This window comes from Anoxybacillus mongoliensis (assembly GCF_014201515.1).
Taxonomy (GTDB): Bacteria; Bacillota; Bacilli; order Bacillales; family Anoxybacillaceae; genus Anoxybacillus; species Anoxybacillus mongoliensis.
In genome coordinates, this window is record NZ_JACHEQ010000017.1 from 1 (window position 1) to 49928 (window position 49928).

At 39.7% G+C, this 49928-nt stretch carries 48 protein-coding genes, 1 pseudogene and 1 riboswitch; of the genes and pseudogenes, 30 read left to right on the forward strand and 19 right to left on the reverse strand.

Going from position 1 to position 49928, the window contains the following annotated elements:
• The 3 genes from HNR43_RS12500 to HNR43_RS12510 all read left to right on the forward strand — a co-directional run.
• Positions 1 to 1951 (forward strand): MotA/TolQ/ExbB proton channel family protein (locus tag HNR43_RS12500; RefSeq protein ID WP_183244256.1); only part of this gene is annotated, 1951 nt, incomplete at its 5' end.
• Positions 1952 to 1956: 5 nt separating this feature from the next.
• Positions 1957 to 2667 carry an OmpA family protein gene (locus tag HNR43_RS12505; RefSeq protein WP_183244258.1) on the forward strand — a complete coding sequence of 237 codons (711 nt, stop codon included), beginning with the start codon at positions 1957 to 1959 and terminating at the stop codon, positions 2665 to 2667.
• Between the two features lie 46 nt (positions 2668 to 2713).
• The gene (locus tag HNR43_RS12510; RefSeq protein WP_183244260.1) at positions 2714 to 4177 is read left to right on the forward strand and encodes a phospholipase D-like domain-containing protein; all 1464 of its coding nucleotides are present in this window, start codon (positions 2714 to 2716) and stop codon (positions 4175 to 4177) included.
• Between the two features lie 212 nt (positions 4178 to 4389).
• On the opposite strand, the gene HNR43_RS12515 is transcribed toward HNR43_RS12510, so the two are convergent.
• The 6 genes from HNR43_RS12515 to nhaC form a co-directional block, all read right to left on the reverse strand.
• Complete coding sequence (locus HNR43_RS12515; protein WP_183244262.1) at positions 4390 to 5217, reverse strand: MBL fold metallo-hydrolase; 828 nt, start codon at positions 5215 to 5217, stop codon at positions 4390 to 4392.
• Between the two features lie 99 nt (positions 5218 to 5316).
• Complete coding sequence (locus tag HNR43_RS12520; protein WP_425486540.1) at positions 5317 to 5649, reverse strand: DUF779 domain-containing protein; 333 nt, start codon at positions 5647 to 5649, stop codon at positions 5317 to 5319.
• A gap of 51 nt (positions 5650 to 5700) precedes the next feature.
• On the reverse strand, positions 5701 to 7221 hold the full coding sequence (gene adh / locus HNR43_RS12525; RefSeq protein ID WP_183244266.1) for an aldehyde dehydrogenase: 1521 nt from the start codon (positions 7219 to 7221) through the stop codon (positions 5701 to 5703).
• Positions 7222 to 7420: 199 nt separating this feature from the next.
• Positions 7421 to 8047: a GNAT family N-acetyltransferase gene (locus HNR43_RS12530; protein WP_246346323.1), complete on the reverse strand. Its 627-nt coding sequence runs from the start codon at positions 8045 to 8047 to the stop codon at positions 7421 to 7423.
• Positions 8048 to 8114: 67 nt separating this feature from the next.
• Positions 8115 to 9224 carry a mandelate racemase/muconate lactonizing enzyme family protein gene (locus tag HNR43_RS12535; protein ID WP_183244270.1) on the reverse strand — a complete coding sequence of 370 codons (1110 nt, stop codon included), beginning with the start codon at positions 9222 to 9224 and terminating at the stop codon, positions 8115 to 8117.
• Positions 9225 to 9271: 47 nt separating this feature from the next.
• Positions 9272 to 10684: a Na+/H+ antiporter NhaC gene (nhaC, locus tag HNR43_RS12540; RefSeq protein WP_183244272.1), complete on the reverse strand. Its 1413-nt coding sequence runs from the start codon at positions 10682 to 10684 to the stop codon at positions 9272 to 9274.
• A gap of 128 nt (positions 10685 to 10812) precedes the next feature.
• On the opposite strand from nhaC, the gene HNR43_RS12545 reads away from it, so the two are divergent.
• Genes HNR43_RS12545 through HNR43_RS12555 form a run of 3 tightly spaced genes read left to right on the forward strand, consistent with a single transcriptional unit; the run spans position 10813 to position 13771 of the window.
• Positions 10813 to 11928: a M20 peptidase aminoacylase family protein gene (locus tag HNR43_RS12545; protein ID WP_183244274.1), complete on the forward strand. Its 1116-nt coding sequence runs from the start codon at positions 10813 to 10815 to the stop codon at positions 11926 to 11928.
• A 3-nt stretch (positions 11929 to 11931) separates the two neighbouring features.
• Positions 11932 to 12384: a PH domain-containing protein gene (locus HNR43_RS12550; protein WP_183244275.1), complete on the forward strand. Its 453-nt coding sequence runs from the start codon at positions 11932 to 11934 to the stop codon at positions 12382 to 12384.
• On the forward strand, positions 12374 to 13771 hold the full coding sequence (locus tag HNR43_RS12555) for a PH domain-containing protein (RefSeq protein WP_183244277.1): 1398 nt from the start codon (positions 12374 to 12376) through the stop codon (positions 13769 to 13771). Before HNR43_RS12550 ends, HNR43_RS12555 begins: the two co-directional genes overlap by 11 nt.
• A 40-nt stretch (positions 13772 to 13811) precedes the next feature.
• Here the strand turns inward: HNR43_RS12555 and HNR43_RS12560 are convergent, their stop codons facing one another.
• Positions 13812 to 14522 (reverse strand): NAD-dependent deacylase, encoded by a 711-nt coding sequence (locus HNR43_RS12560; RefSeq protein WP_183244280.1) that lies wholly within the window; start codon positions 14520 to 14522, stop codon positions 13812 to 13814.
• A 124-nt stretch (positions 14523 to 14646) separates the two neighbouring features.
• Positions 14647 to 14730, forward strand: a riboswitch (cyclic di-GMP riboswitch).
• Between the two features lie 37 nt (positions 14731 to 14767).
• On the opposite strand from HNR43_RS12560, the gene HNR43_RS12565 reads away from it, so the two are divergent.
• The gene (locus HNR43_RS12565) at positions 14768 to 15406 is read left to right on the forward strand and encodes a hypothetical protein (RefSeq protein ID WP_183244282.1); all 639 of its coding nucleotides are present in this window, start codon (positions 14768 to 14770) and stop codon (positions 15404 to 15406) included.
• Between the two features lie 82 nt (positions 15407 to 15488).
• Entirely contained in the window at positions 15489 to 15668 is a 180-nt protein-coding gene (locus HNR43_RS12570; RefSeq protein ID WP_183244284.1) for an H-type small acid-soluble spore protein, read from the forward strand.
• 31 nt (positions 15669 to 15699) lie between these two features.
• Here the strand turns inward: HNR43_RS12570 and HNR43_RS12575 are convergent, their stop codons facing one another.
• Positions 15700 to 16581 (reverse strand): LysR substrate-binding domain-containing protein, encoded by an 882-nt coding sequence (locus tag HNR43_RS12575; RefSeq protein ID WP_183244285.1) that lies wholly within the window; start codon positions 16579 to 16581, stop codon positions 15700 to 15702.
• A gap of 136 nt (positions 16582 to 16717) precedes the next feature.
• On the opposite strand from HNR43_RS12575, the gene HNR43_RS12580 reads away from it, so the two are divergent.
• The 8 genes from HNR43_RS12580 (at position 16718) to HNR43_RS12615 (ending at position 24619) form a co-directional block, all read left to right on the forward strand.
• Positions 16718 to 18493: an assimilatory sulfite reductase (NADPH) flavoprotein subunit gene (locus HNR43_RS12580; protein ID WP_183244287.1), complete on the forward strand. Its 1776-nt coding sequence runs from the start codon at positions 16718 to 16720 to the stop codon at positions 18491 to 18493.
• A gap of 8 nt (positions 18494 to 18501) precedes the next feature.
• Positions 18502 to 20220, forward strand: a complete 1719-nt coding sequence (gene cysI, locus HNR43_RS12585) for an assimilatory sulfite reductase (NADPH) hemoprotein subunit (RefSeq protein WP_183244343.1) — start codon at positions 18502 to 18504, stop codon at positions 20218 to 20220.
• Positions 20221 to 20331: 111 nt separating this feature from the next.
• A complete protein-coding gene (locus tag HNR43_RS12590; protein WP_004890869.1) occupies positions 20332 to 20649 on the forward strand; it encodes a YbjQ family protein in 318 nt (105 codons plus the stop codon).
• A 158-nt stretch (positions 20650 to 20807) separates the two neighbouring features.
• Entirely contained in the window at positions 20808 to 21086 is a 279-nt protein-coding gene (locus HNR43_RS12595) for an autorepressor SdpR family transcription factor (protein ID WP_183182919.1), read from the forward strand.
• Positions 21083 to 21709, forward strand: a complete 627-nt coding sequence (locus HNR43_RS12600) for an SdpI family protein (RefSeq protein ID WP_183244289.1) — start codon at positions 21083 to 21085, stop codon at positions 21707 to 21709. Before HNR43_RS12595 ends, HNR43_RS12600 begins: the two co-directional genes overlap by 4 nt.
• The gene (locus HNR43_RS12605; RefSeq protein WP_183244291.1) at positions 21706 to 22473 is read left to right on the forward strand and encodes a YhfC family intramembrane metalloprotease; all 768 of its coding nucleotides are present in this window, start codon (positions 21706 to 21708) and stop codon (positions 22471 to 22473) included. Before HNR43_RS12600 ends, HNR43_RS12605 begins: the two co-directional genes overlap by 4 nt.
• Positions 22474 to 22653: 180 nt before the next feature.
• The gene (locus HNR43_RS12610; RefSeq protein WP_343055787.1) at positions 22654 to 23217 is read left to right on the forward strand and encodes a Uma2 family endonuclease; all 564 of its coding nucleotides are present in this window, start codon (positions 22654 to 22656) and stop codon (positions 23215 to 23217) included.
• Positions 23218 to 23416: 199 nt separating this feature from the next.
• A complete protein-coding gene (locus tag HNR43_RS12615; protein ID WP_183244293.1) occupies positions 23417 to 24619 on the forward strand; it encodes an MFS transporter in 1203 nt (400 codons plus the stop codon).
• Between the two features lie 36 nt (positions 24620 to 24655).
• Here HNR43_RS12615 and HNR43_RS12620 read toward each other — a convergent pair whose 3' ends face one another.
• The 3 genes from HNR43_RS12620 to HNR43_RS12630 are packed head-to-tail and all read right to left on the reverse strand — an operon-like array spanning position 24656 to position 26271.
• Positions 24656 to 25360, reverse strand: coding sequence for a pirin family protein (locus tag HNR43_RS12620; RefSeq protein ID WP_183244295.1), 705 nt, complete (start codon positions 25358 to 25360; stop codon positions 24656 to 24658).
• A 16-nt stretch (positions 25361 to 25376) separates the two neighbouring features.
• Positions 25377 to 25775, reverse strand: coding sequence for a DoxX family protein (locus HNR43_RS12625; protein WP_183244297.1), 399 nt, complete (start codon positions 25773 to 25775; stop codon positions 25377 to 25379).
• A gap of 55 nt (positions 25776 to 25830) precedes the next feature.
• On the reverse strand, positions 25831 to 26271 hold the full coding sequence (locus HNR43_RS12630; protein WP_183244299.1) for a MarR family winged helix-turn-helix transcriptional regulator: 441 nt from the start codon (positions 26269 to 26271) through the stop codon (positions 25831 to 25833).
• 289 nt (positions 26272 to 26560) lie between these two features.
• Here HNR43_RS12630 and HNR43_RS12635 point away from each other — a divergent pair, with 289 nt between their 5' ends.
• The 6 genes from HNR43_RS12635 to HNR43_RS12660 all read left to right on the forward strand — a co-directional run bounded on the left by HNR43_RS12635 (position 26561) and on the right by HNR43_RS12660 (position 34274).
• Positions 26561 to 27148: a cell wall hydrolase gene (locus HNR43_RS12635; RefSeq protein WP_183244302.1), complete on the forward strand. Its 588-nt coding sequence runs from the start codon at positions 26561 to 26563 to the stop codon at positions 27146 to 27148.
• 117 nt (positions 27149 to 27265) lie between these two features.
• Positions 27266 to 28138 carry an ABC transporter ATP-binding protein gene (locus HNR43_RS12640; RefSeq protein ID WP_183244304.1) on the forward strand — a complete coding sequence of 291 codons (873 nt, stop codon included), beginning with the start codon at positions 27266 to 27268 and terminating at the stop codon, positions 28136 to 28138.
• 11 nt (positions 28139 to 28149) lie between these two features.
• Complete coding sequence (locus HNR43_RS12645) at positions 28150 to 28944, forward strand: ABC transporter permease (protein WP_183244306.1); 795 nt, start codon at positions 28150 to 28152, stop codon at positions 28942 to 28944.
• A gap of 197 nt (positions 28945 to 29141) precedes the next feature.
• On the forward strand, positions 29142 to 31325 hold the full coding sequence (locus HNR43_RS12650) for a malate synthase G (RefSeq protein ID WP_183244308.1): 2184 nt from the start codon (positions 29142 to 29144) through the stop codon (positions 31323 to 31325).
• Positions 31326 to 31382: 57 nt separating this feature from the next.
• Entirely contained in the window at positions 31383 to 32147 is a 765-nt protein-coding gene (locus tag HNR43_RS12655; RefSeq protein WP_183244310.1) for an IclR family transcriptional regulator, read from the forward strand.
• A gap of 66 nt (positions 32148 to 32213) precedes the next feature.
• Positions 32214 to 34274, forward strand: a complete 2061-nt coding sequence (locus HNR43_RS12660) for a GDYXXLXY domain-containing protein (protein WP_183244312.1) — start codon at positions 32214 to 32216, stop codon at positions 34272 to 34274.
• 94 nt (positions 34275 to 34368) lie between these two features.
• On the opposite strand, the gene HNR43_RS12665 is transcribed toward HNR43_RS12660, so the two are convergent.
• Positions 34369 to 35133, reverse strand: coding sequence for a CAP domain-containing protein (locus HNR43_RS12665; protein ID WP_183244314.1), 765 nt, complete (start codon positions 35131 to 35133; stop codon positions 34369 to 34371).
• Positions 35134 to 35356: 223 nt separating this feature from the next.
• On the opposite strand from HNR43_RS12665, the gene HNR43_RS12670 reads away from it, so the two are divergent.
• The 4 genes from HNR43_RS12670 to HNR43_RS12685 all read left to right on the forward strand — a co-directional run bounded on the left by HNR43_RS12670 (position 35357) and on the right by HNR43_RS12685 (position 40607).
• Positions 35357 to 36757 (forward strand): PTS mannitol transporter subunit IIBC, encoded by a 1401-nt coding sequence (locus HNR43_RS12670; RefSeq protein ID WP_183244316.1) that lies wholly within the window; start codon positions 35357 to 35359, stop codon positions 36755 to 36757.
• A gap of 195 nt (positions 36758 to 36952) precedes the next feature.
• On the forward strand, positions 36953 to 39028 hold the full coding sequence (locus tag HNR43_RS12675; protein ID WP_183244318.1) for a PRD domain-containing protein: 2076 nt from the start codon (positions 36953 to 36955) through the stop codon (positions 39026 to 39028).
• Positions 39029 to 39466: a PTS mannitol transporter subunit IIA gene (locus HNR43_RS12680; protein ID WP_183244320.1), complete on the forward strand. Its 438-nt coding sequence runs from the start codon at positions 39029 to 39031 to the stop codon at positions 39464 to 39466.
• A gap of 1 nt (position 39467) precedes the next feature.
• Positions 39468 to 40607 (forward strand): mannitol-1-phosphate 5-dehydrogenase, encoded by a 1140-nt coding sequence (locus HNR43_RS12685; protein ID WP_183244322.1) that lies wholly within the window; start codon positions 39468 to 39470, stop codon positions 40605 to 40607.
• Between the two features lie 26 nt (positions 40608 to 40633).
• On the opposite strand, the gene HNR43_RS12690 is transcribed toward HNR43_RS12685, so the two are convergent.
• The gene (locus tag HNR43_RS12690) at positions 40634 to 41026 is read right to left on the reverse strand and encodes a permease (protein WP_183244324.1); all 393 of its coding nucleotides are present in this window, start codon (positions 41024 to 41026) and stop codon (positions 40634 to 40636) included.
• Between the two features lie 141 nt (positions 41027 to 41167).
• Here HNR43_RS12690 and HNR43_RS12695 point away from each other — a divergent pair.
• A pseudogene (locus HNR43_RS12695) lies at positions 41168 to 41326 on the forward strand (ATP-binding protein); the annotation flags it as partial.
• 29 nt (positions 41327 to 41355) lie between these two features.
• On the opposite strand, the gene HNR43_RS12700 reads toward HNR43_RS12695, so the two are convergent.
• On the reverse strand, positions 41356 to 42246 hold the full coding sequence (locus HNR43_RS12700; RefSeq protein WP_183244326.1) for a response regulator: 891 nt from the start codon (positions 42244 to 42246) through the stop codon (positions 41356 to 41358).
• A 12-nt stretch (positions 42247 to 42258) separates the two neighbouring features.
• Positions 42259 to 43509 (reverse strand): sensor histidine kinase, encoded by a 1251-nt coding sequence (locus tag HNR43_RS12705; protein ID WP_183244328.1) that lies wholly within the window; start codon positions 43507 to 43509, stop codon positions 42259 to 42261.
• A 180-nt stretch (positions 43510 to 43689) separates the two neighbouring features.
• On the opposite strand from HNR43_RS12705, the gene HNR43_RS12710 reads away from it, so the two are divergent.
• Positions 43690 to 44907, forward strand: a complete 1218-nt coding sequence (locus tag HNR43_RS12710) for a hypothetical protein (RefSeq protein WP_183244330.1) — start codon at positions 43690 to 43692, stop codon at positions 44905 to 44907.
• Positions 44908 to 45461: 554 nt separating this feature from the next.
• Here the strand turns inward: HNR43_RS12710 and HNR43_RS12715 are convergent.
• The 4 genes from HNR43_RS12715 to HNR43_RS12730 form a co-directional block, all read right to left on the reverse strand.
• Positions 45462 to 46112 carry an amino acid ABC transporter permease gene (locus HNR43_RS12715; protein WP_183244331.1) on the reverse strand — a complete coding sequence of 217 codons (651 nt, stop codon included), beginning with the start codon at positions 46110 to 46112 and terminating at the stop codon, positions 45462 to 45464.
• 14 nt (positions 46113 to 46126) lie between these two features.
• Positions 46127 to 46780 carry an amino acid ABC transporter permease gene (locus HNR43_RS12720; protein WP_183244333.1) on the reverse strand — a complete coding sequence of 218 codons (654 nt, stop codon included), beginning with the start codon at positions 46778 to 46780 and terminating at the stop codon, positions 46127 to 46129.
• Between the two features lie 62 nt (positions 46781 to 46842).
• Positions 46843 to 47694: a glutamate ABC transporter substrate-binding protein gene (locus HNR43_RS12725; protein ID WP_183244335.1), complete on the reverse strand. Its 852-nt coding sequence runs from the start codon at positions 47692 to 47694 to the stop codon at positions 46843 to 46845.
• Positions 47695 to 47715: 21 nt separating this feature from the next.
• Positions 47716 to 48444, reverse strand: a complete 729-nt coding sequence (locus HNR43_RS12730) for an amino acid ABC transporter ATP-binding protein (protein WP_183244337.1) — start codon at positions 48442 to 48444, stop codon at positions 47716 to 47718.
• A gap of 239 nt (positions 48445 to 48683) precedes the next feature.
• Here HNR43_RS12730 and HNR43_RS12735 point away from each other — a divergent pair, with 239 nt between their 5' ends.
• Positions 48684 to 49007 carry a YnfA family protein gene (locus HNR43_RS12735; RefSeq protein ID WP_183244339.1) on the forward strand — a complete coding sequence of 108 codons (324 nt, stop codon included), beginning with the start codon at positions 48684 to 48686 and terminating at the stop codon, positions 49005 to 49007.
• 11 nt (positions 49008 to 49018) lie between these two features.
• Positions 49019 to 49750: a YkgJ family cysteine cluster protein gene (locus tag HNR43_RS12740; protein ID WP_183244341.1), complete on the forward strand. Its 732-nt coding sequence runs from the start codon at positions 49019 to 49021 to the stop codon at positions 49748 to 49750.
• Positions 49751 to 49928: the final 178 nt, after the last annotated feature.

The following is a 49928-nucleotide window of genomic DNA, read 5'->3' on the forward strand; positions in this document are numbered from 1 at the left end:
GAACAATATGTCTTACAGCACCCAGATGAGGTGTTACGTCGCATCGGGTGTACTGCGTGAATCAGAGGTTAAAATTTTAAATTGGATGTATATAGATGAAAATGCGGAGAATAATTCATTCGTTTTAACTGTTAAGCAGCTATATGATGAAGAGAAAAAGTCAACCGAGAACGATTTGAATATTCAAAATTTTTTAGAAGCCTATATTTCAAGTTTCTATTTACCTTCTAAAAAATTAGGAAGTAAGTTGAAGTTGGTGCAAAGATTGAAGCTGGTTCAAACAGCTAGTTCGATATGCATTCTGGTGGGTGTATTAGGTACTTTTGTGGGACTTGTGTTTGCTTTAAAAGGAATCGATACGAATTTAGCAAAGATGAGCGAATCATTAATCAATGTACTTGATGGGGCGCACACAGCCTTTTATACAAGTATTGCCGGCATTATCTTTTCTATTTTCATAAATATTTATACTAAATTTCATAATGGGGAGCAGTTGCTAGTTCAGGTAATGTTAAAGGTTGAGAACTATTTGAGTGCTCAAAATAAAAAAACGGTAGATCTACGTGTTATTGAAGCCTTGCATGAAGTAAAAGGAGCGGTTGTTGATATGAATCGTTCACTTCTTGATGCTCATCATTTCTCTCGAGCGCTAGAGGTGTCAACTCTTAATTTAAATAAGTTTAATGAAGATTTTAGTCAGAACATAGGCAAATTATCTTATTTGTTCGGTGATATGGAGGTTTTTATGAAGGATTATAACCGACATATGAGTAGGCTAAATGATCAATTAATAAATATACATACTGTTTTAGAAAAACAAAACGAATTAACTACCAACTCGTTCAAATCCATTACAAGTATGCAAGAAGAATACAGAAATTTTTCGGAAGCTCATCAAAAACAAATTTGCCATATGCAAGAATCTTTTGTTGAAGTGGTCAGAACAATGTACAAATTGAAGGAAGAAATATTTTCTTATTTAGGAAAATATGAAGATAATTTAAAAAATTTAAACGATGTTCAAGTGGAATTGAAAAGTGATTTGAACTCATATTTCCAACAATACACAGAAAGGTTGCATCATATCCATGAAAAGCAATCGAGTTTTTATAGTTTTGTGACGAATGAGCAAAATCGTCTTCTTGACTTATACAAGACCTTCCAAACTCAAAGTCAACAATATATTGAGCATATTCAACATACAACGAACTCGTTGAAGGACGCTCTTAAGTCGGATACTTTTGAGAATGTTTTACTGTTATCTAAAACTTTAAAAACTGATGTTGAGCATATTCAACAATCATTTACTGAATTAATTAGCCAACTTCATTCCATTAATAGCACGCAAAGAGAATATTATGAGCATTACTTACAGTTGTCGAAAGAAATAGATGAGAGAGCGAGTAAACAACATGAATACAATGGTCAGTTTTTATCCAATGTTCAGACATTTTTGGGTTATATGAATGTTTTTTCTGGATATACAGATAGGCTACAGCAGCTTTTTGATGAAATGAAAAATATATATATTGAATTTGATAAGAATGGACGACAGGTATCAAAACAGTTAATTCTTTTTACTGAAGAAATAAGCAAGGAAATGAACGATTACATTGAGAGAGGTAATAAACAATCACAAGAAGTAAAGGTGTTGTTTGAAAATTTTGTGAACTCATCGGTGCTGAAATTAGAAGCACTGCTTAAAAAGTTGGATAATAATCTCGCGGAAGCTATAAAAGATAGTTTAAGGAATTTTGAGCGCTATGTAGAAGTGACCAATCGAATTATCAGCCAACAAATGAGTTCTCTCATAAGCGAATCAGAGATTAATCGTGAGGCACAAACTTTCTCTACTCAAGCTTTATACCAGTCTATTGAGCGGTTGAATAGTCAAATGGAACAATTTTCAGCATCAATAAGGAATCACCTTGTGCATAGTAAGGATGAGTGAAGAAGATGAAGAATGATAAGTATAGGAGACTAATTTCGGGACAAATACTTGATAGCGATTTTTGGCCATCTTTTACGGACTTGTTATCGACTATTTTGCTTGTACTATTGCTTTTTTTAATGGCTATTATTGTAAATGCGAAAGAAGATGCTGAAAAGAGAGAAAAAGTAATTCAGCAAGCAGCCAAGACAATTAAACAACAGGCGAGAGAGCTTGAGTATTATCGAGGTATCCGAAAAGAGATTATTGCGGGATTAAAACAAGAGTTTCAAAAAAAGAATTTAAGGATTGACATTGATTCGAAAACAGGTGCGATTAAGTTTCAAAACGACTTGCTTTTTGATACGAATAGTGATCAAATAAAACCAGAGTTTAAGCAACAACTAAAAGTGTTTATCCCTACCTATTTTAATATCTTATACAAAGATTATGGGAATCATATTGCAGAAATCGTTGTTGAGGGCCATACAGATGATGTTGGTTCATATATGTACAATCTTGAACTTTCACAAAAACGAGCATTTAGTGTGGTTAGATATATACTAAGTGATGAGTTTGGTTCTTTCCCATACAAAGAGAAAGTAAAAATGCAAATTACTGCAAACGGTCGTTCTTTCAGTAACCTAAAGTATACAAAAAGTAAAATGGTCGATCGTGAGAATTCTCGACGTGTAGAGTTTAAATTTCGCTTAAAGAATGATGTTAATTTCAAGTAAAAACAACTTTGTTTTCTGTTCATCGTGAGGCGGAAGGAGAGTCAATATGTCTATACAGGATATTATTCAAAATAGGACAAAAAAACTGAAGGAAATTTTGTACCTTATTTCAGACGATGTTTCTGTTTCTCCCGAGAAACGCATCAGACTTATTATTCATGCTAGTTCTTTAGTTTGTGCATTGGTTGCTATTCAACCTTTACCGTTTGCAGATATATTTGTTCTAACCCCTATTCAAGTGGTCATGGTTATTTACATCAGTCGTGTGTTAGGCAATCCTATTGGGGAAAATGGGGCAAAAGAAGTGCTGTCTTATACGATAGGAGTGATTGGTTGGGGAGTGTTAGCTCAACAACTTATTCTAGCGGGGTACAAAACATTTATTCCTTATCTCGGAGGGCTCACTACTGTTCCATTAGTATATGCGGCTACATTTGGGCTAGGTTATGCTGCAAAGACAGTTTTAGAAGCTCGATTACATGATCAACAAATTTCGAAAGAAGAAATTAAACGAATTTCTAAAGAAGCAACTGAACGTGCTAAGAAGGAAACAAAAATTGAGTGGACAATTGAGGGACTAAAGAAGGAATGGTCCAACCTTAAACAACAGACAGAAGAGTTCAAACTTTATCTAGAAAATATATCACGTTTAGAGAAAGAGCTACAATATTACAGGGGGAAAATTGAAGGTAATTTCTTGGAAAATACGGTTGAAGAACAAGGATTAGAAGTGGTGCTTCAACAGCGAATCGAAACCATTTCAAACCGACTTGCAAAATATAACCGAGTGTATGTAAACCCACAAGTTATTACCTATCTATCTTTATTGTCGAAAGAACATATTGATAGGGTGGAGAAAATAATAAGCGTGTTGCATTTTGACCCAATGAAAATGAATCAGTTAACTAAACGGAACACTTCTGCTCTTTGGGAGGTTTCAATTGATCAAGTAGGAACGTTATTTTTAGATATCCAAAAACAAACGATACAAATCCATTCTTTTGAACCGCTTCATGATGATCTTATTTGGTATAAAAAAATAAAGAACAAACATTTACGAAATAGTGAGATTCGACAAGTTTTTCTTAAAGCAATAGAAGAGGCAAAATGGGAGCTTGATATTATTAGTCCATGGATGAGTCATCGTGTTGTAGATGAAGAATTGATGGACAAGTTTGAAAAAGCCCTAGCAAGGGGAGTCACAATCAAAATTTTATACGGTATAAACGATTTGAGTGCTAATGATTTCTCAAAACGCTCAGATCAAAGCGATGAAGTAGCTGAAAAATTGCGCCGACGCTATGCTTTATATGGTGATAGGTTTCGTATTGTACGTAAAAATACTCACTACAAATTACTGATTTGCGATGAAGCATTTTATGTTCAAGGTAGCTATAATTTCCTTTCTTTCAAAGGTGAATATGATGAAAATACACGAGAAGAAGGAGCGCAATACTCGGAAAATATTGAGGATATTCGTCAACTGAGAAGTATGTATTTTTCCTTCTGATCTTGTAGATTAGCACCAATGCACATTAACTTAAAGGTCGTATCTTTTTTAGTATGGAAAATGCCAAAAATCCCACTTCACGGGCCAATGTGTTTGACCGTGAAGTGATTTTTTTAACATATTTAAATTTTCTTCTAAATAATATATTTATCAATTAGTAAAAACAATAGATAAGCATGCTAAAAAATTTAAAAATAACTATTTTTTAAATTCTACGCATTTGATCGATTCATGTATTCTTCAATCACCGAACGAACGATATGAGAAGAGCTCCATTCACCGAAGGAAAGATAGGTGATTGGATATTTCTTCGAGAAGAGAATGGATTGAATTTGTTTTAATGTCGCTCCTTGTTCATACAAATCAATAATTTTTCCTTGAAGCTCTTGTAAATAATGAAGTTTTCGTTGTAAGGCGGAGCGCCCGTCTTTTACATAACCTGCGTGGGCGCAAAACATTTCGTTAAAATCGTACGTTAATACTTTTTTTAATGAGTCAATCAAGGTAGAAATGCTTTCTTCGCGCAAAACGACTTTTGTTTTTTCTAGACAGTATAAATCCCCTGTAAAAAGTTGTCCTGTTTCGCGATTAAGAAATGCGAGATGATCAACCGCATGACCTGGTGTATGAATGACATCCCATATCGCACGGCGTGTAGAAAATGTTTTTCCAATCGGTTTGGCTTGGAAAGGAGGGCGTTTTCCCCAAAAAAACTTGCGATATATCGGATAATCTGCTTGTTTACGACAATAATCAATCGTAAGCTCATTCATATAAATAGGTAGTTGTCGTTCGTTTTGGAAAAACGCAGCACATCCTGTATGATCTTCATGAAAGTGAGTAATCACCACTTGATCGATGTCTAATGACTTAAAAAACTTTTTAAATTCATTTGCTAATGAAGCTGCTCCTGTATCAATCAACACGCCGTCTGTAGCAAAGCAATGCACCGTTAATCGTACCCCTTGAAATGTTAGCGTGCCTTTGGCGATATGTACGCCAGAAACAGTTTCTTGTTCGAACTTTTTCTTTAATAACATGTTATCTCCCCCTCGTTTTTATTATAACAAAAAAGAATGAATATTCATTCATTTTGGGTTATTTCGTAAAAATAAAAAAGAAGCTGCCTTAAAGCAGCTCTATGAATCAAGCACTTTTGATCTCGTTAAAAAACGTACCCCTTCTGATCCTTCAAGTGAAAACATACCACCGCGACCAGGGACGACATCAATAATGAGTTGTGTATGTTTCCAATATTCGTATTGAGCAGCGTGCATATAAAATGGGCATCCTCCGATTTCCCCAAGCAATACGTCTGAGTTACCGATCATAAACTCTCCTTGCGGGTAACACATCGGTGAACTTCCATCGCAACATCCACCAGATTGATGAAACATCAGTGGACCATATTTCGTTTTTAGTTTTTCAATAAGTTGTAGGGCTGCGTCGGTCGCTATTACTTTCGGTTGCATGTGCATCATCCTTTCAAAAAAGGCAGCGCTTTGGAGACGCTGCCTGAACGATTAGAAAAATCCGAGTTTTTTCGGTGAATAGCTAACAAGCAAGTTTTTCGTTTGTTGATAATGGTCGAGCATCATCTTGTGCGTTTCACGTCCGATTCCTGACATTTTATATCCGCCAAATGCCGCATGCGCAGGATATGCGTGATAACAATTTGTCCATACACGTCCAGCTTGAATGCCACGACCAAAGCGATAGGCTGTATTCATATCGCGCGTCCATACTCCAGCACCTAGTCCGTATAATGTGTCATTTGCGATCGCTAACGCTTCTTCTTTGTCTTTAAATGTTGTGACAGACACTACTGGACCGAAAATTTCCTCTTGGAAAATGCGCATCCGATTATGTCCCTTAAAGACGGTTGGTTTAATATAGTAACCACCTTGTAAGTCTCCTTCTAACATATTGCGCTCACCGCCAATGAGAAGTTCAGCCCCTTCTTGTTTACCGATGTCGATGTATGACAAAATTTTCTCTAGCTGTTCGGATGAAGCTTGGGCACCAATCATTGTCGTTGTGTCGAGCGGATTGCCTTGTTTAATTTGTTTCACTCGTTCTAATGCTCGTTCCATAAATACATCGTAAATCGATTCTTCGATTAATGCACGTGAAGGGCATGTACACACTTCTCCTTGATTTAAAGCGAACATCGTAAATCCTTCAAGCGCTTTATCAAAAAATTCGTCATCCTTCGCAGCGACGTCAGCGAAGAAAATGTTTGGTGATTTTCCGCCAAGCTCAAGTGTGACCGGAATTAAATTTTGAGATGCATATTGCATAATGAGACGTCCTGTTGTCGTTTCGCCGGTAAAGGCAACTTTCGCAATTCGCGGGTTCGAAGCGAGCGGTTTGCCAGCTTCAAGACCGAATCCGTTGACGACGTTGACAACGCCTTTTGGTAGTAAATCTTGGATGAGCTCGATTAGCACAAGAATCGATGTTGGAGTTTGTTCTGCTGGCTTTAATACAACGCAGTTGCCAGCAGCTAAAGCAGGTGCAAGTTTCCAAGCGGCCATTAAAATCGGGAAATTCCACGGAATAATTTGTCCGACAACTCCGAGCGGCTCCTTAAAATGATAAGCAACGGTATCGTCGTCAAGTTCCGCTAATGTACCTTCCTCAGCGCGAATGCAACCAGCAAAATATCGGAAATGATCAATGGCCAAAGGAATGTCAGCTGCACGTGTTTCACGAATGGGCTTTCCGTTTTCCCACGTTTCCGCTACAGCAAGCATGTCTAAGTTTTCTTCCATTCGGTCTGCGATTTTGTTTAACAGGCGTGCCCGCTCAGCGACAGATGTGCGGCCCCATGTTTCTTTCGCTGCGTGGGCTGCATCGAGCGCTAATTCAATATCGGCTGCTTTCGAGCGAGGAACTTCGCAATATACTTGTCCAGTAACGGGCGAAACGTTCTCGAAATATTCCCCGTCAATGGGAGGTACCCATTCTCCTCCGATGAAATTTTCGTATCTTTTTTTGAATGTAATGAGTGAGCCAGGTTGTCCAGGCTGAGCGTAAATCATTTGAATTCCTCCTTTTGTATCCGTTTTCAAAAAAACGATAGATGACCAAGTCTGATACAAATGATATGTGTCCATTTGGTGAAATATGATATGTTTTTTACTAGAGAAAATTCGAGTGGACTTTGTATTGTGGATTTTAGGAAACAAGTATATTTCAAATGGTAGAGTAGGGGAAAATAAAAAAGGGGGAGCCCCCTTTTTATCTTACAAAACGAATCCAATATTCATGATTACGTTGTTCGAGAGCGATGCCACGCCATCCGTCCGTAAGTAATGTTTGTTGTTGAGAAATATCATCCATGCGCACCGAAATGTATTCGCGCCACGTTCGTTTCGTTTCATTGCGCGTTTTGACAAAAATATAGCGAAGACGGTGACCGTATTTTTGTTTTAGAGCGGCAATTTCCATTCCTTGTGCAAACTTATCTTTTAAACTAGGAATATTGAACGGAGCAACTGTACAACAGATGTATTTGTACGCTTTATTTGTTCGTTCGAGTTCGGCCATAATGAGATTAGCTAATGTTTGTTGTAACCCATTTCCTCGTGCCTTTGGATGAACGATGGATATTTCTTGATAAATAACGTCTTCTAATTCTTCTTTCGAAAGACCGATGTCAAACCCTAAGTGCTCTTCATCAATGGGAGGGAAGAGTAGGGCCCGAAACGCGATGAGTTGATCGTTTGCAAATGCACCAAGCATAAGTCCATTTCCTTGTAAAATATACGCATATTCTTCTTCCGTTAATGGTTGCAGAATGTCTTTTTGGTCTAGTTGATCGACAACGAGCTGTTGTAGCGACAAAATTTCCGTGAGATGTTCCATCTGTAACCGAGAAACGACAAACGGTTCATTGTTTTGTTTTAAAATACTTTGCAAAGTTTCTTCCCCCCTATCGAATGACGTCGGAAAAAGCGGTTAGTTCATGAAGTGTTTGTTCGTTTACATCGATGCCTAAGCCAGGCTTGTTCGTTAATCGAATGTACGGAAGGTCGTAATGCAAATTGCCAACATCTTTTGTGAACTTTAACGGTCCTGTTAATTCCACGCTCGTAACGATTTTTTTCGCAAAGGCGACGTGAAAACCAGCTGCAGAACCGATCGATGATTCAACCATTGAACCAATTTGACATTCGATTCCGGCTAATTCCGCTTGATGAGCGAGCTTCATCGCAGGATAAATGCCTCCGCATTTCATTAGCTTGATATTTACTTTATCTGCTGCTCGCTTTTGAATAATTTCACGCATATCGCGCATGTTTCTTAATCCTTCATCTATCATTATCGGAATGGTTGTTTTTGTGCGAATGTATGCCATCGCATCAATGTCATCTGCGACGACTGGTTGTTCAAGCCAATCGATGTTGAGGGACTCAAGAGCACGCAAAGCTTTTATTGTAGTCGTACTATTTTTCCAACCTTGGTTTACATCGACGCGAATCGCAATATCATCTCTTATTCGTTTTCGAATCGCTTGAATGCGTGCAATGTCTTCTTCTACATGTGTTCCAACTTTAATTTTCAATGAACGATAACCTTGTTTAACGACCGATAGCGCTTCTTCAGCCATTTCGCTTGGACTGCCGATGCTTAACACGTGCGTAATAGGAAAGGCATCATGAAATCGCCCGCCAAGCAGTTGATATACAGGTTGCTTGAGCTTTTTTCCAATTAAATCAAAACAAGCGATATCAATCGCAGCTTTCGCGGTCGGGGCACCATATATCATTTCATTCATTCGTTCGTGTAAAGCTTCTATATGTAATGGGTTTACTCCGATCAAACGAGGAGCTAGCGTATGTTTTAATATGGCGAATGTGCTTTCCCACGTTTCACCTGTAACATGTTCATCTGCGACGCCTTCCCCGTAGCCAACGAGCCCTTCATCTGTTTCGATTTTTACAATAATAGACGGCATATCCTTATATGAATGATAACTGACAACAAATGGAGCGTGCAAAGGTAAGCGAATGGCATGTATATGGACTGCGGTAATATGCATATGTTTTTCTCCCTTCTTGAAAAAGGCTGCCTGATGAATAGACAGCCTTATGCGTGAATATGAGCATTTTTTTGTGCTGATACTTCAGAAGGTGGCAATTTTTCAATTGAAAAGCCCGTTAGTGCGTACAAAATTGAGATGATCGGAACGATAAAATTTAATACAGCATATGGTGCATAATCAAACGCATGCACGCCGAGCGTACCAAGGATAAATACGCCACACGTATTCCATGGGAAGAAGACAGACGTTAATGTGCCACCATCTTCAAGCGCACGCGATAAATTTTTTGAATGTAGCCCTTGTTCTTTATAAGCGTTTGCGTACATGCGTGATGGGATGACGATCGAAATGTATTGTTCCGAACAAGTCGCGTTCGTTGCGATACATGAGAAAATCGTTGAAGTAACGACGCCTTTTGCTGTTTTTGCTAGTTTTAAAATTTGTTTTACAATCGCTTCTAACATTCCGGTATGTTCGAGTACGCCACCAAACGTCATTGCGACAATCGTCATCGAAACCGTATACATCATCGATTCTAAACCACCGCGATTAAACAAGTCGTCGACCACCTTGTTTCCTGTTTCGATGCTAAAGCCACTTTGCAATGCTTGTACAGCACTGGCCACAGATCCGCCTTGAATAAAGATTTGTGATAAAAAACCGAGAATAATCCCAACGACTAGTGCTGGAATAGCTGGGACTTTTTTAGCGACAAGTACGATGACAAGAAGCGGAATAAGTAATAAGAACGGTGAAACAACGAAATGTTCTTGTAATACAGCTAATGTTTGTTCAATTTCTTCTACTTTCATTTGTTTGTTTCCGAAGTTTCTCCCTAAAAATGCGTATACGCCTAGTGCAATAAATAAGCCAGGAATGGTTGTATAAAGCATATGACGAATATGTACGAATAAATCCGTATTTGTTAATCCAGAAGCTAAGTTTGTTGTATCAGAAAGCGGTGACATTTTATCTCCAAAATAAGAACCTGAAATAATTGCGCCAGCAACCATCGGTGCAGGAATGCCCATGCTCATACCAATTCCCATGCCAGCTACACCGATTGTTCCCATCGTCGACCATGAGCTTCCAATTGCTAGCGAAACGACGGCGCAAATTATTGTGATAGATACTAAAAATAAAGACGGCGTTAACAGCTTTAAACCGTAGTAAATCATCGTTGCAACAATGCCGCCGCCAATCCATGCCCCGATTGTTAAGCCGACAAGCATAATGATCACAACGGCTGGTAACGCCAAGCGGATGCCTTTGTACATGGCTTCTTCGATTTCACGCCATGTAAAGCCTAGTCGCCAAGCGATCAGTGCAGCCACAGTTGTTCCAATGATGAGTGGAATGTGTGGACTTTGTTCAAGGACAACGATGGTTAGTGCCATGACAGTAATCGTGACGAGAACAGGAATCATTGCGATAGAAAACGATATTTGTTTTTTCATCCTCCCAAACCCCTTTTCTGTATCTCTGAATTATCTTAAAATATAAGCTATTATGAATAATAAAGATTTGACGGACGGACGTCAATGCATTTTTTTAGAAAAATATTATGAAGGACGGGGGGAACAAGATGGATAATATTGAGTTAGAACAGCGTCTATTTGAGTTTTTTCATCATTTACATACACATCCTGAAACGAGTTGGAATGAGTTCAAAACGACACAGTATATTAAACAATTTTTAGAAAATGAAGGTGTTCGCTATCGCTTATTTGATGACTGTCCAGGCATTGTTGCGGAAATGGGTAATGGAAAACCTGTTGTAATGGTGCGAGCCGATATGGATGCTTTATGGCAAGAAGTAGATGGGGAATTTCGCGCGAATCACTCGTGCGGGCACGATGCACATATGACGATTGTGATGGGGTTAATTTTACGGTTCAGAACGTTAACGTGGAAACAAGGGACGATTCGCTTTCTTTTTCAGCCAGCGGAAGAAAAAGGAAATGGAGCATTAAAAATGATTGAGAAAGGTGTACTTGACGATGTCGATTATTTATTTGGCGTTCATCTCCGTCCAAATGAAGAATTGTCGTTAAAACAAGCTTCTCCATCGATTCGGCACGGTGCAGCTCAGTTTTTTGTTGGACACATTCATGGAGATGATTGTCATGGGGCACGTCCGCATCAAGGAGTAAATGCGATTGATGTCATTTCGCTTATTAATTTTCAATTGAAAAACATTTATTTTTCTCCACAACAATCGTATTCTGTAAAAATGACGAAGTGTGTAGCAGGGGGAGAAAATTTAAATATTATTCCAGGTAGCGCCCATTTCGCTCTAGACATACGAGCAGAAACAAACGTGTTATTGCAACAAATTAAACAAAAAGTGGAACAAATTATTCAACATGCTGAAACGATGGGAGTACGTATTTCGTATAAATGGGTAGATTTTGTTCCAGCGGCAGAAGTATCCGGTGAAGCAGAACAATGTATTCGAAAAGGAATTATTGCAGTTTTAGGTAAGGAGGGATGTATGCCACCTTTACAAACGTCAGGAAGTGAGGATTTCCATTTTTACACGATTCAACGACCGCACGTAAAAGCGGCGATGCTAGGACTTGGAGCGGACTTAAAACCTGGATTGCATCATCCACACATGACGTTTGACCGTTCATGCTTGCTTGATGGCGTTCGGATTTTGGAAGTGGCAGTCATGGAGGCGTTAAAAGAGAGGATGTGAAAGATGAAAAACAAACTTTCTGAACGGGCTGTGTCTGTATGGCGGATATATGAAGCCATTCGTTTAATTATTTTTTTATTTTTGTACGTGGTTATTCATTTTTTTGTTCCAACATGGGTTGTTTGGTTGTTAGTTTTTTTATGGATTGTAGACGTTGTTTTATTTGTTTTTTTCGTTCCGCTCTGGAAATGGGAGCGGTGGCGATATATGATTCGCGATCGAGAAATTGAACTTGAACACGGGATATGGATTCGAAAGCGTACGCTTATTCCGCTTCGTCGCGTTCAACATGTTGATGTAAAGCAAGGTCCGTTAGCACGAAGGCAAAAACTTGCTTCACTTTATATTTATACAGCAGCAACTGCGCACGAAATTCCATTTCTTGATGAGCAAGAAGCAGAGAAGTTGCGCTACTACATTTCCTCTTTAGTGAAGGAAGATGAAAATGATGCATGAAAAGAAACGGTTGCATCCGATTGCGATTGTCATTTACACGATGAAGCGGTTGAAACAAGGACCTTTTCTTGCCCTTGCCTTACTTATTGCGATAAAAGAGAAAACAGGTGATCCTTTCGTTGATTGGCTGCCTTTGTTTTTATTTCTTTTTTATGCTATGTTCGCTGGGTATATGTCGTGGCGGCGATTTACATATCGTTTAGAAGAGCACAACATGTATATTGAACAAGGGATATTTGTAAAAAAGAAACGGTATATTCCATTTGATCGTATTCAAGGTATCTCACATTCGTCAGGGTTGTTGCAGCGGCTTGTAGGTGTTGTACAAGTACATATTGAAACAGCTGGCAGGCAAATTGATGATCCGGAAGTCGTGTTGCCAGCCGTTTCTATGGAAGAAGCCGATCAAATTGAACGTGCGATACGCAATCAAAACGAAGGAAACATGCTTATAAAAAATGAGATGGATGTTGTATTTACGCTCCGTTTTAGAGATGTGCTCTTTTTAGCCGTAACAAGTGGCGGCGCTTTCAGTGTCATTGCAGCGATTGGTGCACTTCTTTCTGATTTTGATAATTTCATTCCGTTTGAACGGCTAAACATATTTTTTCGCGTTGACGATACAGCTTCTACACTTGTCTTTTTACTTGTCGTTCTTATGATCGCTTATGTGTTGTCTGTGATCGGTCATCTTTTTCGCTATATGAACTTTACGGTTGTCAAACAAAACAAAACGATAACGATAACAACAGGATTGCTGCAAAAAAAGAGCATTTCTACATCGATTGAGCGCGTTCAAGCCATTGCAGTGAAGGAAAGTCCGATTCGTTACTTGTTCGGTTATGTTTCTGTGCACCTTATTCATGCCGGAGGAGCACTTGATGATGGAAAACATGGCAGTCTCGTGCTGTTTCCGCTTGTTCGTAAAAACGAAGTCACTTCTCTTGTTGCGACATGTTTTCCTGAATATCGTTTGCACAATTCGTTTCGATCGCTATGTACACGTGCCCGTTGGCGCTATATGTTGAGATCGCTCTATACGGTTATGCTAATCCCGGTCATCACAATCGTATTTTTTCAGCGATTTGAAACGCTCCTTCTCCTTTTGCCCGCAGTACATGTCGGCTATCGAAGTTATAGACGAGCGGGAGTAACGATTAAGAGTGAGCAGCTAGCATTGAGAAGTGGATGGCTGACGATAAAAACAGTATATATGTTAAAACATTGTATTCAGTCGTTAACGATCTCACAAACTCGTATGCAACAACGGCTCGGATTATGTACCGTACGTGCGACAGTCATGCCGGGTATACGCGGAAAGGTCGTTGATGTTGACGAACGTGAAGCAAAAGTAATATACGAATGGTTTTTGGAAAATAAAGAATAGGCAATGATTGTGTCCCAAAAGAACATATTTTGGGACACAATCAAAGGAATTCGTCAATTTCCTGCAACACTTCTCCGATTTTACGGCCATGTACAATTAAATCTGCCCAATCATCGAATGGCGTCGGTTCCATGTTCACGATAACAAGTTTTGCTCCATTTCGTTTGGCGATGACGGGAAGTTCGTTCGCCGGCGATACTTGCAAAGAAGAGCCGAGCACAATCCATAAGTCCGCCCGTTCGGCTGCTTTCCATGCTTGTTCAATTGCATCATGCGGCAACGATTCGCCAAATAAGACAACGGAAGGGCGCAAAAATCCGCCGCATGTGCACTCAAACTGTTCTTCTACATATCGTTTCGCATCGTACGTTTGCTTACAGCGTAAGCAACGAACTGTTCGCAACGTTCCATGTAATTCAATGACATTTGTACTGCCTGCTTGTTGGTGAAAGCCGTCAACATTTTGTGTGACGATTTGATGAATAATCCCTTGCTTTTGCCAGTTGGCCAAAATCATATGCCCGACATGCGGCCGGCATTCAAGCAACGTGCGAATACGATATTGATAAAATGCGATAAACTCTTGGCGGTTATGTGTTAGTGCATATGTACTCGCCAATTGCTGAGGATTTTTCGTATGCCAAAGCCCTGTATTCGCCGAACGAAAGTCAGGAAGTCCGCTTTCTGTCGACATCCCTGCACCAGTAAAGACAACCGTATACGAAGATTCTTTCAACCACTTTTCTAGCATAACTGCTGCTCCCCCTTTATCAATATAACTTCTATCTTCGATTTTTTATTCCTTTATTTTCTCATATATTACTAGAAAAATAAGGACTTTTGATTCATGTGCATGAAAATAAGCGAAGTATAATAAGAAGTAAGGGCACAGCTAAGGAAACTTAGCGTCGCAAAGCTATAGGGGCTAAGGGAAGAACCTATGCCAGCCAGCTGCCATTACCAAAAAGAATACATATGAAATGGAGGAGAAAGGTAATGTTGAAAAAAGGCTTACCGATTTTATTAGCAGGGATGCTTGTTGCTTCTCCTACTTTCGCAGCAAAGCATGACGGAAAACATGTAGAGAAGAGTCATGTTATTGTGAAAAAAGAAGAAGCGAATAAAAAACAACTGTTAGCGCAAAAGAAAAAAGAAGAAAAGAAAAAACAAGAACTAGCCAAACAGAAGAAAGAACAACAAATGTTGAAAAACAAATTAGTAGAATTAAATAAAAAACTCGGTAAGATCGAATTGCGTTTGGATGAGGTAACAGCGGCACTTGCAGCGCTTAGCATGCCAAACGAACAACTAATTCCAAATGAAAAAACAGACGAAAATGAACAAACAACAGAAGTAGTTAATGAGCAAAATAGCACTGCTGTGACGACAACTGAACAATCCACCGTTGTACAAGTGGATGAAGAAGATGAAGCGGAAAAGCAAGAAGAACTAGATAAATGGATTGGAAAACTTATTTCCACTTCTAACCAGTTAAAAGCAGTAAAAAATGAAATTCGTGCGTTAGAGAAGAAATTGTCTGCGGATGACGCCAACATACAAGCGTTAAAAGAAAAAGTGAAAACGTTAGAAGAAAAAGTACAACAAAATAAAAAGAAGTTGCTTGAATTAATATAATGGGTGCCTTTTGGCGCTCTTTTTTTGCATATTTTGATGCAAAACGTAGACGATAATCATTGTTTGAAAGGAGGAAAGCGAGATGAACATCATACGCGCACAACAAATTGCCGAGTCGCCGGATATGAAACATGTGACGTATCACGGAAAATCTGTCTATATCGAACATGTTGATACGAAAACAGAAATGGCGACGATTCACTTTTTGGACACCCCCGAAAAACAACAGCGCGTTCCTGTTTCACAGTTAGAGGAACATTAAGTGGTGAGGATGTGACAAAGCAACTTGTTTGTCACAGCCTTTTTTGTTCGAGTAAATCAATCAATAAATGTACGAGTTTGTTGTTTTTCATCGTTGGTGCATAAAGATAAGAAAACGTTCGGTAAAAAGGCGGATGATTTAAACAGACGATCGATAAATGACCTTGTTTTAATTCGCGCTCAATTACATGGCGTGAAAGAAAGGCTAATCCGTTTCCACGCATTAATGTTTCTTTAATTCCTTGATTACTGCTAATGATCATGAGCGATTTCACTTTTAGCCCATTTGAGCGAATGAAATGATGAAAATATTCACGTGTGCCTGATCCTAATTCACGTGTAATCCATATTTGATTTTGTAGATCGTTTATCGATACGGCTTGTTGGTGAACGAGCGGATGGTCATTCGAAGCAACGATAACTAGCTCATCTTGCATGAACGGGTATACCGTAAGCTCTTTTTCATTCGTTTGTCCCTCAATTAAACCGATATCCGTTTGATACGTGCGGACGAGCTCTACAATTTCTTTCGTATTGCCGATGATGACTTCGAGATGCAAGTCTGGGTAATCGTTTTGTAAGGCAAATAAAAAAGAAGGTAGCACGTATTCTCCAATTGTAAAACTAGCCCCAATTTTTAATGTCCCTTTCACACAATCGTGATGTTGTAAAATGTCTTGTTTTGTTTGCTCGTACAAGGCAATCATCTTTTTCGCCCGATCGTAAAGCAATTCCCCCGTTGGCGTCATTTGTAATTTTTTCGGGGAACGAATAAATAGTTTCGTTTGGAATTCTTTTTCTAAGTTTTTAATGTGCAAGCTTACACTCGGTTGGGATAAATGAAGAATGTCTGCTGTTTTTGTGAAATTTTTCACCTCGACTAGAGTAATAAATGTTTTTAATTCTTCGTACACGACGATCGCTCCTTAATTATTAAAAAAATAAATAGTTCTGATAATTTATATTTATTTTACTAATTTTATTTTTTACGGTAAAGTCAAATAAAACATACTTGATTTATAGGAATAGTGGAAAAAGAGGTGAACAAGGTTGCCATTTCAAGTGACAAACAGTCCATTTAATGAAGAACAAGTTAAGCTCCTGAATCGGCTTTTGCCGACATTAACACCAGCGCAAAAGCTTTGGTTAAGTGGTTATTTAGCTGCCAATGAGTCGTTCGGTGTGGCGGTACAGCAAGAAGTCTCTGTATCGAAAGAAGTGACCGTCCTTTATGGGTCGCAAACAGGAAACGCACAAAAATTGGCGGAAAAAGCAGGGGAGGTACTTAAACATCGTGGGTTTCACGTCACCGTTTCCTCAATGCTTGATTTTAAGCCGAACGAGTTGAAAAAAATAAATACGCTGCTCATTGTCGTTAGCACATACGGAGAAGGGGAGCCACCGGACAATGCGTTATCGTTTTATGAATTTCTTCACAGCAAGCGCGCACCGAAACTCGATCATCTTCGTTTTTCGGTATTGGCGCTCGGCGATACGTCGTATGAGCATTTTTGCAAGACGGGAAAAGATTTTGATAAACGGTTAGAAGAGCTAGGCGGAAAGCGGTTATATGAGCGCGTCGATTGCGACGTCGATTACGAAGAAGCGGCAGCGAAATGGCTTACTGGGGTGCTGAACGAGCTAGATAAGCAAGGAACCGTTTCCGTGGCAGCTCCACAACCGACGCAAGCACAGCCAACCGCGCTTTATTCACGAAAACATCCGTTCGAAGCGGAAGTATTAGAAAACATCAACTTAAATGGACGCGGTTCAAATAAAGAAACGCGTCATATTGAGCTATCGCTAGAAGGATCGGGACTTACGTTTGAACCTGGCGACGCGCTCGGCGTGTTTCCGAAAAACGACCCAGAACTTGTCGATCTTATTATTCAAGAAATGAAATGGAATCCAGCCACACCGGTTTCTGTTGAAGAAAAGGAAGAGCCGTTAAGAGAAGCGTTGATCTCTCATTTAGAAATTACGGTATTAAGCGAGCAATTATTGCAAGCATTTGCTTCATTTTCGCATAATCAAGCGTTTCATGCGTTTCTTTCTGTTGAACAAGAAGCGAAGCGAAAAGATTATATGAAAGGGCGTGATGTGCTCGATGTCCTTCGTGATTTCGGCCCGTGGGAGATGACGCCAGAACAGTTTGTGTCTTCTTTACGGAAGTTGCAGCCGCGCTTTTATTCAATCGCAAGCAGCTTATTAGCATATCCAGAGGAAGTGCATATTACCGTTGGTGCGGTTCGTTACGAAGCGCACGGGCGGTTGCGAAAAGGCGTTTGCTCGACGTTTTGTGCAGAGCGCCTACAAATCGGTGACAAACTCCCTGTGTTCGTTCATCACAATCCAAACTTTAAACTGCCGAAAGATGCAAATACGCCAATTATTATGATTGGACCAGGCACAGGAGTTGCGCCGTTCCGAAGCTTTTTGCAAGAGCGTGAGGCGATTGGGGCGAAAGGGAAATCGTGGCTATTTTTTGGCGACCAACATTTCGTGACCGATTTCCTTTACCAAACAGAATGGCAAACGTGGTTGAAAAACGGTGTGTTAACGAAAATGGACGTTGCCTTTTCACGCGATACAAAAGAAAAAGTGTACGTCCAACACCGGATGCTTGAACAAAGGAAAGAGTTGTTCCGATGGTTAGAAGAAGGGGCAGCTATTTACGTCTGCGGCGATAAGCAGCGTATGGCGCGCGATGTTCATGAGACGCTTATCCATATTGTTGCTCAAGAAGGAAATATGACGCGAGAACAAGCGGAAGCGTATATAGCTGAGATGCAAAAACAAAAGCGGTACCAACGCGATGTATATTAGGGGGGATCATTGTGGAAAAATTTTTATTAACCGCGCCAGATGGACCGCCAAGTGACGTCGAGCGAATTAAACGAGAAAGCAACTATTTGCGCGGCACGTTAAAAGAAACGATGGAAGATCGCATCACAGCAGGTATCCCAGAAGATGATAACCGATTAATGAAATTTCATGGCAGCTATTTGCAAGATGATCGTGATTTAAGAGCAGAGCGACAAAAACAAAAGTTAGAGCCAGCGTATCAATTTATGATTCGTGTTCGTACCCCAGGCGGCGTAGCGACACCTGAGCAGTGGCTTGTGATGGATGAATTGGCGCGGACATATGCGAACGGGACGTTGAAACTTACGACACGACAAGCATTTCAGTTTCACGGCGTATTGAAATGGAACATGAAAAAAACGCTGCAAGCTATTAACGATGCTCTGCTTACAACGTTGGCAGCTTGTGGTGACGTGAACCGAAACGTCATGTGTAACCCGAATCCGTACCAGTCAGAAGTGCATGCGGAAGTGTATGAATGGGCGAAAAGGTTAAGTGATCATTTATTGCCACAAACAAGAGCATATTACGAAATTTGGTTGGATGAAGAAAAAGTAGCTGGTACACCAGAAGTAGAGCAAGAGCCGATTTATGGAGCACTGTACTTGCCGCGGAAATTTAAAATCGGTATCGCCGTTCCACCGTCAAACGATGTCGATGTGTTTTCGCAAGACCTCGGGTTTATTGCGATTGTTGAACAAGGAAAGCTCGTTGGTTTTAACGTGGCGATCGGCGGTGGCATGGGAATGACACACGGCGACCGTACGACATATCCGCAGCTAGCGAAAGTGATCGGCTTTTGTAAGCCAGAACAAGTCATTGATGTGGCAGAAAAAGTCGTTACCATTCAGCGCGATTACGGCAATCGCTCTGTACGTAAACATGCTCGTTTTAAATATACGATCGACCGACTAGGGCTTGAAGCTGTCAAAGCAGAATTAGAGCGTCGGCTTGGCTGGGAGCTAGAAGAAGCGCGTCCGTATCATTTTGAACATAACGGCGATCGATATGGCTGGGTTGAAGGGGTAAACGGGACGTGGCATTTTACGTTATTCGTCGAAGGCGGTCGAGTGAAAGATACGGATGATTATCCTTTAATGACAGGCTTGCGAGAAATTGCGAAAGTGCATACAGGTGACTTCCGTTTAACAGCTAATCAAAACTTAGTCATTGCGAACGTGCCAAGCGAGAAAAAAGAAGAAATTGATGCGCTTATTAAGCAATATAAATTAACAGATGGGAAACATTATAGTGCTCTTCGTCGTAACTCGCTGGCCTGTGTGGCTTTGCCAACGTGTGGATTAGCGATGGCAGAAGCTGAGAGATACTTGCCGACACTCATTGATAAAATTGAGGAAATTGTTGAGGAAAACGGGCTTCGCGATGAAGAAATCACCATTCGTATGACGGGCTGTCCGAACGGATGTGCACGCCATGTGCTTGGGGAAATTGCATTTATCGGCAAATCCGTTGGTAAATATAATATGTATCTCGGAGCAGCGTTTGACGGCAGTCGCCTCGGAAAATTATATCGTGAAAATATTGGAGAAAAAGAAATTTTAGCTGAACTTCGCATGCTTCTTTCGCGTTACGCGAAAGAGCGATTGGATGATGAACACTTTGGTGATTTTGTTATTCGCGCAGGTATTGTAAAAGAAGTGACAGATGGAACAAACTTTCATGACTAAACAGATCGGCTTTCCATTGGGGAAGCCGATTTGTTTGTAAAAAAGGATGATTTGAAGCGACCGAGAATATAATAAAAGGGCAAATTTTATTTATAGAAAGGAGTAATTTACATGATCGTCACAACAACAAACAGCATCGAAGGAAAACAAATTGAACAATATCTCGGCTTAGTGTCTGGTGAGGTCATTTTAGGAGCTAACGTTGTCCGCGACTTTTTAGCGAGCATTACCGATATCATCGGTGGCCGAAGCGGAACATACGAAAGCAAGCTAGCTGAAGGACGGGATATGGCAGTAGAAGAAATGGTAAAAAAAGCGCGAAATATGGGCGCAAATGCAGTGATTGGTGTCGATCTTGACTTTGAAACGTTGCGCGATGGAATGATGATGTGCATTGCGACAGGTACAGCGGTGAAAGTGAAAGAGTAATGGAATGTGAGAAGAAGCTCGTGGGGCTTCTTCTTTTTTGATATTGACTTATGTGTAAAAAGGGATATAATGTAATTAGAAATTTATCTAAATATCTAATTTTTTTGATTGATATTTAGAAGACTGTCTAAATATCTAAAAGGAAGTTGGTGAAAAAGATGTCGTTTAACGAGGCGTTTAAGGCGATTGCTGACCCGAACCGGAGGAAAATTCTTTCTTTATTAAAAAAAGGAGACTTAACTGCAGGGGAAATTGCTGAACATTTTGATATGCAAAAGCCGAGCGTTTCCCATCATTTAAAAATATTAAAACAAGCCGACCTAGTGGAAGATCGTCGCGTTGGTCAGCATATTTATTACTCATTGAACACAACTGTTTTCCAAGATTTAATGAGTTGGTTTTACGATATATTGCAAAAAGAAGGGGATAAATCATGAAAAAATATTGGGTGGTTGTCATTCTTATATTGTGCAGCTACGTATTGAGTTTTATTGCTATCCCATATTTACCAAATGAAGTGGCGATTCATTGGAACGTTGCGGGAGAACCAGATGGTTTTATGAATAAGTGGTGGGGAGCGCTTTTACTTCCGCTTCTTTTAACCGGCATGACTTTTTTGCTTATTTATTTGCCAAAGATCGATCCACGAAAAGAAAATTACGAGAAATTTAAAAATGTATATCGTATTTTTTTACATGTGCTTGTCATCTTTTTCGTTAGTCTACATGTGGTGACGCTTGCATACAATATAGGAATTTCTGTACAAGTTGACGTTGTTGTGCCGCTTGGAGTTGGATTATTGTTTATTGTCCTTGGGAATTATATGCCGAAAATTAAACCGAATTATTTTTTCGGCATCCGTACCCCTTGGACGTTAGAAAATGAAGTAGTTTGGCAAAAAACGCACCGCGTCGGTGGAAAAGTGTTTGTCATTATGGGTGTGTTGATTACGCTCACGATATTTGTAGAAAGCGTATGGCGTTTTATTTTGCTCTTAATTATCGTTTTTAGTGGCACGATTTATATGTTTGTCCAGTCGTATATATTTTCTCGTAAATGAGGGGAGAGATCAGTTTGGTTGGGATGTCTGTTCAATTACTTCTTTCTTTATTTGTTCCTTTAGTGCTTATTATATATGGACGAAAAAAAGGTTGGTTTTCTTGGAAAGCATTTGGTGTTGGTTTGCTTATTTTTGTGTTATTTTCACAAGTTTTTGAGAAAATACTTCACTTTCTTGTCATTGATCCAAGCGGTACATCGTTAAAAGGAACCAATAATGTTTGGGCGTTTGTTGCTTACGGGGCGTTAGCAGCTGGAGTATTTGAGGAAATTGGTAGATATATCGGATTTCGTTTCATGTTAAAAAACAATCGAACGTACGGGGACGGATTATCATTTGGTCTAGGGCATGGAGGAATAGAAGCCGTGCTCATCGGTGCTTTTAGTGCCGTGAATATGATGGTGATGTCTCATCTCGTTCAAACAGGTGATTTTGAGCAAGTTGCTTCCTCGCTTCCTGCTACACAAGTCGACATGATTCAATCGATGTTGAATCAGCCGGATTGGATGTATGTATTAGGTGGTATCGAGCGAATATTTGCAATCGCTATCCATGTGGCGCTCTCTCTGCTTGTTTTATACGGAGTTAGGAACGGGCAATTTCGGTATGTGATGTATGCGATTTTGATGCATGCGTTCATTGATGTTGTCCCTGCGCTATATCAAGTGAAAGTCATTTCAAATGTTTGGATTGTAGAAACGATTCTTGCTTTCATTGCAATCGCTTCGCTCGTCTTCATTCGACGGATAGCAGAAAAGTTTTAAAAACATGTTGCATCGAAACGCGTTTCATCCCTTATGCTTGCGTCAAAAGCATAAGGGAGGGAATTTTGTAGGTATATTGCATATTTTCATTTTATGCGCCGTTGCGTTAATGGGGGCACAGTTTGCCATAGAAGCTGCTTCAAAAGGAAAGTATAATGGAAAGTAAAAAGGAGTGATTCCGTGAGCATCGCTAGCCAACGTTGGATGTCGTTGAAGGAGTATTATGAATTAAGGGAGAAAACAAACAGACGGTTGGAATATATGAATGGGGCTGTATGCATGACTCCTTCGCCTTCTACAAAGCATCAGCGAATATCTGGGCGCATGTACGTGGAACTTTTTCGCTTTTTTGAAGGGACAGATTGTGAAGTGTTTCATGCGCCGTTTGATGTTGAATTGCAACGCGATGATATTCAAGAACAACATATTGTCATTCCTGATTTAAGTATTATTTGTGATAAAGAAGGATTGCAAGATCAAAAATATGTTGGTGTGCCTACATGGATTATAGAAATTTTAAGTCCGTCTAACCAATCTCATGATTTAGTTTTCAAGTTAAACATTTATATGCGCTATGGCGTAAAAGAATATTGGATTGTAAATCCGATGTTAAATAGCATACAAGTATATGCGTTAAACGAAAAAGGTCAATACGACCAAACGGAAGTGATCAAGGAAAAAGGAAATGTACGTTCATTTGTTTTTCCGCAATTTTCGGTTGATGTGACAAAAATTTTTAGTTAATTGAAGTATTTACATGTGGCTGAGAAACAGGTGTATAAGATGAATACGGAAACGCGCGTAAGCTCTTTTGAATCACAAGGTGAAAAAGCGTCTCATCAATATGATGGGGCGCTTTTTATTAAGTAAGCAAAAAAATTGAAAGATTGACAAAAGGTATTATAATGTAAATATTCCATTTGTTTTATAGGGAGAGAGGACAATGCAAACAAGTATTGAACAACGTACAAATATGCAAACAGTCGTTTATCCGATTTTAATTGCCATTAGTATTGGTCATTTATTGAATGACGCGATGCAAGCTGTTGTCCCAGCGTTGTTTCCGATTTTAGAATCATCGATGCATCTATCTTATACACAAATCGGTTGGATTGCATTTACGCTGAATATGACTTCTTCTATTTTACAGCCGGTTGTCGGATTGTTTTCTGATCGCTATCCATCGCCGAGTTTTTTGCCGCTCGGCATGGGAGCGAGCATGTTAGGAATGATTGGATTGGCGTTTGCGCCTAATTTTTTCTTTGTTTTATTGTCCGTTTTATTTATCGGATTAGGCTCGGCTGTATTTCATCCAGAAGGTTCTCGTGTCGTTTATTTTGCCGCACGGGCGAGAAGGGGATTCGCTCAATCCATTTACCAACTTGGCGGAAATACAGGCAACGCCCTTGCTCCGCTATTTACAGCACTGATTTTTGTTCCATTCGGTCAAAAGGGAGCAGGTTGGTTTGTCATTGTTGCAGCCATTGGAATGTCCGTTTTATTTTGGGTATCGAAATGGTATGCTCTTCAGCTACGTCAACTGAAAAATCGTCCGAACAGAACAATAGAAGGAAAGACACATACAAGCAAACGAATTATATTTGCCCTCGTTCTTCTCGTGTTGCTAGTATTTGCACGTTCGTGGTACTATGCGGGAATTTCAAACTATTATCAGTTTTATTTGATGAAATATTACGATATTTCCATTCGCGAGGCGCAGCTTTATTTGTTTGTTTTTATGATTGCAGGGGCGATCGGTACTGTTTTTGGCGGTCCGCTTGCCGACCGATTTGGGAGACGAAATTTAATTTTTGCATCCACGCTTGGTACGGCACCGTTTGCACTCATTTTGCCATATGTGCCACTTCATTTCGTTTTGCCAATTGTTTTTGTCACAGGCTTTATTTTATCGTCTAGTTTCGCTACTTTTGTTGTTTATGCACAAGAATTGCTTCCAGGAAATGTGGGGATGGCTTCTGGATTAATTGTTGGTCTTGCATTTGGCATGGGGGCGCTTGGAGCGGTTGCACTTGGCAAAATCGCAGATGTGTATACGTTAAAAACACTTATGGTGATGTGTAGTTTTCTTCCTTTGTTTGGCGTGTTGACATTTTGGCTGCCGAAAGATGTACGTGTTTCTCAGTAAAATTCAGCTTGCCCGTTTTCAAGGGCAAGCTGACCACTACGGTAAGTCGATGAGCATAAAACGGCTGTCTATGTTCGCTGCTATGTGCAATTGTGTGATATCTGTTATACGAGCAGCATCACGACGTTGTAACATCGTTTCACCATTTAACACAAGTTCTCCTTCAATAACAAACACATATATTCGACGTCCTTCTTGTTGATGGAATGTTATGTGCTCGTTGTTTTCTAAATCCGATAAATACATCGTTATATCTTGATGGATATAAGCAACTTGATCACCTGCATGCTTTTTAGAAACAATAGGCAATAAGCGATTTTTCATTTTTTCAATATCATATGAAACTTGTTCGTATGATGGGGTAAGACCGTACGTTTCAGGTAAAAACCAAAGCTGTAGAAGGTTGACTTCGTCCGTAGTAGACGGATTCATTTCTGAATGTACAATGCCTGTTCCGGCTGTCATTCGTTGTACTTCACCAAATGAGATGATGCGATGATTACCAAGATTATCGCGATGTTCGAGTTGTCCTTTTAAGACGACTGTAACAATCTCCATTTCTTGATGAGGATGAGCGCCAAAACCACGTTGTGGCGCGATGATATCATCGTTAAATACGCGCAATGAGCCAAAGTGCATATTTTTCCGATCAAAATATTCAGCAAACGAAAAACTAAAATAGCTTTGTAACCAACCGTGGTTCGATTCAAATCGCTCATGTGCACGATATATGTGAATCATTGAAAAATCTCCTTCCTTATTTCATGAGTGCATCAAGTGAATAGTCGCCTGCACCGATAAGCGCAACACCAATCACAACGACAATTAAAATAAAATTGTACTCGAAGCCATTTTGTGTTACCCAAAATCCATTTGGCGCATGTACTTTTACAATGGCTACAACCATTGTCATAGCGATCAACAAAGCTGCAAATGGTGTGAACAGTCCGAGAGCAAACAATAATCCGCCAACAAACTCTGCTAAACCAGCAACTAGAGCCATTGTCACTCCAGGTTTTAATCCAATCGATTCGAGCCATCCACCTGTTCCTTTTAAACCATATCCTCCGAACCATCCAAACAATTTTTGGGCTCCATGACCGACAAAAGTCAAGCCGACAGCTAGACGAATAAGTAAAATACCAATGTGCATCATGATCATTTCTCCTTTCATATATCTTGATTTCAAGATAAAGGTGTGCGATAGGCCTTTAAAAAGGCGTTAATGAAAGACCTATCTTTTTAAGCAAGTGGATCGCCATTTCCTTCTCGTCTGTAGATAGCGCTTGGAAAATATCCGCCATTTTTTGCGCGTGTTGTGGGAAAATGTGATCCATTAATGCTTTTCCTTCCTCAGTAATGACAGCATACGTAACGCGCCGATCCTTTTCACAACGTTGTCGGACGATATATCCTTTTTCTTCGAGTTTGTCGATGACATATGTCATGCTTCCACTAGTGAGTAATATTTTATCACCGATTTGCTGGATGGGCTGCGCTCCTTTGTGATACAACAAATCGAGGACACCAAACTCCGTTGGATTTAGTCCGTAACGTTGGATGTCATGTTTGACATGCTCGGATACAGCTTTATGTGCTCTAGAAAGGACAACGAATAGTTTTAACGATAATGTTTGCTCATTTTGGTTCATATGCATCAACCCTTATCTTGATTTCAAGATAATTATAAACTTACGAAAAGTAAGTTGTCAATACGGATTATTTTATTTAGGTATTGTGATTTTGGGAAAATGTTATATACGCTGAAAATGACCACATAAATATGAAACATAATACTAATTTTAATAGATGAATAAATTTCCATATACCTTCTCGAGCGTTAAACGCCGTATGATCTGAAAATTTTCCATAAATTAGATAATGATAGATTGCTAAATCCCTGCTAGTCTTATAGGCGAGCAACGGACTAGGGGGGATAACATGAGGAAATTACTAGCACTTGCTTCTACCTTTGTAGCAGCTTTTTGTCTTGCAACAACCGAAGTGGAAGCGCAAACGACCGTTCATTACGTAAAACCAGGTGAAACGTTTTGGACGATTGCAAAAAGCTATAATGTTTCATTACTGGAGCTTCAACGAATGAATCAAAAACAATCGGACGTTTTATTCGTCGGTGAAACGTTACGTATTCCGCAGCCGATTTCTCAAGCTGATAAAGATTTATTAGCTCGTCTTGTCCATGCGGAAGCAAAAGGAGAGCCATTCGCAGGAAAAGTAGCTGTGGCAACGGTCGTTTTGAACCGTGTAGATCATCCGAATTTTCCAAATACGATTCGTCAAGTCATTTATGAACGTTCAGGAGGATATTATGCGTTCACCCCTGTACAAAATGGCGAGATTAACAAACCAGCAGATCGTGAAGCGTATCGAGCGGTCGAGGAAGCCATCGCTTTTCGCGGTTTAGGAAGCGGCTCATTATATTTTTACAATCCAAAAACGGCGAAAAGCGAATGGATCCGTTCGCGACAAGTAACAGTTGTTATTGGAAACCATGTATTTGCAAAATGATCCCTCTACATGTGTAGGGGGATTATTTTTGTTTTACATTGAATAATTAATCAAAATTCTATATTATGGAATTGACTTGTTAGTCAAGAAACGAGCAATGCCGAGGGAGGCGAAACAATGAATATTGTTCATGTGAACGAGTTAACGAAAATGTATAAAAACAATCGCGGAATTGAACAAGTCACATTTTCGATTGAAGAAGGAGAAATTTTTGGGTTTATCGGACCGAACGGGGCAGGAAAAAGCACAACGATTCGCACATTACTAAACTTTATTTATCCAACGAGCGGTAGCGCCACGATTTTTGGAAAAGATATTGTGAAAGATGCAAAGGAAATTCGAAAACACGTCGGCTACTTACCTTCTGAAGTGCATTATTATGATGATATGAAAGTGATCGAATTACTAATGTATTCTGCATCATTTTACAAAGTATCGGATCGACGATTGAAACAGTTAGCTGAGCGTCTTGATTTAGATATTCATAAAAAGATTGAAGATTTATCATTTGGCAATCGAAAAAAAGTCGGTATCGTTCAAGCTCTTCTGCACGAGCCGAAATTGCTCATTTTAGATGAACCAACAGGCGGATTAGATCCGCTCATGCAGCATACTTTTTTTGAACTTCTGTTAGAAGAGCGTGAAAAAGGTGTGACCATTTTCTTCTCTTCACACATTCTTTCAGAAGTACAAAAGCTTTGCGATCGAGTAGCGATTATTAAAGAAGGCAAGCTTATTCAAGTGGAGACGATTGAACACTTAACGAAAAACCAGTTGAAACACGTGACAGTCGTGCTCGAGGAAGGACAACATGCCACGTTTGATTTAGAGGGAGTTGTAAAAAAAGAAGTCAGCGGTAATGAAGTGATGATGTTATACAGAGGGGATATGAACGAACTAATTGCCCAGTTGCACAACTTGCGCATCAAAGATGTGTCAATTAGTGAACCGTCTCTTGAAGATGTGTTTATGCACTATTACGAAAAGTGAGGGGATAGACGATGTTTAAACGGGAATGGAAACGAAACGCGAAATCTTTAGTGATTTGGAGTGCAGTACTTGGTGGTCTTATCCTTTTAACATTAAGTATTTTCCCACAGTTTGCCGAGCAACAAAAAGAAGTCACAAAACTTCTTCAATCATTGCCGCCAGCAATGATTAAAGCATTTGGAATGGATCAATTAAGCATTGGTGATTTGACAGGGTATTATGGTGTTCGTGTATATACGATGACGACGTTACTTGGTAGTGTTTATGCAGCGACGTTAGCTGCAAATATCGTTGCAAAGGAAGAGAACGATAAAACGATTGAATTTTTACTGGCTAAGCCAGTGACAAGAAGTGAGATTTTAACAAAGAAATGGCTCGTTGTGACGGTGAATATTCTTATTCTAAACGCGGTTTCCCTCCTTGTTAGTTTTATAGGCTTTCAAATGGCTAAAGGATACGATGTGTCGTTAAAAGCTGTTTATTTACTAACAATGGCAACTGTATTTCTTCATTTTACGTTCGCGGCTGTGGCATTTTTATTATCGACAATGATGCGTAAAACGAGAAATGCCTCATCGTTTGCGCTTGGTCTCGTTTTTGTTACTTATTTTATGAGCATGATGTCAAGCATTTCTGACGATTTATCGTTTTTAAAGTATGTGAGTCCGTTTAAATATGTCGATGCAGCACCGATCATTAACGAGCTTCAAATCGATCTATTATATATGTTCTTAATGATTGTGATCATTAGTGTAAGCATTGTTTCAGCATATGTCATTTACCAGAAGAAAGATATTGTCGTATAGATAGGTTGATTTTATTGTACGAAGCGTTTTGAATATTGTGAAATGCAAAGTTTATCAACCGTAAAGCAGGGGCGTTCTCTGCTTTTTAAATTATCAGAAAATAATTGAAAACATGTGACTCATTATGGTATCATTTTCTTAGAAATTTATGAAACAATGTTTCGTAATACGCAACAAAAAAGGGAAGGGGAACAATGATGGGAGAATATGTACAAGTTGGACGTTTGCAAGTAGCTAAGTTGTTTTATGAATTTATTGTTGAGGAAGTATTGCCAAATAGCCAAGTGGATCCAAGAAAGTTTTGGGGAGATTTTGAGCAACTCATTAATGAGTTAACACCAAAAAATAAAGCGTTGCTTGCCAAGCGTGATGAGTTGCAAGAGAAGATCAATGAATGGCATAAACAGCATCGTTCACAGTTCGATTTTGAACAATATAAATCGTTTTTACAAGAAATCGGTTATTTAGAGCCAGAAGTTGACGACTTTGAGATTACGACAGAAAATGTCGATGACGAAATTGCTAAACAAGCGGGTCCGCAACTCGTTGTTCCGATTACAAACGCACGTTACGCTCTCAATGCAGCCAATGCTCGTTGGGGCAGTTTGTACGATGCTTTATATGGCACGGATGTTATTAGCGAAGAAGATGGTGCGGAACGCGGAAAAGGATACAATCCGGTGCGTGGTGAAAAAGTTATTGCTTACGTTCGCGCCTTTTTAGATGAAACGGTACCGCTTCGCGCATATTCGCATAAAGATGCCGTTCAATATGCGGTCGTTGATGGCGTATTAACTGTCACGGTAAAAGATGGGCAAACGACGACGTTGCAAGATGAAGCAAAATTTGTCGGGTATCAAGGTTCGCCAGAGCAACCGTCTGCCATTTTGTTAGAGAATAATGGTCTACATATTGAAATACAAGTGGATCGCAATCATCCGATCGGGCAGACTGATCCAGCAGGGATAAAGGACGTTTATTTGGAAGCTGCGTTAACAACGATTATGGATTGCGAAGACTCTGTTGCCGCAGTAGACGCAGAAGATAAAGTGCTTGTATATCGCAATTTGCTCGGCTTAGTTCGTGGCGACTTAACAGCGAGCTTTACGAAGGGAAATAAAACTGTTACACGCGAGCTAAATCCAGATCGTGTGTATACAACACCAAGCGGTGAAACGCTCACATTGCCTGGTCGTTCGCTTATGTTTGTTCGCAACGTCGGTCACTTAATGACAAACAATACAATTTTGCTTGAAAACGGAGAAGAAGTGTATGAAGGCATTTTAGATGCGGTTGTAACGACGTTAATTATGAAACATTCGCTTCTTGGTAATGGGAAATATGTCAATTCAAGAAAAGGTTCCATTTACATCGTGAAGCCAAAAATGCACGGTTCCGAAGAAGTGGCGTTTGCGAATGAATTGTTTGACCGTGTGGAAGATATGCTTGGTCTTGAGCGCAACACGATTAAAATTGGTGTGATGGATGAAGAACGGCGTACGACGCTTAATTTAAAAAATTGTATTTATCAAGTAAGAGATCGAATCGTTTTCATTAATACAGGCTTCCTCGATCGTACAGGAGATGAAATTCATACATCAATGGAAGCAGGCCCGATGATTCGGAAAAATGAAATGAAATCGTCGACATGGTTGCAAAGCTATGAAAAATCAAACGTGGCGATTGGGTTAGCAGCTGGTTTCCAAGGGCGTGCTCAAATCGGTAAAGGCATGTGGGCAATGCCAGATATGATGGCAGAGATGGTAAAGCAAAAAATCGCCCATCTTCAAGCGGGAGCAAATACAGCGTGGGTACCGTCACCGACTGCAGCGACGTTACATGCGCTTCATTACCATCAAGTAGATGTATTTGCGGTACAAGACGAATTGAAAAAAGATGTAAAGAACTATCGTGATGATATTTTACAAATTCCTGTCGCTATCAATCCGCAATGGACGCCAGAAGAGATTCAACAAGAGTTAGACAATAATGCGCAAGGTATTCTCGGTTATGTCGTTCGTTGGATTGATCAAGGGATCGGATGTTCTAAAGTACCTGATATTCATAACGTTGGCCTCATGGAAGACCGAGCAACGTTGCGTATTTCAAGTCAACATATTGCGAACTGGTTGCATCATGGTATTTGTACGAAAGAACAAGTGCTTGAAACGTTGAAGCGAATGGCAAAAATTGTGGATGAGCAAAATGCAGATGATCCAGCATATCGACCAATGTCGACTGATTATGATAACTCAGTTGCTTTCCAAGCAGCATGCGATCTTGTTTTTAAAGGCTATGAGCAGCCAAATGGCTATACGGAGCCGATTTTACATCGTCGTCGTTTAGAAGCGAAGGCAAAATTTGCGCATGTAAAACAATAATGTGATGAGGGCATTCCATGTGAATGCCCTCGTTATGTGCTAAAGGTGGGAAACAGCATGGAAAAAGATTCGTTTGTGAAATCCGTCAGCAGAGCATTGAAAATCATGGATATTTTAAGTAACGAACGTCACGGTATGGGCGTAACGGAAGTCGCGAAACAAATAGGGATTCATAAAAGCTCTGCTTATCGTTTATTGGCGACACTTGTTGAGCATGGATATGTTGAACAAGATGAAGAAACGGAGCGTTATAAGCTCGGTTATAAGTTTTTAGAAATGAGCTCGAAGTTGTTGGATTCAATCGATTTGCGTAAAGAAGCAAAACCGTATTTACGTGAGCTGGAACAAATAACGAATGAAGTAGTCCATCTTGTCGTGTACGATCAAGGGGAAGTCATTTATATTGAAAAATTGGATGGCAATGAAACGTTGCGCATGCATTCGAAAGTTGGAAAGCGAGCACCGATGCATTGCACAGCTGTTGGGAAGGCGATTTTAGCACATTTGCCTAAACATGTTGTTGCAGATATTTTAGATCGAAAAGGATTGCCGCCACATACTGATTATACGATTACAGATCGTCAAATGTTGTTTCAAGAACTAGAACGTGTTCGGCAACACGGTTATGCGCTCGACTTAGAAGAAAACGAATACGGTATACGATGTGTCGCTGTTCCGATTTTTGATCATACGAAACAAGTCATTGCCGCAGTAAGTGTCTCTGGACCGACCATTCGCATGACAAATGAGCGGATTGAACAACTTCACGCACAAATGAGAAAGATAGGTAAACAAATTTCAGAACGGCTTGGATATCGATGAATGATGTATACGTTTGGCCTCTAGTCATAGTATAATGATAAAAAGGATGTTTAAGGAGGCCACTTCATGGCACAACGTGTTGTGAAAACAACATATTTGTTAGGACTTTTGTTTTTAGTCGCAGCGCTCGTTTATTTTTTTGCTTCGAATTGGCCGGAGCTTGGACGGTTGACGAAAGTCGGGATTGGTGCTGGGTTTATGATTTTGTTTTATGGCCTGAGCGCCACGGTTTTTCGCCATCATTTTTTTAGTAAATGGTTGCTTATTTTTGGAGCGATTACGTTCGGGGTTTGTGTTGCATTAATGGGGCAAGTGTATAATTCACACGCCGATAGCTTTTTGTTGTTTTTTATTTGGTTTATTCCTACTGCTGTTTTGGCATGGCTTACTCGCAGTCGATTTCTCTCTATATTCAGCTTCGGGTTGCTGCAGCTTACATTTTGGTTTTACTATTTTCCGTCTTCGTATCAAATTGAACGCGGAGAATGGCCGTCGATTTTTATTTTATTGCTTTTTGTCGTAATCAACGGGATCATTTCATTTCTTGGACGTCCATCAATTGTTTCTGTTCTGGCTTACGTGGCGATGCACAGTTGGCTATTTGTCATCTTTATACAAGGAATTTCCACTGATCAGTTTCATTTTTGGCCATACGTATATGCTTTTATCTTCGTGTTGTTTTTAACATACGTAAGAAAACAACCGTATTTTATATGCACGGTGCTATTTACAGGTATGTTTTGGGTCGTGCAATATTTTCGCTTTGTTGAGCGGCATTTTGGTGGAAATTGGTATATATTTGGGCTTGTGTTGGCTGCCATCATCGTTTATACAGGCATTTATGCGCTTCGCTGGATGAAAAAGCGAAGTGATGGAAAATTAGAAAAATTTTTCCTTGTAGCTTTTCAAATCATTGTCACAGGGGTAGCTTCTGTTATTGCAATTGGAAGTATCATGCAGTTATTGTCGTTTTGGTTCGATGTGTTTTCTCCTTATTGGTTGTTAAGTATATCTATTATTTTGTTCGTTGTTCCGGGGTTGTTATGGAAAAGATGGAACGATGTTGTTCGCTATACGTTGCTTGCGATTGGATATATACTTGGAGCGTTTAGCGCGACGGATGTTTCTTTTATTGCGATGAGTGTATATGTCGCTACATTATTTTTTATTTCATGGCGTATGAAAGCAGGCGTACGGGCGATGACAAATATCGCTGTCTCGATTTATCTCGCCATGATGATGCTTGATGAATGGAACAATATTCGTTTCACGTTATTTATTATATTTGTTTTTTATAGTGCGATTTACTGGTTTTCCAAACATACGTACGAACGTTTTTTGTTTCTTGTTTTTTCGTTTACTTCGCTCCTTCTATTGACAAGTGCTGATTTTTTTGAGGTAGATGGAATGTATGTCGTTTGGAACATATTATTTCTCGTCGCTGTTGCTTTCTTCCTCTTTTTCCGTACGAATGAGCGAGAACAATGGATTGCCTGGGTATATACGTGTTTATTTTTAGTGTTAAAGTATTATGAATGGGTATGGGATTTACTGCATAAGTCGGTTACTCTAGCGATTGTTGGCTTATGCTTATTTGTCTTGGCAGCGTTTGTACAAAAAAGAAAAGCGATTTCGTTTTCTGTTACGAAACAAAAATGGTTACCCCTTTTTGTTGTCATGATTTTGCAGTTTGCTTTTATCGTCTATGTGACGTTTGACAAAGAACAACACCTTCGATTCGGTCAACAAATTAAATTGCAACTTGAGCCAGTCGATCCACGCTCGCTTATCCAAGGGGATTATGTACGCCTTCAATACAATATTTCGACGATTGAAGGAATGAATGAGTGGGGAAAAGTGCAAGTCATTTTACGAAAAGATGAAGCGGGAATTCATCGATTAGTTGGCATTTATTCATTAAATGGAAAAAAACGAAATGGGGATATGTATCGAGAAGGGGATGTATTAGTAAACGGACATATATATGGAAATACAATCATTTATGGAATTGAAGCGTACTTTGTTCCAGAGAAAAAAGGAGTAGATATCCAACGCCATGTTCGTTTTGCCTATGTACGTGTAAGTAAAACAGGAGATGCGTTATTAGAAAAAGTGTCTGAACGGTAAGATAGGAAACCGCCGCCTCGTGTTAAGACGGCGGTTTTTTTATGATGTTGCTTAGTTTCAAATGACATTTCCTTTTACAATGGTAAAGGGGACTTTACTTTCCAATAAACATTTGTGTCCAATAGTTTCCGTTTCCGTCAAATCCAACACCGATATGCGTAAAGTTTCGATTTAAAATGTTCGCTCGGTGTCCGGCGCTATTCATCCACGCATTGACCACTTCTTGCGGTGTCCGTTGCCCTTTCGCGATGTTTTCCCCAGCTGTTCGATAAGAAACGCCAAAATCGCGCATCATATCGAAAGGAGAACCGTACGTTGGGCTTGTATGCGAGAAATAGTTGTTTTTTCGCATATCTTCCGATTTTTTCTGAGCGACCGAGCTGAGCTGCGCATCAGCACGTAAAGCTGGAAGACCTGCACGAGCACGTTCTCTGTTTGTCAAATCGATGACTTGTTGTGCATATTGACTAATACTTGTTGTCGGTGCTGTTTGTCTTGGTTGCTGCTGAGTCGGTTGTTGTGTTTGTCTGTTCGGTTGTGTCGGCGTCACTTGATTTGGACGTTGATACGCATTTGGTGACGGTGTGTAAGGTCTTGGTTGCATATACATTCTTTGTTGTTCCGTTAACGATCGTTCAATTTGTGTGCGTAGATTGGCTGCGTCTTTCGGATCGATCGGAACAAATTTATAGCGAGCTTCTTGAATCAATATCGCTTTTGTATGAGGATATTGATCGCTTGATAGCGTCGTATGCAAAGCAGAAATGTTTGAACGGTTGTTCATGTCCATTGCGTTGTTACAGCCAACAATGGCAAGTAAACTTAAGGCAGCAATAGATCTCGTTAGTTTTGTTATCATTTGTGCATCCCTCCTTGGCATTTTAATCGTTATGCATCATTAGTTTTTGCCGTTACGAAGCAAACTAATGATGGGAATGGTTGAGAAATGTTTTTTCCTCTTTTTGTTTTTAAAAAATGACAAGATTGTGACAGACAAAATGATATTTACTTTAAATTGAATACAATCTGTAAGCGCTTTAATATAAAGCTATAGCAAGACCAAATCAAAAGGAGGAAAAAGCATGGAAAATCAAACAGGTTTTCGTGTGAAGGTACAACGTTTTGGCAGTTATTTAAGCGGAATGATTATGCCGAACATCGGAGCATTTATTGCGTGGGGAATTATTACTGCGCTATTTATTCCAACAGGTTGGTTGCCAAATGAGACATTCGCTAAGTTAGTTGGCCCAATGATTACGTACTTATTACCGTTATTAATTGGTTATACGGGCGGAAAAATGATTTATGACGTTCGTGGTGGAGTCGTTGGTGCGACAGCGACCATGGGAGTTATTGTTGGTTCAGACATTCCGATGTTTTTAGGGGCAATGATTATGGGACCGCTCGGCGGATATGCGATCAAACAGTTTGATAAACTTTTCCACGGTAAAGTCAAACAAGGTTTTGAAATGTTAGTGAATAACTTTTCAGCAGGTATTATTGGTGGATTACTCACATTAGTCGCTTTCAAAGGAATTGGTCCAGTTGTTTTAGGATTAAACAAAACATTAGCAGCAGGCGTAGAAGCAATTGTTAACGCGAAATTGTTACCTTTAGCAAACATCTTTATTGAACCAGCAAAAGTATTATTTTTAAACAATGCAATTAACCATGGTATTTTAAGCCCGCTTGGTATTGAACAAGCAGCAAAAACAGGAAAATCTATTTTATTCTTGCTTGAAACAAACCCAGGTCCAGGTCTTGGTATTTTACTTGCTTATTGGTTATTCGGAAAAGGGATGGCAAAACAATCAGCGCCAGGTGCGGTGATCATCCATTTCCTCGGAGGAATTCACGAAATTTACTTCCCTTACATTTTAATGCGCCCAGTACTCATCTTAGCTGCAATTGCCGGTGGTGTGAGTGGGGTGTTTACATTCACAGTATTTAATGCAGGTCTTGTGGCAGTTCCATCGCCAGGAAGTATTTTTGCGCTACTTGCTATGACGCCGCGCGGTCATTACTTAGGAGTTCTTGCTGGTGTAATCGTTGCTGCTACCGTTTCTTTCTTAGTGGCATCCTTCTTCTTAAAAACATCAAAACAAGAAGAAGGCGATTTAGAACAAGCAACAGAACAAATGCAACAATTAAAAGGAAAGAAAAGCAGCGTGGCTTCAGCTTTAAGCACTGCGGCGCCAAAACAAGTGAGAAAAATTGTTTTTGCTTGTGATGCAGGAATGGGATCAAGTGCGATGGGTGCTTCCATTATGAGAAACAAAGTGCAAAAAGCTGGACTTGATATTGAAGTAACAAATACAGCGATTAATCAATTGCCAGCGGATGCAGATGTGGTTATTACTCATCAAAATTTAACAGATCGTGCGAAAGAAAAATTGCCAAATGCGTACCACGTATCTGTTGAAAACTTCTTGAATAGTCCAAAATATGATGAATTAATCGAGATGTTAAAAAAAGGTGAATAACGAATAAACAAGCAAAAAGGTAAGTGAACAGCTTACCTTTTTGCTTCTTCCATTTAAAAAATGTCAACATGTAAAATGACGAAAAAGCGCTTTCTATTTGTTGTGATTCAAGAAGAGTGACGGTAAAATTTTTCTTGAAAAGCAAACGTGTTTTTAAAAATTGTCAACAATCGTTGCTAGATGGGAGGTGAGTGTGTGTATATATCAGCGAGAGAAAGAAAAATATTAGATCTTTTATTAGCGAACCCAAAAGGAATTACAGTAGGAGATGTCGCTAAGCAGTTAGATGTAAGCGAGCGAACGGTTCACCGTGATTTAAAAGGTGTTGAACAAGTTGTTGAATCATATGATTTACAACTAATAAAAAAAGCAGGTGTTGGTATTCAAATCATCGGAGAAGAAGAAAAAAAGCGTCAGCTACAAATGCATGTATTTCGTTTATCACATACGGAATATACACCTGAAGAGCGGCAAACGATGATTTTAATTGCTTTATTAGAATCAGGAGAACCGGTAAAGTTAGTCTCTCTTGCGAATGATTTAAACGTAACAGTCGCCACGATCAGCAACGATTTAGACAAAATGGAAGAAAAGGTAGAAAAACACGGCCTTTCCCTCATTCGTAAAAGGGGATATGGGGTCGAAATATGTGGCTCCGAAGCAGCAAAACGTAAAATGATGAGCGAACTGTTATTTGATCATTTTGATGAATCACAATTTCTCTCTTTAATGAAAGAGTCTATTCAAAAAAAGTCAACAGATTTAGTAAATACGGTAACAGAGAAGTTGCTTGGGCTTGTTGATAAAGAAAAATTGTTTATGATCGAACAACAAATTGAAGCGATGAAAGAAAATCTTCCGTTTACGATTGCCGATAGTTCGTATATCGCTCTCGTTATTCATCTGGCATTAGCCATTGAACGCATTGTGCAAGGAGAGGCTATCCATTTTGATGCCCAACATTTGCAAGCGATTCGTGCAACGAAAGAATATGAAACAGCAGAAAAAATCGCAAAAAAATTAGAAGAAGTTTTTCATGTTGTGATTCCCGAAGAAGAAATTGGTTACATCACGATGCATTTAATGGGTGCAAAGTTAAGAACTCGGCGTGGATATATGTTAGAAGAGGCGAGTTTAGCAATCGCGATGAAAGCGCAAGAGCTCATTCGTTTTGTGAGCGATAAAATAGGGATTGATTTAACGGACGACTATCCATTGTACGAAGATTTAATTGTCCATTTAAAACCAGCTTTATATCGTATACAGCATCATATGGGCATTACTAATCCGTTGCTTCATAAAATTATGCAAGATTATAGCGAGTTATTTCATATTGTTCAACAAGGTGTGCGTCACGTATTTTCAGATATCGTTGTGCCGAAAGAAGAAATTGGTTATTTGGTGCTTCATTTTGCATCAGCGTTATTGCGCGAAAAGAAAGGGTTGCGTGCGCTCGTTATTTGTTCAAGCGGAATTGGGACGGCAAAAATATTAGCTACACGTCTCAAACAAGAAATTCCAGATATTTCTCATATTGAACAAAAGTCGTTTTTTGACGTTCGACATATGGATGTGCACGAATACGATTTGATCGTATCAACGATTCCACTTCATACGTCGCAACCATATTTTCTTGTAAATCCGATGTTGCCAGAGGAAGAAGTTGCTGCGATTCGACAGTTTTTAAAAACAAAAACGTTTTCTATCCGTTCTCAAAAGGTGAATTTATCAAAAAAAGGGATTGAAAAAATTCGTTCGATTCATGTCGTGAGTGAAACAATTGTTCAGTTATTAAACGGTTTTTCTATGAGGGAGTTATCTTCCTATTCACTTCAAGACGCGTTAATGCATGCGTGCGCACATCTTGAGCAACACGGAGTGATTCGTAGTAAAGAGCGAGTGGTTGAAGAATTGTTAAGACGGGAGCAAGTCGGTGGATTAGGAATTCCGAATACAACTTTAGCGCTGTATCACACGCGAAGTGAAGATGTGTTACAACCATCTTTTACGATGTATACACTAGTACACCCGCAAATGATCTTAGGTATGGATCAACAGCCGATGACACTGAATCGTCTTTTGTTGTTGTTAGCGCCAAAACATGCACAAGATGATATGTTGCAAGTGCTTAGTCATGTTAGCTCGCTCATCATTAAAGATGAAGAAACTATGGAATTATTTTCAAAAGGAAGTAAAGAACAAATTTATGCGTTTGTCAGTGTACAATTAGAAAAATTTTTTTACGAACAACTTCAACAGCACAAGGAGTGAATGATCGTGACAGTATTAAAAAAAGAAAATATCGTACTAGGTGCAGATGTGAAAACGAAAGAAGAAGCGATTCAATTAGCAGGACGTATTCTAGTTGAACGCGGGTACGTAGAGGAGTCTTATATCGACAAAATGTTTGAGAGAGAAGCATTAACTTCAACATATATGGGGAATTTTGTAGCGATTCCGCACGGCACGGAAGAAGCAAAAAAACTTGTGAAACAAGCAGGTTTATCCATTGTTCAAGTGCCGAACGGCGTTGATTTTGGAGGAGGAAATATCGTTAAAGTTTTAATCGGTATTGCAGGTAAAGATAATGAGCATTTAGAAATTCTTTCAAAAGTTGCGATTGTATGTTCAGAAGAAGAAAACATTCAAAAGATGATTAAAGCAACGACGGAAGATGAGATTTTATCACTATTAAATGAGGTGGAATAATATGTTAGCTGTCCATTTTGGTGCAGGGAATATAGGAAGAGGATTTATCGGAAGTTTATTATCTCAGTCAGGATACGATGTGGTGTTTGTTGATGTAAACGATAAAGTTGTACAAGCGCTTCAACAAAGAAGGCAATATGAAGTGATCATCGCGGGAGAGACGACAGAAAAACAAGTTGTTCGTAACGTATCGGCATTGCATAGTCAACATCAACAAAGTGAAATTATTGATCATATTGCGCGCGCTGATTTAGTAACAACAGCTGTTGGTCCAAACGTATTACCGCTTATTTCACCGACGATTGCGGAAGGATTAAAGAAGCGATTAACAGATCAGCCTGTGCATATTATCGCTTGCGAAAACATGATTGGTGGCAGTGAACATTTAAAGAAATATGTATGGGAACACTTATCAGAACAAGAACAAGCGTCCTTAAAAGACAAATGTGCCTTTTTAAATTGTGCGGTTGACCGTATCGTTCCAAATCAGACCCATGAAGATCCGTTAACTGTTGTCGTTGAACCATTTTTCGAATGGGTTATTGAGACGAAAGAAGTAATTGGAAATATTCCACACATTATTGGGGCTCATTTTGTTGATGATTTACAACCATACATCGAAAGAAAGTTGTTTACTGTCAATACAGGTCATGCACTCGTTGCTTACTTGGGGTATCGTAAAAAATATGAAACAATTCATGAAGCGATGGCGGACGATGATATTTTTGGCGATGTGACAAATGCTTTACGTGAATCAGGACGAGTGCTCGTTCATCAATACGGTTGGGATGAAGCTGAACATCAAGCATATATTGATAAAATTGTTCAAAGATTTATGAATCCTTCCATGACAGATGAAGTGACACGGGTGGCTCGTTCTCCAATTCGTAAACTCGGACCGAACGATCGACTCATTCGTCCAGCGATGACATATTACGAATGCTTTGGAGGAGTTCCTACATCTTTAGCAAAAGGAATCGCAGCGTTGTTATTATTTGACTATGAAGGGGATCCAGAAGCAGTACAGCTCCAGCAAACGATCAACGAAAGCGGAGTAGAGGGAGCGCTTGAAAAGTACGCCCAACTTTCATTCGATCATCCGCTTGTTGCAGAAATCAAAAAACAAATGCTCCATATATAAGAGCCATCTTGACGCAGATGGCTCTTTTACATCGATCTCTTTTTGAAAAGGGTACGAATCATTTCAGCAATCATTCCAACCACTATACCGAACACTGAAATAACGAGAAAAGAAATGATGCTTGTCAGATCACTCCACCCATCGTGCATACGGGTAAACGAAATAAACAAAACATAAACAATTCCGATAGTAAAGAAAGAAGAGCATACGACGACAAACGTTTTTTTACCGAAAAAACCACTTATTCCGATGATGCATGATGAAATAAGGGAAATGATCCCAAAACCGACGAGCTGCTTATCGTCCAATTCCACATTCAGTAATAAACGAGATGCGATCAACACGCAAAACAAGAGGAAAAACAAAAAAGCGGCGACGCCATACCACTGCCTTGACCGACTCTCAGGAAGTTTTATCATCGCTGTCACTCCTTTGTCATTTTCCTTATTATATCGTACGATTGATTTTGTTGAATAGAGGGATGCAAAATTTCTCTTATTGCCTATCGTTTTTGTTTACAATAGAATGATAAAGTCAAACGATTATGTAACAGGTAAACTAAACCGTTTATGACGACGAAATCATCGGACACAGGCTTAGGGTTAACGATTGTGAAACGAATGATTGAAAACCAAGGCGGAACGATTGCGCTTCATGACAGTTCGGAGAAAGGAACGACGTTTGTCATCAGCTTGCCCATTGGGCGAAAAGAAGAATAGAAAAAGGTGTCCGTTACGGGCACCTTTTTCTATCCATTTTTTATCTCCATATAAAAAGCGGTTAAAAATTTTTTTACGTTAATTCGGCATTTTGTTGCTTTTTCGCCGGCTTCTAACTCTTGCATGCGCAGGCGAATTTCTTCAAAGTCAAACAAGCGTGGAGCGAAATGTTCAAATGTTGGGTTTGTGTAGTCGGCTAATCCGAGCGATGATAAATGTGTAAACGCTTGTAACACCATGCGGCGAATGCGTTGTTCCATGGCACGTATTTCTTTTTGAACTAATGGTTCCTCTTTATATACCCGTTGCAATGTTTGGGCATACAGCTCTTTTAATGGTGGCAGGTCATGAATCGATCTCCCTTGCTGTTCTTGCTCAAAAAGCCAACGTATAATAGCTAATAAGTCGGCTGTTCCTGTTTCGCCAGCGATGCCTAAAACGAGAAGAAGCTGTCGGGCTTTTTGTTCGAGCGTTGGTTCATGATTGGTGGCTGTTGGTTGTTTTGTATTTTCTAACGTTTGCACGAGGCGACGAATCGAGTCGAGCGATGAAGCGACAGAAAGGTAATCGGCGACCCGTTTTAAAACGAAGACGACTTCGTAACGATTAATCGGTTTATGAATGTATGTATCGATGCCGTGAAGATACGCTTGACCAATCATTTCTTTATTTTCTACTTGAGAAATCATAACAAATGGACCGGTAAACCCTTGGGCACGCAACTTTTTCATCGTTTGAATACCATCAAGCCCTGGCATAAGCAAATCGATAAGCACGACATCGACAGCATATAGCTGATCGATCGATACATCTAGTCCATCTTCCGCTTGCCCCACAACTTCTCCAAGTCCGCTTTCATGAATCATTTTCTCTAACATTTTTCTTACAACTGCGTCATCTTCAATGAGAAAAAAGCGCATGGCATCCTCTCCTTATAGTTGTTTGCTAGGAATGTTGATTTGAAATTGTGTCCGACCGTGTTCATCGGTTGTTAATGCGATTTTTCCGTTGAAACTATGAACAATTTCTTTTGCGTGCGTCAGCCCAATGCCAGTGGACGGGTTGCCGTGCTCATCGTATTTGGTTGTAAACCCAAGCTCAAACACCCAATTGCGCTCGTCTTCCGGGATTCCAGGACCGGAATCGGTGACGGTAAAGACAAGATCGCCGCCATCAAGATCGGCGCGAAGATGAATCCATCCCGATGACGGAATCGCCTCTACCGCATTGGCAACTAAATTATTTAAAACGGAAAGAAAAGCGTAAACGTGCCGAGTCGATAAGTCGAGATCGCACGTCCATTGAAACGCAATTTCTTTTTTTAGCAATTCCGCGTATTTTTCATTCGCTCGAACGACCATGCTACAAAGTTCGGCAATCGACAAATGTAAATCGCGTTGTTCTTGGTTCATTAATTCTGACAGACCAGCTAAAATGCGCTGCGAGTCTTTTTTAACTTCGTGAACATGTTCTGCGATATAGAGCGCCATGCTCGGCTCAACAGCTTCCCCGTCCATTAACCTTGTGTATAGTTCGTAGCTTTTGCGTGTAATGTCTTCCATATGGCTCATTGATTTACGTAAATAAAATGCTTCTTCATAGAGGCTGGCGTTCATCATGACAAGCCGTTCAATCTCTTGCCGCCGCGCTTCTCCCAACGTTTGCATTTGCTGAATCATTAATATGTTATATAGTCCGACAACACAAAAACTTCGTAAAATTCCGAACAAAATGAGCATAAAAACCGTTTCATGCGTCATGGCGATCGTTTCTCCTGTTAGATGGCGAACAAACAGCTCAACGATATTTGAAGCGAAATCAATGCTTGCGCCAAGCAGCGCAACATGAATGGGAAACTCCATATAATGACGAAGGCGAAGCACGTGAACAAATAGGGCAAAAGCGACATAATAGCACGCGGCAGGCAGATGAGAAAGCAGGCTGTCGCTCCAAGAAACGTCGCTCATCAGTAGGTCAATGCTAGTCCGAAACAGGGAAATAAAAAGCCCTGTCAGTAATCCTGTCCATACAACTGGCACCGTTCGAAACCAAATAAGCCCGAAAAAGAAAACGGCGCTTCCGAGCGAAAAGCGAAACGAACTCCCAAACGGATTCACTTTCATTTCTCCGAAAAAAGCAGTAGCGATGATGAGAAGGAAGATTAGTAGCATCCGTTCGCGCATAGGTGATCTCCCGTGTTTTTCATTTATTTTTATCGTATCAGCCGTTGGATGTTCTTGTAAAGATTGTTTTTATCGGAGTTTTTTTAAACAAAAATACTAAAAAATCAAAAGAACATATTAAAAAAAAAAACAATTTTGGATTATTATTATCTTAAGGATTATGATCTTGGAGGGATGACGATGCCTACCGTTTCTGTTAAGCAGTATTTTCAACAGAAACCAAATTCTTATGTTCCTACGATTGTAACTACAAAACCTTCTGGCACTGTGACAGCATCAGTGTCATATACACCAGAAAAAGCAACTATTTCTAAAGATGTTGTAACGATTAGCGATGCTGCTAAGAGAGCTTATGAACAGATGGTTTCTAAAAATCAAGTTTCTAACACGTTAACCAATCAAGTTGTTCAACCAATTACTCCTTCGATACCTTCTTCAGTTAGCGTGTCTACTAACTTTAATCAACAGAAAGGTATTGTGTACGGTACTAAAAAAGTATATCAAAGTGCAGTTTCCGACAATGCTTCTCACGCTTCAACAAATATAATGGCGAATAAAACGTCTCCTGCTGTTATTCAAGGAGTAGGGAATAAAGATTCAGGAAACTTTGAAATAAAAACAGCAGCTAGCACCTCAACAAAGACAACACATCATGTGCAAACAGTTACAGTTCAAGCCTTAGCCAATAAAAAATCGGATGCTACAGATGTAAAAACATTAGTGGAGCGATTAAACGATTTGGAAAAACTCACGGATTCGTACTTGAGGGAGCTACAAAAGAATCCAAGAACGAACGTTTCACGCAAACCAGTTGAAATAAATGATTACAACCTAGAATTTATAAGACATAATTCTAAAGTGTATGCTGGATTTAAATGGGCTATCACCGCTGGGACAATAGATGGAAGGCATGTTCAGTACGTTGAATCCAAAAGCAAAAGCTTAAGTAAATTCTTTGAACCGAATGGTGAAGGGGCATTTTTAAAAGATCCTGTGACTGGGAGCAAAATCGATTTCTTGCATATGGCTGCAACATTAGATGGAATATTATCAGTGTCTCTAATTCCTGATGACTTATCTGGATGGGCTGGGGATTTGCAAACTGCAGTCATAGACCTTCAGCGGAATACAAACGATTCGAATGATCTGAAGATTCTTCAGAAAGAAGCTAAAAAGATTATAGGTGGGAATAGTTCGTTTTCTACCTCCGATTTGCTGGCAGATATAGACGCTGTGAATATTGCAAATATGATAAGAGAAAATTCTAAACTACATTTGTCCGACGCTATTGAAAAATATTATTCAAAATCTGGGGAAGTGAATAGACGGTTTAGTGAGTTTATTGAATCGTTCGGAGGAAAAAAGGGTTCAAAGAAGCTGTCAATAATGTTAATTTAAAAACCGGACCTATTGTAATGGATAGTGGCAATTTTGAGAATTATGGAATTCCGACAGATAACCAAGTGAAAGCCATTCGTGAAGCTTTCATTAATCATGTGCTAGATCAAGCAGCCAAAGAAAAGAAATAAGCGTGCTCCTCATAATTCATCTAAAGGGAAAGGAAATGCCTTATGAATCTTTTGAAACAAACAAGAAGCAAGGCGATTATTTATAGTTCTTTATGTTTGTCTGTTATCTTGTTCATTTATGCGATCAGCACGTTAATTATTGGTCCAAATATAATGAATACTTGGTTGGCTACTATAGCTAGGGGCTTGGTTGCGATTATTTTTGGAGCGGTTTTTCTTAAGAAAACAAAAGGGGAAATGGATAAAAAAATTCGTTTTTTTAGAGTATTTATTTGGATATGCACTTCTTTCATCGTTTTATGCATCTTATTTGTCGTATTCCTGTATTTAGTTTTTTAACGTTCCATTGGCGCTAAAAGGATATAAGTCTCATCGCTTCCAAAACTTTTCGGATATTTAAGGAAGTGATGAGACTTGTTATGTTTATATGTGTTTATGCTCAAGTTTTCTAGAAACGAGCGAAAGGGAGTAGTTGACGACAAAATACATGACGGCAACTAATAAGAAAATCGGAATGACGTAGTTGACGTTTTGCCCGTTAATAATTTGGGCATGGTTCATTAATTCCGGCAGGGCAATGACGACAGCGAGCGACGTATCTTTCAAAAGGGAAATAAACTGCCCGACAATCGGCGGAACCATTCGGCGCAACGCCTGTGGCAAAACGATATGCCATAGCGTTTGCGTATAGGTGAGCCCCGATGACCGTGCGGCTTCGATTTGTCCTTTTTCAATCGAATTCAGCCCGCTTCGCACAATTTCTGATAGCATCGCCGATTCGAAAATGACGAGCGCTAAAATAGCCGCATAAAACTTATCGAGTTTGAATCCGACTTCCGGAAGAGCAAAATACGTAAAGAAAATAATTAATAAAAGCGGCAAGTTCCGAATTGTTTCCACTCCGACGGCAAGCACCGGAGAAAGAAAAGGAATACGGCTGTAACGCAGCACGCCAATAACGATGCCAATTAAAAAACTAAAGAAAATCGAGAGAAAGGCAACTTCTAGTGTAACAACAAATCCCTCTAATAAAAATTTTAAATGTGCGGGAGCATATGCACCAACAAAATCCATCTCTCACTCCACCTTTACCGACTTTTTGCTAAGCGGCGTTCTAATGCGCCAACCCCTAAGCTTAATGGAATCGTTAAAAGCAAATAAAACAACGCAACGAAAATATACACATCGAACGTGACAAACGTTTCCGAAGAGATTAAGTCGCCGAAATACATTAAATCAAGCCCAGCGATGACTCCGAGAACCGATGAGTTTTTGACAAGGTTAATAAACTGGTTGCCCATCGGTGGGATAACAATTTTTACGGCCTGTGGCAAAATGATATACCACATCGCTTGTAAATAGGTGAGCCCTGATGAGCGCGCGGCTTCCATTTGCCCTTTTGGCACAGCAAGAATGCCGGCACGAATGACTTCGGCGATAAATGCAGCCGTATAAACGGTTAGCCCTAGCGTACCTGCGGTAAACGAATCAAAGCGAATGCCGATGGCAGGCAACCCAACAAAAAAGACGAATACAATTAAAATGAGCGGAATGTTGCGAATAAATTCGACATAGGCAGCGCCAATCCAGTTTAATGGGCGAATAGGGGCGATACGAAAAACCGCCATCACTGTCCCGATGGCTAAGCTGCCGATTAACGCGAGGACACTCGCCTTTAATGTATTGGCAAACCCTTGCATATACACATCCCAATGGTCGATAAGAATCGAATAGTCGAGCATCTTGTTGCCCCCTTTCCACTTAACAAGAGATGAGCGGATCGTTTCCGCTCATCGTCATGTCATTATTGTTTTGGCTTTTCGCCAATCCATTTTTCATAAATTTTATCGTATTCGCCGTTTGCTTTAATTTCTTTTAAATATTCGTTGATGACATCTAATAATTCTTTATCGCCTTTGCGAACCGCAATTCCGTATGGCTCTTCCGAGAACGTTTCATCGACGACGCGGAAGTTTGGATCTTGTTTTGCCATTCCGAACAATAACGCATTGTCTGTCGTGAGCGCATCGCCTTGTCCAGCTTTCAATGCGGTAAATGCTTCCGCGTAGTTTTCAAACTCTAAAACCGTTGCTTTTGGTGCTTTTGCTCGAATGTTTTGTGCGGAAGTCGAGCCTTTTGCCGTTAATACCGTCACGCCTTCTTTATTCACATCAGCAATTCCGTTAATGTTGCTATCTTTTTTGACGAGTAGCGATTGGCCAGCCATGAAATAAACGTCTGAGAAATCAACTTCTTTTTTTCGTTCTTCTGTAATTGTCATTGTTGCAATAATCGCATCAATTTCACCGTTGTTTAACATCGGAATACGCGTTTTTGACGTGACTTCTTTTAGCTCAATTTTGTTTTCATCGCCAAGAATTTTTTTCGCTAATCCTTTCGCGATGTCGATATCAAATCCTTCTACTTCACCCGTTTGCGGATTTTTTAAACCGAAAAGGTTGAGGTCGTATTTGACGCCGACGACTAATTTTCCGCGTTCTTTAATTTTGTCTAACGTCGTTTCTGCTGCTTGTTCTTTTTTGTTGTCGGTTTTGTTTTCTGTCGTTGTTTCGCTACTGCAGCCGACTAAGGCAGTGGCGCTAAGCATAGCGACAAGCCCAAGCCCAATCATTTTTTTCCAAATCGTTTTGAACATGAAAAATTTCCCCCTTATTTATTAATGATTTAAAATCCGGCTAAGAAACAGGCGCGCTCGTTCTTCGCGCGGATGAGCAAAAAACTGTTCTGGCGGTGCTTCTTCTAAAATTCTCCCTTGGTCCATAAAGACGATGCGGTCAGCGACTTCTCGTGCAAACCCCATTTCGTGCGTGACGACGACCATCGTCATTCCTTCTTTCGCAAGCGTTTTCATAACGTCGAGCACTTCACCAATTGTCTCAGGGTCAAGCGCAGAAGTCGGTTCGTCAAATAGCATAATTTTCGGTTTCATCGCTAGTCCTCTAGCGATGGCGACGCGCTGTTGTTGACCGCCAGACAATGCTGTCGGATAGGCGTTCGCCTTATCAGGAATGCCGACTTTTTCTAAATAGTACATCGCAGTTTCTTTTGCTTCTTTTTCAGGCACACCGAGCACTTTCATCGGTGCAAGTGTAATGTTTTGCAAGACAGTTTTGTGCGGATATAAGTTAAAATGTTGAAAAACCATGCCGATGTTGCGGCGCAGTTTATTAATATCAGTGTTTTTATCGTTCACTTTCACGCCATTAACGATGAGCTCTCCGCTTGTGATCGTTTCAAGGCGATTAATACAACGGACTAACGTACTTTTTCCAGAACCAGACGGACCGATAATGACGACAACTTCGCCTTGTTTGATAGTAAGATTAATATCTTTTAAGACGTGAAAGTCTCCATAATGTTTATTCACTTGATGGAAGTAAATCAATACGTTCCCTCCTTTCTTTTTTAAAAAATTTTGAATTGAATGTGAAGTTAAACTATGATTAAGTGTAAAATCAAACTACGAAAAACGACAGAAACTAACAGAAACATTTAAAAAATTTTTATTTTCCTGTATTTATTTCGAAAATAAAATATTCTGATGTTTAATTTGAAAACATTTGTGATGTTTGTTAAATCGTTATAAAATTCAACTATCTGCAATTAAAAACAGGGGGAGAGAATATGAGTGCAATCATTCTATTTTTGTTAGCAGGTCTTGCCGAAATTGGTGGAGGGTATCTTATATGGCTTTGGCTGCGTGAAGGAAAGCAAGCCATGTACGGAATTGCTGGGGGAATATGTTTAGCATTATACGGTGTCATTGCGACGTTTCAATCGTTTCCATCGTTCGGGCGAGTATATGCGGCATACGGAGGCGTTTTCATTATTTTATCTTTACTATGGGGATGGGGGATCGACAAAAAAACGCCAGATTTGTATGATTGGATTGGAGGTGTTATATGTTTAGTCGGTGTGGCAGTCATGCTTTGGGCACCGAGACAGTAAGGGGGGTCAACATGCCTTTAACATATGAACAAATTGTACGAGTTTGTAAACAAATTAATGAAAAGCATATGCCGAATGGACAAGCGTTTGTTGACGCAGTCGATACGTGGTTGGAACGGTACGAAGGAGAAAACGGGAAGGAGTTTATGTTTCTAGCCTTTAAACAATTGCTTTTTCTTGTTGATGAACATATTCAAACGATTGAGCGCAAAGTAAATATTCATCCGACTTGTGCAGAAGGGTGCGCATATTGTTGTTATTTTCCAATCATTACGACGCGTGCAGAAGCAAAATGGATCAAGATGAAAATTGCTGAGCTACCTAAAAAGGAACAGGAGCGGCTTGATCAACATATACAATGGTATGGTGAACATTATGCTGATAAAATAAAGCGAGTGAACGTGTTAGATTTTACAGAAGATCGTCGCTTTAAAGAAACGTACATGAAAGAACAATTGCCATGTATATTTTTAAATCAAGAAACAAATGCATGTCTCATTTACGAAGTAAGACCAATGCCATGTCGTACGTACTTAAACTACTGCTCGCCCAACGTATGCGCCGAATCATATATGCCTGACGAACCGTTTAGTTATGAATTTTTATATGAGTTTTATATTGAAGCGCTTCACGATCTCATTCAAACGCTCGTTTATGAAGGAGAAGATATCGGGATTGATTATCCAGACGACTTGTTTGACATGGACTATTTGTTTCGTTTTTTTATAGATGAAAAGAAATAAGCCTAGCACGGATCAAGGTGCTAGGCATGGTTATTTAAATCAGTTGCTCATATACTTCATTTAAATGATGGACGCGAACAGCGTCTCAGCTTGTCGACAAAGTCGACAAGCTGGTTTAATATATAGGTACAAGGGTATTTTTATAGGAGGGGGAAATCGGATGCTTCAACGTCATCAA

Bases quoted from the DNA above. Each gene is read 5' to 3' on its own strand.
- HNR43_RS12505 (WP_183244258.1), top strand. From the start codon at position 1,957: ATGAAGAATGATAAGTATAGGAGACTAATTTCGGGACAAATACTTGAT.
- HNR43_RS12510 (WP_183244260.1), top strand. From the start codon at position 2,714: ATGTCTATACAGGATATTATTCAAAATAGGACAAAAAAACTGAAGGAA.
- HNR43_RS12515 (WP_183244262.1), bottom strand. From the start codon at position 5,217: ATGTTATTAAAGAAAAAGTTCGAACAAGAAACTGTTTCTGGCGTACAT.
- HNR43_RS12520 (WP_425486540.1), bottom strand. From the start codon at position 5,649: ATGCAACCGAAAGTAATAGCGACCGACGCAGCCCTACAACTTATTGAA.
- adh (WP_183244266.1), bottom strand. From the start codon at position 7,221: ATGATTTACGCTCAGCCTGGACAACCTGGCTCACTCATTACATTCAAA.
- HNR43_RS12530 (WP_246346323.1), bottom strand. From the start codon at position 8,047: ATGGAACATCTCACGGAAATTTTGTCGCTACAACAGCTCGTTGTCGAT.
- HNR43_RS12535 (WP_183244270.1), bottom strand. From the start codon at position 9,224: ATGCATATTACCGCAGTCCATATACATGCCATTCGCTTACCTTTGCAC.
- nhaC (WP_183244272.1), bottom strand. From the start codon at position 10,684: ATGAAAAAACAAATATCGTTTTCTATCGCAATGATTCCTGTTCTCGTC.
- HNR43_RS12545 (WP_183244274.1), top strand. From the start codon at position 10,813: ATGGATAATATTGAGTTAGAACAGCGTCTATTTGAGTTTTTTCATCAT.
- HNR43_RS12550 (WP_183244275.1), top strand. From the start codon at position 11,932: ATGAAAAACAAACTTTCTGAACGGGCTGTGTCTGTATGGCGGATATAT.
- HNR43_RS12555 (WP_183244277.1), top strand. From the start codon at position 12,374: ATGATGCATGAAAAGAAACGGTTGCATCCGATTGCGATTGTCATTTAC.
- HNR43_RS12560 (WP_183244280.1), bottom strand. From the start codon at position 14,522: ATGCTAGAAAAGTGGTTGAAAGAATCTTCGTATACGGTTGTCTTTACT.
- HNR43_RS12565 (WP_183244282.1), top strand. From the start codon at position 14,768: ATGTTGAAAAAAGGCTTACCGATTTTATTAGCAGGGATGCTTGTTGCT.
- HNR43_RS12570 (WP_183244284.1), top strand. From the start codon at position 15,489: ATGAACATCATACGCGCACAACAAATTGCCGAGTCGCCGGATATGAAA.
- HNR43_RS12590 (WP_004890869.1), top strand. From the start codon at position 20,332: ATGATCGTCACAACAACAAACAGCATCGAAGGAAAACAAATTGAACAA.
- HNR43_RS12595 (WP_183182919.1), top strand. From the start codon at position 20,808: ATGTCGTTTAACGAGGCGTTTAAGGCGATTGCTGACCCGAACCGGAGG.
- HNR43_RS12600 (WP_183244289.1), top strand. From the start codon at position 21,083: ATGAAAAAATATTGGGTGGTTGTCATTCTTATATTGTGCAGCTACGTA.
- HNR43_RS12605 (WP_183244291.1), top strand. From the start codon at position 21,706: ATGAGGGGAGAGATCAGTTTGGTTGGGATGTCTGTTCAATTACTTCTT.
- HNR43_RS12615 (WP_183244293.1), top strand. From the start codon at position 23,417: ATGCAAACAAGTATTGAACAACGTACAAATATGCAAACAGTCGTTTAT.
- HNR43_RS12620 (WP_183244295.1), bottom strand. From the start codon at position 25,360: ATGATTCACATATATCGTGCACATGAGCGATTTGAATCGAACCACGGT.
- HNR43_RS12625 (WP_183244297.1), bottom strand. From the start codon at position 25,775: ATGATGCACATTGGTATTTTACTTATTCGTCTAGCTGTCGGCTTGACT.
- HNR43_RS12630 (WP_183244299.1), bottom strand. From the start codon at position 26,271: ATGAACCAAAATGAGCAAACATTATCGTTAAAACTATTCGTTGTCCTT.
- HNR43_RS12635 (WP_183244302.1), top strand. From the start codon at position 26,561: ATGAGGAAATTACTAGCACTTGCTTCTACCTTTGTAGCAGCTTTTTGT.
- HNR43_RS12640 (WP_183244304.1), top strand. From the start codon at position 27,266: ATGAATATTGTTCATGTGAACGAGTTAACGAAAATGTATAAAAACAAT.
- HNR43_RS12645 (WP_183244306.1), top strand. From the start codon at position 28,150: ATGTTTAAACGGGAATGGAAACGAAACGCGAAATCTTTAGTGATTTGG.
- HNR43_RS12650 (WP_183244308.1), top strand. From the start codon at position 29,142: ATGGGAGAATATGTACAAGTTGGACGTTTGCAAGTAGCTAAGTTGTTT.
- HNR43_RS12655 (WP_183244310.1), top strand. From the start codon at position 31,383: ATGGAAAAAGATTCGTTTGTGAAATCCGTCAGCAGAGCATTGAAAATC.
- HNR43_RS12660 (WP_183244312.1), top strand. From the start codon at position 32,214: ATGGCACAACGTGTTGTGAAAACAACATATTTGTTAGGACTTTTGTTT.
- HNR43_RS12665 (WP_183244314.1), bottom strand. From the start codon at position 35,133: ATGATAACAAAACTAACGAGATCTATTGCTGCCTTAAGTTTACTTGCC.
- HNR43_RS12670 (WP_183244316.1), top strand. From the start codon at position 35,357: ATGGAAAATCAAACAGGTTTTCGTGTGAAGGTACAACGTTTTGGCAGT.
- HNR43_RS12680 (WP_183244320.1), top strand. From the start codon at position 39,029: ATGATCGTGACAGTATTAAAAAAAGAAAATATCGTACTAGGTGCAGAT.
- HNR43_RS12685 (WP_183244322.1), top strand. From the start codon at position 39,468: ATGTTAGCTGTCCATTTTGGTGCAGGGAATATAGGAAGAGGATTTATC.
- HNR43_RS12690 (WP_183244324.1), bottom strand. From the start codon at position 41,026: ATGATAAAACTTCCTGAGAGTCGGTCAAGGCAGTGGTATGGCGTCGCC.
- HNR43_RS12700 (WP_183244326.1), bottom strand. From the start codon at position 42,246: ATGCGCTTTTTTCTCATTGAAGATGACGCAGTTGTAAGAAAAATGTTA.
- HNR43_RS12705 (WP_183244328.1), bottom strand. From the start codon at position 43,509: ATGCGCGAACGGATGCTACTAATCTTCCTTCTCATCATCGCTACTGCT.
- HNR43_RS12710 (WP_183244330.1), top strand. From the start codon at position 43,690: ATGCCTACCGTTTCTGTTAAGCAGTATTTTCAACAGAAACCAAATTCT.
- HNR43_RS12715 (WP_183244331.1), bottom strand. From the start codon at position 46,112: ATGGATTTTGTTGGTGCATATGCTCCCGCACATTTAAAATTTTTATTA.
- HNR43_RS12720 (WP_183244333.1), bottom strand. From the start codon at position 46,780: ATGCTCGACTATTCGATTCTTATCGACCATTGGGATGTGTATATGCAA.
- HNR43_RS12725 (WP_183244335.1), bottom strand. From the start codon at position 47,694: ATGTTCAAAACGATTTGGAAAAAAATGATTGGGCTTGGGCTTGTCGCT.
- HNR43_RS12735 (WP_183244339.1), top strand. From the start codon at position 48,684: ATGAGTGCAATCATTCTATTTTTGTTAGCAGGTCTTGCCGAAATTGGT.
- HNR43_RS12740 (WP_183244341.1), top strand. From the start codon at position 49,019: ATGCCTTTAACATATGAACAAATTGTACGAGTTTGTAAACAAATTAAT.